This is a genomic window from Marinomonas sp. NPDC078689, from assembly GCF_044542435.1.
In the GTDB taxonomy this organism is placed as follows: domain Bacteria; phylum Pseudomonadota; class Gammaproteobacteria; order Pseudomonadales; family Marinomonadaceae; genus Marinomonas; species Marinomonas arenicola.
Genome location: NZ_JBITUJ010000004.1, coordinates 1 through 57,209, shown reverse-complemented (window position 1 = coordinate 57,209; position 57,209 = coordinate 1). Strand labels below are relative to the sequence as shown.

The 57,209-nt window shown below is 45.4% G+C and carries 54 protein-coding genes; 32 read left to right on the top strand and 22 right to left on the bottom strand.

Annotation, left to right across the window (positions count from 1 at the left end):
• The first annotated feature begins 35 nt into the window (after positions 1 to 35).
• The 3 genes from ACIGBN_RS08685 to can all read left to right on the top strand — a co-directional run bounded on the left by ACIGBN_RS08685 (position 36) and on the right by can (position 3,677).
• Positions 36 to 2,057 (top strand): putative bifunctional diguanylate cyclase/phosphodiesterase, encoded by a 2,022-nt coding sequence (locus tag ACIGBN_RS08685; protein WP_396664887.1) that lies wholly within the window; start codon positions 36 to 38, stop codon positions 2,055 to 2,057.
• 134 nt (positions 2,058 to 2,191) lie between these two features.
• Entirely contained in the window at positions 2,192 to 3,055 is an 864-nt protein-coding gene (locus ACIGBN_RS08680) for a putative RNA methyltransferase (protein ID WP_133001307.1), read from the top strand.
• On the top strand, positions 3,045 to 3,677 hold the full coding sequence (can, locus tag ACIGBN_RS08675; RefSeq protein WP_133001306.1) for a carbonate dehydratase: 633 nt from the start codon (positions 3,045 to 3,047) through the stop codon (positions 3,675 to 3,677). The genes ACIGBN_RS08680 and can overlap by 11 nt, the downstream gene beginning before the upstream one ends.
• Positions 3,678 to 3,765: 88 nt before the next feature.
• Here the strand turns inward: can and ACIGBN_RS08670 are convergent, their stop codons facing one another.
• Both ACIGBN_RS08670 and ACIGBN_RS08665 read right to left on the bottom strand, forming a co-directional pair.
• Positions 3,766 to 4,719: a LysR family transcriptional regulator gene (locus ACIGBN_RS08670; protein ID WP_396664885.1), complete on the bottom strand. Its 954-nt coding sequence runs from the start codon at positions 4,717 to 4,719 to the stop codon at positions 3,766 to 3,768.
• Positions 4,720 to 4,800: 81 nt separating this feature from the next.
• Positions 4,801 to 5,997: an AGE family epimerase/isomerase gene (locus tag ACIGBN_RS08665; RefSeq protein WP_396664884.1), complete on the bottom strand. Its 1,197-nt coding sequence runs from the start codon at positions 5,995 to 5,997 to the stop codon at positions 4,801 to 4,803.
• Between the two features lie 165 nt (positions 5,998 to 6,162).
• Between ACIGBN_RS08665 and ACIGBN_RS08660 the strand changes: the two genes are divergently transcribed.
• Both ACIGBN_RS08660 and ACIGBN_RS08655 read left to right on the top strand, forming a co-directional pair.
• Positions 6,163 to 7,380, top strand: a complete 1,218-nt coding sequence (locus ACIGBN_RS08660) for an ROK family transcriptional regulator (protein WP_133001303.1) — start codon at positions 6,163 to 6,165, stop codon at positions 7,378 to 7,380.
• Positions 7,381 to 7,414: 34 nt separating this feature from the next.
• The gene (locus ACIGBN_RS08655; RefSeq protein ID WP_396664883.1) at positions 7,415 to 8,905 is read left to right on the top strand and encodes a TyrR/PhhR family helix-turn-helix DNA-binding protein; all 1,491 of its coding nucleotides are present in this window, start codon (positions 7,415 to 7,417) and stop codon (positions 8,903 to 8,905) included.
• Positions 8,906 to 8,968: 63 nt separating this feature from the next.
• On the opposite strand, the gene ACIGBN_RS08650 is transcribed toward ACIGBN_RS08655, so the two are convergent.
• From ACIGBN_RS08650 to ACIGBN_RS08635, 4 genes are all read right to left on the bottom strand, one after another.
• Complete coding sequence (locus ACIGBN_RS08650) at positions 8,969 to 9,130, bottom strand: hypothetical protein (RefSeq protein WP_165942932.1); 162 nt, start codon at positions 9,128 to 9,130, stop codon at positions 8,969 to 8,971.
• 180 nt (positions 9,131 to 9,310) lie between these two features.
• Complete coding sequence (locus tag ACIGBN_RS08645) at positions 9,311 to 10,132, bottom strand: HAD family hydrolase (protein WP_133001301.1); 822 nt, start codon at positions 10,130 to 10,132, stop codon at positions 9,311 to 9,313.
• 112 nt (positions 10,133 to 10,244) lie between these two features.
• A complete protein-coding gene (locus tag ACIGBN_RS08640; protein ID WP_396664880.1) occupies positions 10,245 to 10,595 on the bottom strand; it encodes a HopJ type III effector protein in 351 nt (116 codons plus the stop codon).
• 72 nt (positions 10,596 to 10,667) lie between these two features.
• Positions 10,668 to 11,864, bottom strand: a complete 1,197-nt coding sequence (locus ACIGBN_RS08635; RefSeq protein WP_396664878.1) for a Bcr/CflA family multidrug efflux MFS transporter — start codon at positions 11,862 to 11,864, stop codon at positions 10,668 to 10,670.
• A 283-nt stretch (positions 11,865 to 12,147) separates the two neighbouring features.
• Between ACIGBN_RS08635 and ACIGBN_RS08630 the strand changes: the two genes are divergently transcribed.
• The gene (locus ACIGBN_RS08630) at positions 12,148 to 13,989 is read left to right on the top strand and encodes an ABC transporter ATP-binding protein (protein ID WP_396664876.1); all 1,842 of its coding nucleotides are present in this window, start codon (positions 12,148 to 12,150) and stop codon (positions 13,987 to 13,989) included.
• A gap of 30 nt (positions 13,990 to 14,019) precedes the next feature.
• On the top strand, positions 14,020 to 14,349 hold the full coding sequence (locus tag ACIGBN_RS08625; RefSeq protein WP_133001297.1) for a multidrug efflux SMR transporter: 330 nt from the start codon (positions 14,020 to 14,022) through the stop codon (positions 14,347 to 14,349).
• Between the two features lie 61 nt (positions 14,350 to 14,410).
• On the opposite strand, the gene ACIGBN_RS08620 is transcribed toward ACIGBN_RS08625, so the two are convergent.
• The 3 genes from ACIGBN_RS08620 to ACIGBN_RS08610 all read right to left on the bottom strand — a co-directional run bounded on the left by ACIGBN_RS08620 (position 14,411) and on the right by ACIGBN_RS08610 (position 18,475).
• Positions 14,411 to 16,177, bottom strand: coding sequence for an alpha-amylase family glycosyl hydrolase (locus tag ACIGBN_RS08620; protein WP_396664873.1), 1,767 nt, complete (start codon positions 16,175 to 16,177; stop codon positions 14,411 to 14,413).
• A gap of 130 nt (positions 16,178 to 16,307) precedes the next feature.
• On the bottom strand, positions 16,308 to 17,534 hold the full coding sequence (locus ACIGBN_RS08615; RefSeq protein WP_341562972.1) for a glycosyl transferase: 1,227 nt from the start codon (positions 17,532 to 17,534) through the stop codon (positions 16,308 to 16,310).
• Between the two features lie 119 nt (positions 17,535 to 17,653).
• Complete coding sequence (locus ACIGBN_RS08610) at positions 17,654 to 18,475, bottom strand: HAD-IIB family hydrolase (RefSeq protein WP_341562973.1); 822 nt, start codon at positions 18,473 to 18,475, stop codon at positions 17,654 to 17,656.
• A gap of 246 nt (positions 18,476 to 18,721) precedes the next feature.
• Here ACIGBN_RS08610 and ACIGBN_RS08605 point away from each other — a divergent pair, with 246 nt between their 5' ends.
• Positions 18,722 to 19,612, top strand: coding sequence for a DMT family transporter (locus ACIGBN_RS08605; protein WP_341567311.1), 891 nt, complete (start codon positions 18,722 to 18,724; stop codon positions 19,610 to 19,612).
• Between the two features lie 204 nt (positions 19,613 to 19,816).
• Here ACIGBN_RS08605 and ACIGBN_RS08600 read toward each other — a convergent pair whose 3' ends face one another.
• Complete coding sequence (locus ACIGBN_RS08600) at positions 19,817 to 20,245, bottom strand: DUF3010 family protein (protein ID WP_341562975.1); 429 nt, start codon at positions 20,243 to 20,245, stop codon at positions 19,817 to 19,819.
• Positions 20,246 to 20,571: 326 nt separating this feature from the next.
• Between ACIGBN_RS08600 and ACIGBN_RS08595 the strand changes: the two genes are divergently transcribed.
• Entirely contained in the window at positions 20,572 to 21,804 is a 1,233-nt protein-coding gene (locus ACIGBN_RS08595) for an alanine--glyoxylate aminotransferase family protein (RefSeq protein ID WP_341562976.1), read from the top strand.
• Between the two features lie 87 nt (positions 21,805 to 21,891).
• Here the strand turns inward: ACIGBN_RS08595 and ACIGBN_RS08590 are convergent, their stop codons facing one another.
• On the bottom strand, positions 21,892 to 22,821 hold the full coding sequence (locus ACIGBN_RS08590) for a DMT family transporter (RefSeq protein WP_396664867.1): 930 nt from the start codon (positions 22,819 to 22,821) through the stop codon (positions 21,892 to 21,894).
• Between the two features lie 389 nt (positions 22,822 to 23,210).
• On the opposite strand from ACIGBN_RS08590, the gene ACIGBN_RS08585 reads away from it, so the two are divergent.
• The 6 genes from ACIGBN_RS08585 (at position 23,211) to ACIGBN_RS08560 (ending at position 29,544) form a co-directional block, all read left to right on the top strand.
• Positions 23,211 to 24,203, top strand: coding sequence for a tripartite tricarboxylate transporter substrate-binding protein (locus ACIGBN_RS08585; protein ID WP_341562978.1), 993 nt, complete (start codon positions 23,211 to 23,213; stop codon positions 24,201 to 24,203).
• A gap of 85 nt (positions 24,204 to 24,288) precedes the next feature.
• Positions 24,289 to 24,729 carry a tripartite tricarboxylate transporter TctB family protein gene (locus tag ACIGBN_RS08580; protein ID WP_341562979.1) on the top strand — a complete coding sequence of 147 codons (441 nt, stop codon included), beginning with the start codon at positions 24,289 to 24,291 and terminating at the stop codon, positions 24,727 to 24,729.
• 2 nt (positions 24,730 to 24,731) lie between these two features.
• On the top strand, positions 24,732 to 26,252 hold the full coding sequence (locus tag ACIGBN_RS08575) for a tripartite tricarboxylate transporter permease (RefSeq protein ID WP_341562980.1): 1,521 nt from the start codon (positions 24,732 to 24,734) through the stop codon (positions 26,250 to 26,252).
• A gap of 121 nt (positions 26,253 to 26,373) precedes the next feature.
• On the top strand, positions 26,374 to 27,057 hold the full coding sequence (locus ACIGBN_RS08570; RefSeq protein ID WP_341563032.1) for a response regulator transcription factor: 684 nt from the start codon (positions 26,374 to 26,376) through the stop codon (positions 27,055 to 27,057).
• On the top strand, positions 27,020 to 28,489 hold the full coding sequence (locus ACIGBN_RS08565; RefSeq protein WP_396664864.1) for a sensor histidine kinase: 1,470 nt from the start codon (positions 27,020 to 27,022) through the stop codon (positions 28,487 to 28,489). Before ACIGBN_RS08570 ends, ACIGBN_RS08565 begins: the two co-directional genes overlap by 38 nt.
• Positions 28,486 to 29,544, top strand: coding sequence for an ABC transporter substrate-binding protein (locus ACIGBN_RS08560; RefSeq protein ID WP_396664862.1), 1,059 nt, complete (start codon positions 28,486 to 28,488; stop codon positions 29,542 to 29,544). The genes ACIGBN_RS08565 and ACIGBN_RS08560 overlap by 4 nt, the downstream gene beginning before the upstream one ends.
• Here ACIGBN_RS08560 and ACIGBN_RS08555 read toward each other — a convergent pair.
• Complete coding sequence (locus tag ACIGBN_RS08555; RefSeq protein WP_133001284.1) at positions 29,531 to 30,265, bottom strand: AraC family transcriptional regulator; 735 nt, start codon at positions 30,263 to 30,265, stop codon at positions 29,531 to 29,533. The genes ACIGBN_RS08560 and ACIGBN_RS08555 overlap by 14 nt on opposite strands.
• Positions 30,266 to 30,369: 104 nt before the next feature.
• On the opposite strand from ACIGBN_RS08555, the gene ACIGBN_RS08550 reads away from it, so the two are divergent.
• Entirely contained in the window at positions 30,370 to 30,990 is a 621-nt protein-coding gene (locus tag ACIGBN_RS08550; RefSeq protein WP_396664860.1) for a methylamine utilization protein, read from the top strand.
• A gap of 113 nt (positions 30,991 to 31,103) precedes the next feature.
• Here the strand turns inward: ACIGBN_RS08550 and ACIGBN_RS08545 are convergent, their stop codons facing one another.
• Together ACIGBN_RS08545 and ACIGBN_RS08540 are read right to left on the bottom strand one after the other, a co-directional pair.
• Positions 31,104 to 31,238: a hypothetical protein gene (locus ACIGBN_RS08545; RefSeq protein ID WP_279433424.1), complete on the bottom strand. Its 135-nt coding sequence runs from the start codon at positions 31,236 to 31,238 to the stop codon at positions 31,104 to 31,106.
• A 93-nt stretch (positions 31,239 to 31,331) separates the two neighbouring features.
• Positions 31,332 to 31,859 carry a DUF962 domain-containing protein gene (locus tag ACIGBN_RS08540; protein WP_396664858.1) on the bottom strand — a complete coding sequence of 176 codons (528 nt, stop codon included), beginning with the start codon at positions 31,857 to 31,859 and terminating at the stop codon, positions 31,332 to 31,334.
• Positions 31,860 to 32,142: 283 nt separating this feature from the next.
• Between ACIGBN_RS08540 and ACIGBN_RS08535 the strand changes: the two genes are divergently transcribed.
• The 6 genes from ACIGBN_RS08535 (at position 32,143) to ACIGBN_RS08510 (ending at position 37,595) form a co-directional block, all read left to right on the top strand.
• On the top strand, positions 32,143 to 32,814 hold the full coding sequence (locus ACIGBN_RS08535; protein ID WP_341567316.1) for a YoaK family protein: 672 nt from the start codon (positions 32,143 to 32,145) through the stop codon (positions 32,812 to 32,814).
• Positions 32,815 to 33,673: 859 nt separating this feature from the next.
• Positions 33,674 to 33,835 carry a hypothetical protein gene (locus ACIGBN_RS08530; RefSeq protein WP_396664856.1) on the top strand — a complete coding sequence of 54 codons (162 nt, stop codon included), beginning with the start codon at positions 33,674 to 33,676 and terminating at the stop codon, positions 33,833 to 33,835.
• 237 nt (positions 33,836 to 34,072) lie between these two features.
• Positions 34,073 to 34,813, top strand: a complete 741-nt coding sequence (locus ACIGBN_RS08525; RefSeq protein ID WP_396664854.1) for a hypothetical protein — start codon at positions 34,073 to 34,075, stop codon at positions 34,811 to 34,813.
• 148 nt (positions 34,814 to 34,961) lie between these two features.
• The gene (locus ACIGBN_RS08520; protein ID WP_396664853.1) at positions 34,962 to 36,044 is read left to right on the top strand and encodes a hypothetical protein; all 1,083 of its coding nucleotides are present in this window, start codon (positions 34,962 to 34,964) and stop codon (positions 36,042 to 36,044) included.
• An 81-nt stretch (positions 36,045 to 36,125) separates the two neighbouring features.
• The gene (locus ACIGBN_RS08515) at positions 36,126 to 37,103 is read left to right on the top strand and encodes a hypothetical protein (protein WP_396664851.1); all 978 of its coding nucleotides are present in this window, start codon (positions 36,126 to 36,128) and stop codon (positions 37,101 to 37,103) included.
• A gap of 147 nt (positions 37,104 to 37,250) precedes the next feature.
• Positions 37,251 to 37,595 (top strand): hypothetical protein, encoded by a 345-nt coding sequence (locus ACIGBN_RS08510; RefSeq protein WP_396664849.1) that lies wholly within the window; start codon positions 37,251 to 37,253, stop codon positions 37,593 to 37,595.
• A 422-nt stretch (positions 37,596 to 38,017) separates the two neighbouring features.
• Here ACIGBN_RS08510 and ACIGBN_RS08505 read toward each other — a convergent pair whose 3' ends face one another.
• The 4 genes from ACIGBN_RS08505 to ACIGBN_RS08490 form a co-directional block, all read right to left on the bottom strand.
• The gene (locus tag ACIGBN_RS08505) at positions 38,018 to 38,470 is read right to left on the bottom strand and encodes a hypothetical protein (RefSeq protein WP_396664847.1); all 453 of its coding nucleotides are present in this window, start codon (positions 38,468 to 38,470) and stop codon (positions 38,018 to 38,020) included.
• 500 nt (positions 38,471 to 38,970) lie between these two features.
• Positions 38,971 to 39,774 (bottom strand): ABC transporter ATP-binding protein, encoded by an 804-nt coding sequence (locus ACIGBN_RS08500; RefSeq protein WP_396664845.1) that lies wholly within the window; start codon positions 39,772 to 39,774, stop codon positions 38,971 to 38,973.
• Entirely contained in the window at positions 39,771 to 40,673 is a 903-nt protein-coding gene (locus ACIGBN_RS08495; protein ID WP_133001273.1) for an ABC transporter permease, read from the bottom strand. The genes ACIGBN_RS08500 and ACIGBN_RS08495 overlap by 4 nt, the downstream gene beginning before the upstream one ends.
• Positions 40,674 to 40,685: 12 nt before the next feature.
• A complete protein-coding gene (locus ACIGBN_RS08490) occupies positions 40,686 to 41,645 on the bottom strand; it encodes an ABC transporter substrate-binding protein (RefSeq protein ID WP_396664843.1) in 960 nt (319 codons plus the stop codon).
• Positions 41,646 to 41,687: 42 nt separating this feature from the next.
• Between ACIGBN_RS08490 and ACIGBN_RS08485 the strand changes: the two genes are divergently transcribed.
• The 4 genes from ACIGBN_RS08485 (at position 41,688) to ACIGBN_RS08470 (ending at position 44,246) form a co-directional block, all read left to right on the top strand.
• Entirely contained in the window at positions 41,688 to 41,918 is a 231-nt protein-coding gene (locus ACIGBN_RS08485; RefSeq protein ID WP_396664841.1) for a hypothetical protein, read from the top strand.
• Positions 41,919 to 42,077: 159 nt separating this feature from the next.
• Complete coding sequence (locus tag ACIGBN_RS08480; RefSeq protein WP_396664840.1) at positions 42,078 to 42,719, top strand: LysE family translocator; 642 nt, start codon at positions 42,078 to 42,080, stop codon at positions 42,717 to 42,719.
• A gap of 112 nt (positions 42,720 to 42,831) precedes the next feature.
• Complete coding sequence (locus ACIGBN_RS08475; RefSeq protein WP_396664838.1) at positions 42,832 to 43,275, top strand: GNAT family N-acetyltransferase; 444 nt, start codon at positions 42,832 to 42,834, stop codon at positions 43,273 to 43,275.
• A gap of 176 nt (positions 43,276 to 43,451) precedes the next feature.
• Positions 43,452 to 44,246, top strand: coding sequence for a pyrroline-5-carboxylate reductase (locus ACIGBN_RS08470; RefSeq protein ID WP_396664836.1), 795 nt, complete (start codon positions 43,452 to 43,454; stop codon positions 44,244 to 44,246).
• A gap of 29 nt (positions 44,247 to 44,275) precedes the next feature.
• Here ACIGBN_RS08470 and ACIGBN_RS08465 read toward each other — a convergent pair whose 3' ends face one another.
• Complete coding sequence (locus tag ACIGBN_RS08465; protein WP_396664834.1) at positions 44,276 to 45,151, bottom strand: mechanosensitive ion channel family protein; 876 nt, start codon at positions 45,149 to 45,151, stop codon at positions 44,276 to 44,278.
• 158 nt (positions 45,152 to 45,309) lie between these two features.
• The gene (locus ACIGBN_RS08460) at positions 45,310 to 46,785 is read right to left on the bottom strand and encodes a RimK family protein (RefSeq protein WP_396664833.1); all 1,476 of its coding nucleotides are present in this window, start codon (positions 46,783 to 46,785) and stop codon (positions 45,310 to 45,312) included.
• Positions 46,786 to 47,046: 261 nt separating this feature from the next.
• Here ACIGBN_RS08460 and ACIGBN_RS08455 point away from each other — a divergent pair, with 261 nt between their 5' ends.
• The 4 genes from ACIGBN_RS08455 to ACIGBN_RS08440 all read left to right on the top strand — a co-directional run bounded on the left by ACIGBN_RS08455 (position 47,047) and on the right by ACIGBN_RS08440 (position 50,865).
• A complete protein-coding gene (locus ACIGBN_RS08455; RefSeq protein ID WP_396664831.1) occupies positions 47,047 to 48,192 on the top strand; it encodes a peptidase C39 family protein in 1,146 nt (381 codons plus the stop codon).
• A gap of 91 nt (positions 48,193 to 48,283) precedes the next feature.
• Complete coding sequence (locus tag ACIGBN_RS08450) at positions 48,284 to 49,324, top strand: threonine aldolase family protein (RefSeq protein ID WP_396664829.1); 1,041 nt, start codon at positions 48,284 to 48,286, stop codon at positions 49,322 to 49,324.
• Positions 49,325 to 49,459: 135 nt separating this feature from the next.
• Positions 49,460 to 50,398 carry an SPFH domain-containing protein gene (locus ACIGBN_RS08445; protein ID WP_396664827.1) on the top strand — a complete coding sequence of 313 codons (939 nt, stop codon included), beginning with the start codon at positions 49,460 to 49,462 and terminating at the stop codon, positions 50,396 to 50,398.
• 2 nt (positions 50,399 to 50,400) lie between these two features.
• The gene (locus ACIGBN_RS08440; protein WP_396664825.1) at positions 50,401 to 50,865 is read left to right on the top strand and encodes an NfeD family protein; all 465 of its coding nucleotides are present in this window, start codon (positions 50,401 to 50,403) and stop codon (positions 50,863 to 50,865) included.
• A gap of 101 nt (positions 50,866 to 50,966) precedes the next feature.
• Here the strand turns inward: ACIGBN_RS08440 and ACIGBN_RS08435 are convergent, their stop codons facing one another.
• Both ACIGBN_RS08435 and ACIGBN_RS08430 read right to left on the bottom strand, forming a co-directional pair.
• Positions 50,967 to 51,815, bottom strand: coding sequence for a universal stress protein (locus ACIGBN_RS08435; protein ID WP_396664823.1), 849 nt, complete (start codon positions 51,813 to 51,815; stop codon positions 50,967 to 50,969).
• Positions 51,816 to 51,834: 19 nt separating this feature from the next.
• The gene (locus ACIGBN_RS08430; protein ID WP_396664821.1) at positions 51,835 to 53,325 is read right to left on the bottom strand and encodes a SulP family inorganic anion transporter; all 1,491 of its coding nucleotides are present in this window, start codon (positions 53,323 to 53,325) and stop codon (positions 51,835 to 51,837) included.
• Positions 53,326 to 53,786: 461 nt separating this feature from the next.
• Here ACIGBN_RS08430 and ACIGBN_RS08425 point away from each other — a divergent pair, with 461 nt between their 5' ends.
• Positions 53,787 to 54,554, top strand: a complete 768-nt coding sequence (locus tag ACIGBN_RS08425) for an undecaprenyl-diphosphate phosphatase (RefSeq protein ID WP_396664819.1) — start codon at positions 53,787 to 53,789, stop codon at positions 54,552 to 54,554.
• Between the two features lie 139 nt (positions 54,555 to 54,693).
• Positions 54,694 to 57,209: retention module-containing protein (locus ACIGBN_RS08420; protein WP_396664817.1), on the top strand; the 2,516-nt coding region annotated here is incomplete at its 3' end.

Below are 57,209 nucleotides of genomic sequence, written 5' to 3'. Positions count from 1 at the left end.
AAACACGTCTTTTTATTGCAGTAGAATAATATCGAATGATAGAACGTCCTAATATATTAAGCCCTAAGATCAGTCAGTCCACTTGGGTTGTTGATATTGAGAGAGCTAGTATTTCATGGAGTAATAAAGAGGCTAAATGGTTATTTAGTCACTTTTTCAATGGCGACGACCTATCCTTGTTTAGCATTGACGAAAGCCTTTTACTTCGCCTCCAAAATTTCGCAAAAAGCCAACCAGATGGTGCCTCTTTGCAGTTTATATGGCCTTGTTCTGACACCGGACAAGAGCGTGTGAATTGCATTGGAACCTTGATTTCTCTAGGGGGAAACCATAAAGGGGTGTCCGTTAAGGTGCAGTCTTTAGCGGTGAATGATACCGCTGTGGTTGACCGTGTGTCTGGAATGACGTGCTCTTCTTTCGATATGGTTCAATGCTTTAATACCTTGCCTATGGCGGTTTTTGACGGCAAAGGCGTTAGTGTTGAAATGAACGACAGCTTTTCTTCGCGCTTTGGTCGCGTCGAAAAAATAGAAGAGCTGTTTGTGGTCTCAAGTGCAGCGCATAGCATGATAGATATGCTGTCGAACAAGTCATTGTTGACCCAAGAGATTCGTTTATCGACTCTGCGAGGGGTGCGTTGGCATCAAATAGAAGTGTGTTATCAAGCATCGAGCGATCGAGTGTTCTTTTTAGCGCACGATATTCAAGAAGAAAGGGACCATGAAATCGTCCTTTATAAATTGAATAATTACGATCCATTAACTCAATTGCCCAACCGCAACCTACTTTATAGTCAGCTTGAAAGGGCGTTGGTGAATGCGCGAAAAAGAGGCCTTAAATTTGGCGTTTTATCGCTGGATCTAGATGGTTTTAAAGTGGTTAATGACACCTTCAGCCATAGAGTTGGGGATGAATTAATCCAGCAAGTGGCGGAGCGGATTAAAAGCACAATTCCACAATCGGCGTGCTTATATCGCTTAGGCGGCGACGAGTTTGTGATTGTCCAAGAGCACGCAACAGGAATGGAAGAGTTGACAGCCATTGCTGACACCGTGATAAAGCATTCCATCAAGCCTTATCCTGTGTCTAAAATGGAAATGATGATTACCGCGAGCATTGGTATCACCTGCTACCCTGAGCATGGTGAAAGCATAGATAACCTACTTAAAAATGCCGATGCGGCTATGTATCGCGCAAAATCCATTTCACACAATTCTTACTGTATTTATGACGCCGCGATGGCCGATACCATCCGAGCGCACCTAACATTGGGTGGCGGTTTGCGTAAAGCCATAGAGGAAGAGCAGTTTGAGCTTTTTTACCAGCCTAAAATTCGTTTGTCTGATAAAGCCACGGTGGGCGCTGAAGCGCTGATCCGCTGGATGCATCCTGAACTTGGCATGATTAGTCCCGACCAATTTATTCCTTTGGCTGAAGAGAGTGGTTTGATTTTGCCATTGGGTGAATGGGTGATTCGACGTGCCTGTTATCAATTAAAAGAGTGGCGCGAACAGGGTTATCCTCCTATTAGTTTGTCGGTGAATTTATCGGGTCGACAGTTTATGCAGTCTGATCTGGTGGAAATGGTCAGTCAAATTTTAGAAGAAACCGGCGTTGATTCACGTTACCTAGAGTTAGAATTAACCGAAAGTATGTTGATGGCGGATGCTCAGCAAACAGTCGAAAAACTGCATGCTTTTAGAGCATTAGGTTTAACCTTATCCATTGATGATTTTGGTACTGGGTATTCGTCTTTGGCGTATCTCAAAAAATTCCCTATCCAAACGCTAAAAATAGACCGTTCTTTTGTGAATGATTTAGGCTTTGATAATGACGATGATGCCATTGTCAAAGCGACCATAGCGATGGCCAATAGCTTGAATTTAAAAGTGATCGCCGAAGGGGTCGAAAATCACTCCCAAGTAGAGGTGCTAAATGGCTATCATTGCGAAGAAGTGCAAGGCTACTTTTTTGCTCGACCGATGAATAATAGTGATTTTTCTGTCTATATGGACAGCCATTTGATGGGGCAAACAACGCTGTTAGCGGTACATTAATTGGCAATATTCTGTATCGAATCTGAAAAATACCCATCTATTTTTGCGCTTTTGTTTCTCTCGGCGCGAGTTAACTTGTTTATAGAGGGATATCCTCATAAACTAAACACAAAATTATCTTCAGCGGAAACATTGTGCCAACGTTTGAACACCTTTCCTGCCCGATTGATAAACAACCACTGAGCTCACAAGAGCGCAGTTTGGTTTGTTCCAATGGGCACTCTTTTGACATTGCCAAATCTGGTTATATCAACTTATTACCTGTCCAAAATAAACGCTCCAAAGACCCTGGTGACAGTAAGGAAATGGTGTCTTACCGACAGTCTTTTCTGAATCTTGATCACTATTTCCCCATCGTAAAACATATTATCGATCAATGGCCTAGCGCCCTTATTGATAGCTCACCTTGCCGTGTATTAGACGCCGGTTGTGGTGAAGGCTACTACTTACACCATTTGGCTGCTGAATTTGCCAAGCGCAATGTTGCCTTGCAGAGAGTGGGGTTAGACATTTCCAAGTGGGCGGTCACCGCCGCCAGCAAGCGCGATAAAGATGCGACCTGGATTGTGGGCAGTAATGCCAGTTTACCGATGCCGAATGATTGTTTGGATGTGGTGTTGTGTTTATTTGGCTTTCCGGTCTTTAGTGAGTTTGCTCGCACCCTGTCCGATAAGGGCTACCTGCTCCTTGTAGAATCAGGGGCGGATCATTTATTGGAATTGCGTCAGATCTTATACCCGAGTATTCACCCTTATAAAGCGACCCACAGTGACGGTATTGAAGGCTTTGAATTGATCAATGAAAGTTCTCTTCATTATCCATTCAGATTGGACTCTCAAGAGGAAATACAGCATCTTTTATGCATGACACCGCATATACACAAAGCCTCCTATGATGGCAAAGAAGCGGTAAAACAATTGAACACCATTAATTTAACTGCACATGTAAATTTTCGTTGGTATCAAAAGACGACAGAGGAAGATCATAATGCCAAATAGTTTGAGTCATCTTTTTCAGAAAAACAGAGAGTGGGCTGAAAAAGTAAACAGTGAAGATCCAGATTTCTTTGAAACGCTGTCCAAGCAGCAAAGACCAGAATATTTATGGATTGGCTGTGCGGACAGTCGTGTACCGGCGAACCAAATTGTTGATTTAATGCCAGGTGAAGTGTTTGTTCACCGCAATATCGCCAACGTCGTTGTGCATACGGACCTGAACTGTTTGTCCGTTATTCAATTTGCTGTGGATGTGTTGAAAGTGAAGCACATCATGGTAGTAGGGCATTACGGCTGTGGTGGTATTAAAGCGGCAATGGACGCGGATGAGCACGGCTTGATTGATAACTGGCTGCGCCATATTAAAGACGTGTACCGTCTGCATAAGAAAGAAGTCGACGGTATTGAAGACGATCATCAGCGTTTTGATCGCATGTGTGAGCTTAATGTGATGGAGCAGGTGTCTCATGTTTCGCAAAGTAGCATAGTTCAAAATGCGTGGAAAAATGGTCAAGACCTGCACGTTCACGGTTGGTGTTACAGCATTAATAATGGTCATATTACCGACCTTGATGTAACGGCGTCGTCTTTAGAAGATGCGGAAAGAAAACTCAATGAGCTTTAGTTTCTGATGGCTCAGTAGAGCGATGAGAAGACACAAAAAAACGAGCCAAGCGCTCGTTTTTTTGTGTCGTACAGTGAACGGATCTGGTTTATAGGCTATTGTTTTCAGCAATTGCCCGAGCACAGCCCGCAATCGTGGATCGTAACCAGATGTGGCCAGGATCGTGTTGCAGCAGAGGGCTCCACAGCATTTTCAGTTCAACTGGCGGAATTTCAAACGGTGGCGGCAGGACGATGACATTATTATTGCCTTCCATCAATTTTGTCGCCAAAGACGGTAAGGTAGCGATCAGGCCTAGTTGCTCTGTTGCTCGCATCGCCACATTGTAGTTTCGCGTAAACAAGCGAATGTTTCGCTTATACCCAAGATCGGCTAATGAACTGTCGACCCAGCCCAGCTTTTGCACTTCTTCTGGTTGAATGCCAACACCAACACCAAAGCCTGTTTTACTGACCCACACGTGAGGGGAAGCAAGGTAGGTTTCTAGGGTGAAGTTTTTCGCAATGTCTGAATTCGCTGGCACCAAACAAGAGAAGCGATCTACCCAGACGGATTTTTGGTGAAACGACTGAGGCAGTGTTTCAAAGCGGTTAATCACCAAATCGACCTTGCCCTTTTCGACATCGTGAAAACTGACATCGCTAGGGTTCATGACGTCTAAAATCACGCTAGGCGCGTCGCTTTGCAGCTTTTTCATTAGGGGAGGGATCAGAGTGGCTTCGGCGTAATCACTGGCCATGATGCGAAACACACGGGAGCTGGATTCGGCTTCGAAGTTTTGACCAAGGTGCAGTACTTCATCAACAGATTGCAAGATCCGCTGAACGCGAGGTTGCAGCTGAATAGAGAGCGCCGTTGGCATCATGCCATCGCTAGTACGAACCAATAATGGATCGTGAAATAGATCTCTTAATCGTCGTAGGCCATTACTCATGGCAGGCTGGGTAATACCTAATTGGTTTGCTGCGTGAGTAACGTTTTGTTCTCGTAACAGGGAGTCTAAATAACGAAGTAAGTTGAGATCTATTTTATCTAACTGCATAAGGGGCTCATGTCGATTAGCATTGGGCTGCATCATACTGCATTTTCCCAATGATTAGAACGATGAACCCCAATATTAGCGTTAGTTTGCGGTGGTTCTGCTTAGTTGCTCAATGACTTCGTAGCAGGCTCCCATGGTATGGTAATCGGTTTTTCCGGCTGGGCTTTTGCAATCGTCATAGGCGCGATTGTCTTGATGCAAAATTCGGAACCAAGCCCCAAATTTATGATCAATCATGTGGTCCCAGCTGTATTGCCAAAGTGCCTCATAGCGTTCCCAGTAAAGCGCGTCCTTTGTTTCCAACGCCAGCATGGCCGCCGCGGCAAATGACTCAGCTTGTACCCAAAAGTACTTATCGCCGTCACAGACTTCGCCTTCAGGGTTGTAGCCGTAGCACAGGCCACCGTTGTCGGCATCCCAAGATTGAGACCAAGCGTGTTCAAAGAGAGACACGGCCTTTGGCACGAGCCAGTCTTGTGGTTTGCGTTGTTGAATAAGCAGCAACAATTTGGACCATTCCGTTTGGTGTCCTGGCTGGAAGCCCCAAGGACGGAACAGGTTTTTAGGGTCTTCTTTGTTGTATTCCCAGTCAATTTCCCACTGCGTGGTGTAGTGCTCCCAGATTTGGCCTTGGCCTAGTGCGGCTTGGCGTTGGCAAACATTTTGCGCCAGTAGCAAGGCGCGATCTAGGTAGTGTGACTCTTGAGTGGCATCAAAAGCGGCAATAAGGGCTTCGCAGCTGTGCATATTGGCATTTTGTCCACGATACTCAGAGACGGTCTGCCAATCAGCGGAAATTTCGTCTTTGTACAATTCGAACTTGGCGTCCCAAAAATGCTTTTCCATTAGTTCGAAGGTTTCAGCAATCCACGGCTTGGCTTCTTCAACACCCGCTTTATAAGCAATGGAGTAGGCGAGTAGTACAAACGCCAAACCATAGCAGTGGTTTGTTTCGTCTAGGTTTTCGTCTTTATTGAGCAGCCAAACATAGCCACCGTTGTCGCGTTTATGACGCTCGCGCAGATACGCTAAACCGTGTCGTGTGGCGTCTAAATATTCGCTTTTACCTTCGTTAAGGTAGGCTTTCGCGTAGTTGAATACAAAGCGAGTGCTGCTGACTAGATGGCGGGTGTCACGATCGTAAATGTCGCCATTGTCTTTGAAAAACTGGAAGAAACCACCTTCAGGATCGATGCAGTTTGGATGGTAGAAGTCCATCGTCGACTTAATGTGCTGATCTAAGAAAGCGGTTGAGCGGAAGTCTGGAGATTGGCTCATAGGGTTTTCCTTGCGGTATGGTGTATTAATGGTTTTTTGTTGTTAGGTGTCTGTGGATCAATATAAAAGAATACCATGGCATACTAGCGCCTTTTAGTATTAAATCAATTAGATTTAATAAAAAGAAATCGCTAGTTTACAGCCTTCATAGCAGAGCAGTCACGTATGAAATCGTCGGGTAGCACCTCAGAACAAAGTCGTATTTACAATGAACGTATCATTCTTCAATTAGTTCGCCAAACACCGGGCGTGTCGCGAAGTAACATTGCGCAGCAAACAGGGCTAAGCGCGCAGACCATTTCTGTTATTACCTCTTCACTTCTTGAGCGTGATTTGTTGAAAATTGATGGCAAAGTAAGAGGTCGTCGAGGCCAACCATCAGTGCAATTAAGTTTGAATCATCAAGGGGCTTATGGGCTTGGCATTAATGTAGACCGTGATCGTATTAGCGCAGCCTTGCTTGATTTTAGTGGTCATTGTGTTGTTTCTCTTGAGCAGCAAGTGTCCTTTCCAACAGAGCAAATGGCGAAAGAGATTGCCCAAACATTGCTTAGCGAAGTGAAAGTACGCTTGCAAGGTGATTGGGCGAAAGTACAAGGGGTTGGTCTAGCGAAACCAGATTATATGGATGCCTGGCTTGATTCGTTGGTGACGGACGCTGAGCAGCGCTCTGATCTGGCAGGATTACAGGCCGAGTTAACCTATTGGCAATCGTCTGCCTTTGAAACATGGCTTTCAGAGCAAACCGGTTTGCCTTGCTACACAGAAAATGACGCCGTGGCAGCGGCCACCAGCGAGCTTTTGTTTGCTTCGACAGCACCACGAAAGCACTTCTTCTATTTGTTTGTCAGTATTGCCTGTGGTGGCAGTGTGGTGGCGGATGGAGAGTGTTACACAGGGGCACACGGTAAAGCGGGCAGCTTTGGGTTGATTCCTACTGCAACCGGAAAACATGGGCGCTGGATATTAGAAGCGTTATCGGTTTCCTCCTTAACGCGTTACTTTGCACTGCACTCGTTGGCGTGGCCGGAGCTTGCTGGAGACTGGCAGCGACAGGAATACCGACAAATGATTGATCAGTGGTCGCAAGAAGTGGCGTTTGAGATTCAGCCAGCCTTGAGTGCTGTGATTGCCTTATATGACCCAGAAGCCATAGTGATCGGTGGGCGCTTGCCGAATGTAGTACAGTCGATGCTGATTGGTGCCGTGCAGAAAATCTTGGCGCAGCAGAGTGTGTTGCCAGTGCCGGATATTTGTTCGGCCCATGCAGATGATGCCGCCGTGACACTCGGGGCGGCGGTATTGCCACTTTACGAAACCTTCGCGCCACAACGAGAGTTGTTATTATTGGCTTCTTCTCAGTCAACCAAGCAGTCACTATGAGGTCATTCATCGGCTTGTTTATCAGGGGCAGATCATGAGATTAGAAATACAGTGTGAAGACAGAATCGGTATGGTGCGAGAAGTGCTGGATCTGTTTGTCCCTCACCAGATAGACATCCGATTAATTGAAGCAGACACCAAAAACCATTGTGTCTATTGTGGTTTTCCAGATATTGAGTTTGCAAAGTTGCAGCAATTGCTGGGTGAACTGCGTCGCTTAGACGGGGTAAAAGACGTAAAACGGGTGGTGTTTACGCCTTCCGAGCGAGAGCACAATGCGCTGTATACCTTATTAGAAGCCCTGCCAGACGGCGTGATTGCCGTGGATTTGAAGGGCACCATTACCATGGCAACGGACCTTGCGGCACAAGACTTAGGCGTGCCCATCGCAGAATTGCTCTATCGTCCTTTGCAGCAGTTTATTAAAGGGGTGAGTTTTGCCAAGGTGACTTGGGATGACATAGTGAATGGGGTGAGTAAGCGCATTCGCATCCGTAACAAAGCCCTATTGCTGGAAATGAAGCCTATTTTTGTGCCCGATGAATGTGGCAAATCAAACCCTGCGGGCAGCGTTATTCATTTAAAATCGCAAGCGCGATTGAATCGTCAGGCGGCTAATTTCAAGCAGGCTCCCAATGCCGAGAGCGATCTGGCGCAATATTTTCACGCCGAAGTGAGTCAAAGTGTGGCAATGCAAAATATGTTGCAGCGCGCAAAAGCCTTTGTAAATCGAATAGAGCCTTTGCTTATTGAAGGGGAGGCAGGCAGTGGCAAGCGAGATTTGGTGCAAGCCCTGTTTCAACACTGGCAAGGGCTTCAATTCGACCAATCGGGGCAACTTATTATTCGTCATGCTCGCGATATCGGCGTAGCGGATGTGAAGAAGTTAGGCCACTTTAATGGTTGGCTGGTGATTGAAGAAATAGAGTATCTGCCTGCGGATACTCAGGTGGCGCTGGCAAATTGGTTAACACGAAGGCCAGAATTTTCGACAAGTTTTGAATCTCTGTGTCGGGTGGTGTCGTTAACAACCCACTCAGAATCAAGACTGACGGCAGAACATAGGTTAAATAAGACCTTGTACTTCGCGCTATCGAGTTTATTTTTACGCGTGCCCTCTGTTAGAGAGCGACGTGAAGATTTGGCCGGTTTGATTCATCAAACCTTGCTTGCGTATACCGAGCGCTACGGTGTGATCTTGCCAACCATATCAAAAGGCGCCTTGCTGAAACTGTCGCTTTATTCTTGGCCGGGTAATCTGAAAGAGCTGCAAAATGTGTGTCTGCAGACATTGAGTTTGAACAAAAAAGAATGGCAGCCAGAAGATATTAGTTTGCCAAAAGACGATGAAGCGCGGCCTTTGGTGTTAGTGGAAGATTCATTAGAGAAAACGATGAAGCAGTTTGAGGCGGCTTTGCTTAAAACACTGTATCCCAAGCACCCAAGTACCAGACGGCTGGCGAAAGCGGTTGGCGTCAGTCACAGCGCGATTGCTAATAAGCTGAAAGAATACGGTATTGGTTGAGTAGTGCGCATAAAAAAGCCACCTATCAAATGATCAGTGGCTTAGTTTAGTTAAGAGCAAGTCTTAATATGGGCGACGGTGAGCGGGCGCTTTCTTACGAGGTGTTTCACGCTCAATTTTAATCGGTTGCAATTTCACCTTTGGTTGAGAGGCGATCTTTTGAATATTGCTTGCTAGCACGGCGATAACAGCACAAGCAGCAACAAATAGTAAAAATTCAAACATAGTGTCTCTCCAAACTTATTCTTCTTGAGCCTATCATGAGCCATTATAAGGACAGGGTAAAGGCCATTTTAGTGTATTTAAGTAAATGGGGGTGCTTTTCTATATCACAAGCCTTATGGGCTTTTTAGTCCCATTATGGGCGCTTTCCTTCCTTAAAAGTGACTGAGAAAGGTGAATGCCTTACAGGTCGTACCGTTTTCGTAGATAGCGGGCGACGCCATCTTCATCATGATGACCAATAACATCCGTCGCCGCCTCTTTTACGTGATCCAAGGCGTTTTGCGTGGCAAAAGCCTCGTCGGATGTATCAAACATAGACAAGTCGTTGTCGCCATCGCCAAATACGATCACTCGTTCGGCACCCATTTCTGCTTTTAGTTCCATTAAAGAGGAACCTTTGCAGGCATTGCTATGGTGAATGTCGAGCCAATAGGCATCAGGTGTGTAAATCCCGCCACCTGAATAGGCGGTTAAGTGGGTGTGCTGCTGGCAGGAAGCCACTAAGCTTTCAACCAGTTCTGGTTTGCCCATGGCGCTGATGTTGGTGATAACCGCATGAGGGGACAATTCCTCAATGGGGTGTAGACTCAGTAGGTCATGTGACCCTAGCTCGTTAGCAATGTGGTCGCTTAAGTTTCCATTTAAAGGGGCATGATAGACTTTATGGGAGCCATCTTGATCCAGACAAAAAACAAACGGCGTCACCTCATGATCGGCAAAAGCCAAGAGGGTCTCTGTGATCAGATCTGGGGTTAGAAAGTTACGATGGCGATAAGAATTGTCACTCGGGTTCCACCATTCCACGCCATTTTTAAATATCTGCCAATGGGGGAAATCGTGGCCTGCGATGCACGCTTTTGCAGCAAAATGGGTTCTTCCAGTGGCGACAGTATAGGCAATGCCTGCCGCATCTAAACGCCTTAGTGTGTCACAAGTGTATTCTGAAAGACGCTGCTGACGGTTTAATAAGGTGCCGTCTAAATCAAATGCTAATAAGTCCATAACTACCTCACCCTTAAGTCGGCATAACACTAGCGTACTTTGTCTTACTAAGGAAGTGATAAGAAGGAGAGGGCAAAGCAGACTAATCTAGATCGACTAGTCTGCTTTTTTATTAGGCTTTCTTGGTAAGGGCAGGCGATTGAAATTGAATGCCTTTCCAGCCAGAGATCATAAACTGGCGAATGTTTTGATGGTCATTGGCATCGGGGTTTTCCAACACATCCACACGGTAAAAGTTGCCGAACAAGTGCAGTGTTTCTTCTTCGTTAAGCTGCTGTAAGGCGGCAAATGAAAATATTTTGCAGGAACCGTTGTTTTCATTGATGCCATTGTTTTGTTGGCCATTCGAAAACGCAGTCGGCGTAAAATCATACTCGGCTTCGATAACACCGATAACCTCTTTAAATTGAACGTCTTGTGGCGTGCTTTTTAGTTTTGCTACTAGAGTGTCGCTGTTTAGCATGGAATCTCCATTATGGGGGATCAAAAAATACGATCAAGGTTGAGTGAAAAGGGGCATAAATGACCAAAAACGTTAATGTTTGTTTTCATCGGGCTCAAATTTATGCGTGACAAATTGGTAAGTGACAAAAGAAAGAATGCCACACAGAGCCATGATTAGGAGCATGGGGGTGGCTGTGCCTGTATGGAATAGGCTCACGGCCACACCGCTTAATGCCCCTGAAGAAAAACGAAAGGAACCGGCGAGCGCGGCCACGCTGCCATTATGATTGCCGGCGTTACGCATTGCGCCCGCCATAAAACCACCGCCCAATATGCCCATTGTTCCCATGAAAAAGATGCAGCTAATAACAATGAAGGGAAACGCCGGTTGATTGAAGCAGCCGATGATAATCATGCTAATAGAAGCGCATAGCAAAATAGCAATGGCGTATTTGGTGAGCGTATCAACCCCCAGCTTTTCCACGAGACGGCTATTGATGGTGGTGGCCGTCATCATGCCGATGACATTGAGCGCAAAAATAAAGCCAAAATGAGACGGTTGAATGCCATACAATTCGATGTAGACATAAGAAGAGCCCGTGATAAAACACATCATGCCAGCAAAGTGGAAGGAACCTGCTGCAATGTACCCCATGACCGCTGGGTTTTTAAGTAAGGTATAGTAGTTGGCTAACGCCCCAGTTAAGGACAGTTTTTTACGGTGATCCTTGTGCAGGGTTTCAGGAATGGTTCTGATAAACAAAACAGCGCCAATTGCGGCAATCAAAGCCAGAAAAACGAAGATGAAATGCCAATTTAAAAACACCAAAATCGCCCCTCCTATAATAGGAGCAGCAAGCGGTGCCAGTGACATGGTAAGCATCACCATGGACATGGCTTTGGCGAACTGGTTGGTGGACATTTTGTCTTTGACCAGCGCAGGAATGCTGACGGCAACCGCGGCGCCACCAACGGCTTGAATGGCTCGACCCAGAATCAGCATGTCGTAATTTGGTGCGCAAGCGCAGATAACACTGCCTAGAAAAAAAAGACCAAGACCGCTTAACACGACTTTGCGACGCCCAATGGCATCAGAAATCGGGCCAAAGAAGAGCTGCAAGACAGCAAACACAATCAAATACATGCTAAGGGTCATTTGTACCAACCCAATGTCAGTATTTAAGTCCTTTGCAATCGAAGGAATACTCGGTAAATAGGCGTCTATGGCAAGCGGTGTTAAGCCGGATAATAAGCCAAGTACAAGAATGATAGGAAAAGTCAGCTTCATATAGGCGCAACAAAGTATGGGGTTAGTGACTCAAGGCGAATTGGTTAAAATACGTCAAGCAAAGGTTTAATAATTATAATCACTTATTCGCATCTAATGCTCTTGAATTGTGCAAACACTAGGAAAGCCGACGGATTATTTCTTTCCTGCTGCGCTTTACAAAGGGGCTTTCGGTATGATTCGCTCATCCATCATTGAGTCTAGGTCACGCTTTCTCGCTAATCTGCGATAGCGCCCTTGATATAAAGGTTTGTAGACGATTTTCTGATTACTAAGGAATGTTATGTTACGGTTTTTCGAACGCTGGATAGAGGCTTATCCTACGACTGAGCCAGCGCAGGCGCCCAATACGCTGTATGCGTTTTGCCGATACTATTCAAAAGGCGTTGAAGTCCCTTTAATTCTGATGTCATTGCTGACCGCTTTGATTGCCATGCTGGAAGTGACCCTATTCAGTTTTATGGGGCAGCTGGTGGATTGGTTGGTGACAAAAGACCCTACGACCTTTTTATCAGAAGAAGGCGGACGCTTACTTGGCATGGCATTAATCGTATTGTTAGTGATGCCTTTGGTCACATTTTTACACTCCGCCATTATTCATCAAACCTTGTTGGGCAATTACCCAATGCGCATTCGCTGGTTGGCGCACCGCTATGTTCTCAAACAAAGTGTCACGTTTTTCCAAGACGATTTTGCGGGTCGCGTTGCCACCAAAGTGATGCAAACCTCATTGGCTGTGCGCGAAAGCGTGATGAAGCTGCTGGATGTGTTGGTTTATATCGTCGTCTATTTTGCTTCCATGTTGGTGCTGATTGCCAAAGCCGACTATCGATTGATGCTGCCAATGTTGGTGTGGTTGGGCATTTACATCGCCCTGCAATTTTATTTCGTACCAAAGTTGAAGCGTGTGTCCACCAAGCAGGCCGACGCTCGCTCCACCATGACAGGCCGCATTGTGGACAGTTACACAAACGTTTCCACGGTAAAGCTGTTTTCTCACACTCAGCGTGAAGCCAGTTACGCCAAAGAAGGCATGGATGGCTTTTTAAAAACGGTACACCAACAAATGCGTTTGGTGACTGGGCTCAATGTTGGCGTTCAAGTGTGTAACTATTTGCTGGCGTTTAGTGTAGCTGGGGTCGCCATTTTGTTGTGGACCTACGGGCAGATTAGCGTGGGGGCGATTGCCATAGCGGTGAGTTTGTCGTTGCGTGTAAATGGCATGGCGCAGTGGATCATGTGGGAAGTCAGTGCCTTGTTTGAAAACATTGGTATGGTGACGGATGGCATGAAAACACTTTCCAAACCACTGCAAATTCAGGATGAAAAAGGCGCTCAACCATTAACAGTGAAGCAAGGCGATATTCGCTTTGAACAAGTGCATTTTCACTATGGCCGACAAGACAGTAAAGTGATTGAAAACCTGAGCTTGGCCATCAAGGCGGGCGAGAAAATCGGTGTGGTAGGTCGCTCTGGGGCGGGTAAATCGACGATTGTTAATTTGTTGATGCGTTTTCATGACATCGAATCGGGTCGTATTTTGATCGACGGTCAAGACATTAGCCAAGTTCAACAAGACACCTTGCGCGCGAATATAGGAATGGTGACTCAAGATACTTCCTTGTTGCACCGCACGGTACGCGACAATTTACTTTATGGGCGTCCCGATGCCAGCGAAGAAGACATGATTGCTGCAGCGAAGAAAGCCGAAGCCCATGAGTTTATTCAAACTCTGACAGACCCTTATGGAAACAGAGGATACGATGCCATGGTAGGGGAACGGGGGATTAAATTATCGGGTGGTCAGCGCCAGCGTATTGCCATCGCTCGTGTACTACTAAAAGACGCCCCCTTGCTTATTTTAGACGAGGCCACGTCGGCGCTTGATTCCGAAGTTGAAGCGGCCATTCAAGAAAGTTTGTATCGTCTAATGGAAGGCAAAACCGTGATTGCGATCGCGCACCGATTGTCGACGATTGCGGCGATGGACCGTTTGATCGTACTGGATAAAGGCGTAATTGCAGAGCAAGGCACTCACGATGAGTTGATTCAGCAAGGCGGTATTTATGCCAAACTGTGGGCCCATCAAACAGGCGGGTTTTTAGCCGAAGACATCAGTCTATAACGAGACTTTAGTTTACAGCGAGAGAGTGGAATGACGTATTTGATCTTATGTTTGGCGATTTTGTGTGAAGTGTTCGCGACCACCGCATTGAAGGCGTCAGACTCCTTTTCTCGTTTGGCGCCGAGTTGTGTTGCGGTGATTGGTTATGCGGTGTCTTTGTACCTGCTTACCATTGTCATGCGCTCCATGCCAACGGGCATAACCTATGCCATTTGGTCTGGCTTAGGCGTTGTGTTGATTTCTCTGTTTGGTTACTGGTTTGCCAACGAGAAACTGGACTTGGCGGCTTGGCTGGGCATGTCGATGATTGTCGCCGGTGTGGTGGTGATTAATGTGTTTTCAAAAACCGTTAGCCATTAGCTATTAGCCATAGGTCACAGCAGGCGAAAAAAAAACACGGCACCGGCCGTGTTTTTTTGTTTTATTCCGCTTGGGTCACTTTGACCTTGCCTTTCTTATTGGCCAACCACAAAAATTGATAAGGCATTAGGGTCACCTTAGCCAGATGGTCTTCATAGACTTGATCGGTGACCAAGTCAGTCCAATCGTCTGTGGCAATTAAATTAAGCTCAGACAGGTTAAAGTTTTGTGGCTGATCGGTCATGTTGTAGACCGCAAACAGGCTTTGTCGACGATCCAAACTTTGGCGCCAAAAAGCGAACAAATTGTCTCCCATGTGCAATATATATTGCGTGGCGTTGGGGTGGAAGGCGGTTTGCGCTCGGCGAATTTGTGTTAAGCGTGATACCCCTTGAAACACTTTTTGATGGTGGGTTGGTGTGTTTAACACGTGTTCTAGATCGTCCATTTTCCAAATATGACGATTAATAGAACGAAATTGGCCAGTATTGTCTACTCGCTCGTTGTCGTTTTCGGTGGCAAAGAAGCTGTGAATGTAAAACGCCGGAACCCCTTCCAATGCCATCATCACACCGGCTGCACACATAAAACGCGCAAATTGCCACTGATCTGGCCCTTGCTGTACCGAACCGGCCAACGCGTTCCACAAGCTGATATTGATTTCATACGGCTTGGCATCACCTTGTGGTGTGGTGCGCGAGCTGAGGCGACCGCCAAAGCGTTTCATGGTGTTGATCAGAGTATCTAGCTCCCATTCAGACAGAAGTCCTTCAGTAGGGCGCAATCCAATGCCGTCGTGAGACGCGATGAAATTCAGGTACGTGGTGCCTTGTTGTGCAGGTGGCATAGACATAAGCCATTGTTTTAAATGCGTACAATTGCCTGTGATCAGGCTATTGATGAGCAATGGCGGCAAAGAAAAGTTGTAAATAAGGTGCGCTTCGTTGGCGTTGCCAAAATAGGTAAGATTTTCTTGGTTCGGAATATTGGTTTCAGTGATGATCACGGAATCCGGCGCATAATGTTCGATCATAAGGCGCAGTAAGCGAATCATTTCGTGGGTCTGTGGCAAATTGATGCTAGGCGTGCCGGGGATTTTCCAAAGAAAAGCCACCGCATCGAGACGAAACCAGCGAATGCCTTTTTCGAGGTATAAGCGAATGATGCGCAGAAACTCCAATAACACATCCGGATTTTCAAAATTCAAATCAACTTGGTCATGACTAAAGGTACACCAGACGTGTTTTTCGCCATTTTTGGTTTGTACTTCTCGCAACAAAGGGGAGGTTCTGGGGCGGACTACTGCGCTTAAATCGGCATTAGGATCGGCTTCATAAAAAAACGAGGCGCCAGGATCAACTCCTGCTTTGTAGTTTTCAAACCACATGCTGCGGCTTGAACAATGGTTAATCACCAGGTCGCCCATCACTTTAAAGTCTTTAGCAATGTTGGAAATATGTTGCCAGCGTCCTGATGCGGGGTTCACCGTGGTGTAATCCATCACACTAAAACCATCGTCTGAACTGTAGGGGAAAAAGGGCAATAAATGCACCGCAGAAATGCTGTCAGCCAATTTGTTTTTGACAAACTTCTGTAGGGTTTCTAGGGGGGCTTCACCTTCTGAACGCAAGGTGTCTGCGTAAGTAATGAGCATGATGTCCGATTGGTCCCATAAATTACGGTGCGGTCGAGGAGACTCTGTATTGGGATCAAGATTGAAGGTGCTCAGGCAGGTGCGGGCAAGTTCGCTGGCATCGAGGTTAGGATACAGTGTTTGTAGATGGCTCGTCAGCCGTTGTTCTAAATGCGATGGGGTAATATTTTCCATAACAACCTACCTGTATGGGGTTAAAAAAGAACGCCAAAGCCTATTTTTCAATAGGTTTTGGCTTGTTTGAGTTCTTGTTCATTTACGCGCTGGCGTCGTTAAGACGAGAGTCTGTTGCAACCGCTAAGCGCTACTGAGGGCCAAATTCATTCATGTCTTGTTCAACGGCTGCCGCGAGTTGTGTCATCACGCCAGGAAATGCGCTGACAACGCGGTTCCAGCTTGGAATAAATGGAGCTTCCATTGGATTAGCAAGGTACATTTCACCGGCTTTCATGACGTTGCCGGCGAACAATTCAACCGCTTGTTCTTCTAAATGGACATCCAGTCTCAAGCCATTTATTTCTGCGTCGTTACGGTAGGTTTCAATGAAATCCAGCGCCGCGCGATAGTAGGTGGCCTTGATGGTTCTAAAGGTCTCTTGATTGAAAATAATGCCGTTGGTTGCCAGCTTGCGGAAAATGGCTTTGGTGATGTCGATGGACATCTTCGATAAACCACCATCGTCATTGTCTGCCGATAATTCTTGATGTTTATGATCGTACACATCGGCAATGTCCACTTGGCATAAGCGGTTATTGGAGTAGTTACGCTGCATTTCACTTAATACGCCAATCTCTAATCCCCAATCACTCGGAATGCGAATATCCGTCATCACATCACGACGGAACGAGAACTCGCCCGCTAACGGATAGCGGTAGCTGTCTAAATAATCTAGGTACTCTAGATTGCCGAAGACTTTTTTCAATGAGTAGAGCAGAGGTGTTACTAACAAACGGCTGACACGACCGTTCATCTTGCCATTGGCGGTACGTGCATAGAAGCCCTTACAAAACTCATAGTTAAATCTTGGGTTGGCGACGGGGTAAATTAATCGTGCCAGTAACTCTCTATCGTAAGTGACTATGTCACAGTCGTGCATGGCGATGGATTCTGCTTTACCGGCGGCTAAGTTATAGCCCATACAGAACCAAACGTTGCGGCCTTTACCCGGGGCGCTAGGCGAAAGATGCTCGCCTTTTAATACGCTATCAATGGCGCGTAGGCGAGGGCCGTCGTTCCACAAGACTTTGTGTTTTTGCGGGAGTACGCTAAAAAACTCCAAGGCGTGTCTGTATTGCTCTTCTGTGGCACGGTCTAGACCAATGATGATTTCTTCTAAATAAGTGACTTTTTTCAGATGCTCAATAATATTTGGCATGGCATCGGTTTCTAACTCGGAATATAAGCAAGGCAAAATAAGGGACATAGGCCGAGTTTTAGAAAACTCACACAGCTCTCTTTCCATCTCTTCGAGGGGACGGTGCGCTAAATTGTGCAATGTGGTGATAATGCCGTTTTGGTGAAAATCGCCCATAATATTTCTCCTAATGTCGTTGCGCCACTGTGGGACACAGACGTCGTTATTGTTGTCTTAAGTCGGTTATTTCTAAAATTGTCACTGTCCTGTTTTTTTCGCTGGAGTACGCCAGCTGCCTACAAAATGCCTTGTTTTATTAGTGCTTTATCAATGGCTTGAGCCCAGCCTTCGGGGCCATAGCCATCGGTTAACCAAGCGTCATGGCGATAGGGTACTTCCGGTGGCGCGTGGACAGGGGAGCGAATTACCACTGGAATATCTGCTTTACTGAGCATGCCAACGTCATTGTCACCGTCCCCTAAAGCCATGGTGGTAACCGCTTCTTGGAAATGGGTCTCGTAACGGGCACTTAGCCACAGCATGGCGCGGGCTTTGTCGCAGTCGCTGCCCATTAAATGAATAAAGCGTCCGCCTTTTTGAAGTTGAACACCTTGTGGCTCAAGGGCTTGTTTGAGAGTGTTGAGAGCAATGTTCGAATCTTGCCAGACCATGGGCTCGGTGAATTCCCGCTGCATGGCGAGTTGCGCATTGGCTTCGGAGAGCCCGGTTAAATCGACGATGTTTTGCGCCTGCATGTCGCAGAAACTTTGAAAACGGTAGTGTGTTTTGTATTCGCTGATCAAATCGATCAGGGTTTGGCGCTTTGGACCGAAGGATTTAAGCCAATAGTCTCCATGATCTTCCATTGACGCATCGACAGGTAATCCAAGGTGTTTGGGAATATAAACGGCGGCCCCGTTTTCGACGATAAATGGGTCTTGATGATTAAGTTCGTTTCGTAATTGGGTGAGTTCAGCGTAGGTTTTACTGGTGTTTAAAATACAAGGGATAGTAAAGGTCTTGAGCGCTTGAAAAGCCTGTAACGCCGGCTGAAAACTGTAAGTGTGATGGTCAAGTAAGGTGCCATCAAGATCTGAAAATACTAAAAGACGAGTCATCAGTGTGGGATCTATTCAAAGGCGCAAAAGGCGATGATATGCTTCGCGACGATTAAATGATCTTGTACCTCCTAATTAGCTGTGCAACTTACAGGGTCTATTGTTCGTTGCTGTTTCACTCAAACTATTCGGTGAAAGATTATTCATTGATCTTGCAAAACTGGTGCCAGTCAGTGAAAGTACGCTTTCATCAGAGTTCCTTCTTGAGCTCCTGCTTTTACACTAACGCTTTAATTGAACAAACGTATGACAATGAATTTAAAACTGACTTTTTCTACTTTTTTGGCGTTAGTCGCTTTCGCGGCAAACTCTATTCTATGCCGCTTGGCATTGGTGCAAAATGACGCGGGAGCATTGATTGATCCAACCTCTTTTACCCTGGTTAGACTGATAAGCGGTGCCTTAATGCTGCTGATTTTATGCCTGCTTTATCGGGACAGTCGTGACACGGCAGAGGTCCCATCGCGACTCAAACAAGTGTGGCAATCTGGTAACTGGTCATCGGCAACGGCGTTGTTTATTTACGCGTTGGGCTTTTCCTACGCCTATGTGTCATTGGCCACCGGCGTAGGTGCGCTCATTTTGTTTGGGGCTGTGCAGATCACCTTGATTTTATTGTCTTTTATAAACGGACATCGCATGAAATGGCTAGAATGGCTGGGGCTCGCGGTGGCCTTTTCTGGCTTTGTTTATTTGGTGTTACCGACGCTCTCTACACCGTCTGCTGTTGGCTTTGTGTTAATGGCATTGGCCGGTGTGGCTTGGGGGATTTATACCTGGCATGGCAAAAAAGTCAGCAAGGCGTTGTTTGCAACCACTTCTAATTTTATTCGAACCTTGCCACTGTTATTAATAGCGCTGGTTTTTGTTGGCTTTCAGTTGGACATCACGTTACAAGGGTTTTGGTTAGCCGTCGCTTCCGGTGCGCTTATGTCTGGTATGGGTTACGCCATCTGGTATGCGGTGTTGGCACACATGAGTGCGTCTGTCGCGGCCGTTTTACAACTCTTGGTGCCAATACTGGCAACCTTGGGTGGCGTCATATTTGCGAATGAGGCCGTTACCTTGCACTTGATTCTAGCGTCGGCAGCGGTATTGGGCGGTGTGTTGATCGTCTTGATTGGTAAGAGAAAATAGAATTAAACGCACCTTTGTTGTGCGTAATTTTATTTTTGCGCCAATTTAGACGTGTATTCTGCATCAGAATTGTCTTTTAACGGGCGTTGCTTGAAGGTGTTTTTGAACGCGGGGTGACCGCGTTTGTTGATCTAAAAAAAGAGAAGCGATGGAGGCTTCTCTTTTTTGTTTTTTCTGTTTTTGGTTTTCTGTATCGGGTTCTGGTTACTGATCTTCGCAAAGCGCGGCGTAAGCAACGGTAAAAGCGCCTTCTTGGAACGCTTTAAGGCCCGTTGATTTAAAAGGCACTGGGAAAGGATTGTCTTTCACTACTTCTTTTATTTTGACGCCAGTGAATAGCTCAACATCGACGGTGTCGATCAGCTGAATGCAGGCTTCGATTTTGAATCCGACCGCACCGCCAGCAAATTTACCCTTGGTAGGACGTTCGCGAATGATCACGCGAGAGACTTTGTAATCCTCAAACAGTTTCTTAAGCATAAATTGAAATTTACGCACGCTTTCACTGTCGTTTGAGTTGCTCAAGGTGTGACGCACTTGGCGGCAATCGGCAATTTGAAAAAGGCCGTCTTGTTTAGATAGCAGACAAAGAATGACTTCGCTGCCTTTGATTTCGATACCACAAGTATTCATAACTTGTTCCTGTCATAGGGAATTTGTTGAATTATCGCATAGATTGATGAAATACGTGGAGTAAAAAACGCGAGGGTCAGAGTAAAAAACACTGCTTGCTCAAGGTGCTACACGTCAGATCTAGGGGAAAATGTAGGCTAACTGGAATATCGCACTGTTTTCGTTTGCCTGTCTCTTTTTTTATATAAGAATATTGTACTATTTCAATATATTATTTCGAAAAAACTAAAATCACGATATTTTATGCTGGGAAAGTGTAAAAAATGTGCTTTTAGTTTTTCCAAAATAGCTCACCCACTGTAATTTTTTAACATAGGCTGTACATCATGACTGCTCCATCGCCAATGGGTATTTCTCGTCCCCAGGTGAAATCGTTAGATGAAATTCTTCCTCGTGAACCATTATTAATGATGGGCGCGGGGCCTGTTCCGATTCCTGAGTGTGTGGCTAAGGCCAACTCTGTTGTCATTAACCATTTGGGAGGGGTCATGGCGCAAGTGATCCACCAGGTAAAGGCAATGGCCAGGTACGTATTCCAAACCCAATCAAAGTGGGTGTTGGGCGTAGCGGGACCGGCATCGGCTGCGATGGAGATGGCCGTATCTAACTTGATGCAGCAAGGCGAGACCATTTTGTGTATCAACAATGGTTTCTTCAGTCATCGCATGGCAGAAATGGCAACACGCATAGGGGCAGATGTTCATGAATTGCATGTGCCTGTACTCGAAGCCGCTGATCCAGAATTGGTGCGAAAAGCGATTGAAAAAGTACGCCCTAAAGTGGTTACCTTGGTGCAAGGTGAAACCTCCAATACAGTGTTTAACCATTCACTGGAAGAAATCGCCAGCATCGCCAAATCCTATGGTTGCCTTGTGGTGGTGGACGCTGTTTGTACCTTGAGCACCATGCCACTCAAAATGGATGAATGGCAGATCGATGTGGTGATCACCGGTGGCCAAAAAGGTTTGTCTTCTATTCCTGGTGTGTCTTTATTGGTGTTTTCTGATGAAGCATGGGCCAGCGTGAAAAGCCGGACCCAGCCTGTGGCTCAGTGGTGTTTCGATGCTCAACTGGCGGAAAATTTTTGGCATAAAGATGGTTACCATTACACCGCGCCTGTGTCTGGCATTATGGCCTTGCATGAAGCGCTGAAATTGGTGTGTGATGAAACATTAGAGCAACGTTTTGCTCGCCATTTGCGTTGCTCTAAGGCGCTTCAGTCTGGGGTCGAGGCAATGGGTCTGGAGCTGTTTATTCCGTCTGAATCGCGTTTGAACTCTGTGGTTGGGATTAAAATTCCTGAAGGCTTAACCGCGGGTGATATTTGTCGCCATATTTCCGATGTGTACCGAGTGGAAATCGCCGGTTCATTTGGTCAGCCGATTGTGCGTATTGGTCAAATGGGCGAACAGTGTCGCGAGCATAACTTGTTCCGTACTTTACATGCCTTTGGCAGCACCATGCGAGATTTAGGCGTGAAAGTTGACCAGCCTAACGGTATGGCGGAAATGGAATCTTACTTGCAGAGCGTGCCACGGACGTTATACCACGTTGCATAAAGAGCACGTAGCGTAAAGAGCAGGTTGCATAAAACACTGGTTATTTAATGAAAGGCGCTTCGATGAAGCGCCTTTTTTTTGCCCAGATTATGGGTTATTGATGTTGCTTCTCTGTGCTGGAGCGGCGCTTGTTAGACGGTGTCGTTTTTTCGTTGGCATTAGGCTGGCAAACAAGGCGCCAGCGGTAATCATTAAGCAAGCGATGATTTGCCCTTGGGACAATACTTCCTCGGTAAAGAGGCCAAGCCAAGCGGTAGACAGGGCCGGTGCGGTGTAAGATAAAACCCCTAAAAGAGAAAGGTTGCCGCGTTTTACGCCCATGTCCCAACAGAAGAAAGCGATGCCCACAGGGCCAAAACCAAGGCCGATGATCGCGACCCAAGTGCTGGCAGAAAAAGACCATTGAGTGGGCTCCAATGTGAGATGGGAAAGCCCAGCTAATAACGTTGTAATCAGGCAATACCAAAGCACTGAGCTTGATGGCACGTGCGCAAAACGGCGATTGCTGACCGAATAACCAGACCAAATAATGGCGCACGCAAAGGCCGCCCCATAGCCCAGAACGCTGCCTGTTATTTGAGAATCTTGAGCACGAGATTGCAGCATAATGCCAGTACCAATAAACGCAATAATGGCACCAACCAAGTGGGTCCATAATAGCTTGTTGCCGCTGGTTGTGCCTGCTAATAGTACGATCAGCAGTGGCCATAAATACGCGATTAACCCCGCTTCGACCGGTGGCGCGTGTTGAAACGCATAGAAGTAACAGAAATGATAAAAGAAGAATCCTAACCCACCCATCGCCATGGCACTGGTGGGTGTTTTTTGCCAAGATCGACGCAACTCGCCTTTAACGAGGTAGACGATAAAAAACAATAAACTGGCCACACCAAAAGTAAGAGTCAGTAACAATAGCGGTGGCACCGCATTGGCTTGGGTAGTGAATAATGCCAGCGTACTCCAAAGAAGAATGGCGATGGAGCCAACGAGAGTGGCGCGTGGGGTTGCAGACGACATGACTATTTTCCTTTACGAATCACGGTTAATTGAATGTATTAGCCTACCGGTTATTGTGTTTTCTGGCATTGTCATAAATCCGTGAAGGCGCTTGTCATAAATCTGTGAAGGTTGTGTTTCGCTTTGAATGGAGCGCACGGTGTGAGCCAATTCAAGCGCGCTGTTTTTAAAGCATGATGCTTGCTCTTGCTTTTTTTAATGGTTGAAGTCGTTAATTAATAAGCCTTGTTATTAATATTTACACAATTTAGATAGAAAATTCACAGATGACAGGATGGTGACAGTTTTGACAGGTAGTGTTTCGCGTCTAGTATGAAGTACGCAAGTCTCGAAATTTGTGACTCACACTAAAGCTCGCTAAATAAAAAAATAATAAGCAGGAGAGAATCATGCTAACGAAAATGTCTTTAAAGACCATTCTTTTTTCAAGTGTTGTTGCATTAACGGCAACCAGTCAAGTTCATGCTTTTGAGCCTGCACGTAGTGCGGATTGTATTGCACCTGCAGCGCCTGGTGGAGGCTGGGATTTTACCTGTCGTAGTGTCGGTAAAGTATTGGTTGACCAAGGTTATATTAAAGGCAACGTGCAAACCATCAACATGGGCGGTGCTGGTGGTGGTGTGGCTTTTGCTCATACCGTGAGTAAACGTGACTCTGATGACAGTCTCATCGTTGCGGCAAGTACAGCAACAACAACTCGCCTTGCGCAAGGCCAATATCCAGGAATGCACACAGATCAAGTTCGCTGGGTTGGTACTTTAGGTGCGGATTACGGTGTGATCGCCGTGGGTAAAAACTCCAAGTACACCACATTAACTCAAATGATGAATGCCCTTAAAAAAGACCCTTCTGCGGTGAAATTCGCCGGTGGTAGTGCGTCTGGTGGCTGGGATCATTTAAAAGTACTGATGACAGCAAAAGAAGCGCACGTTGGTAACCTTCCTAAAATTCGCTACCTAGCGTTTAGTGGTGGTTCAGAAGCTTTAGTTCAAGTTGTTGGTGGTCACATTGACGCTTTTACTGGTGATATTTCTGAAATCAAAGGTTTTATGCAATCCGGTGATCTACGTGTGTTAGCGGTTCTTTCTGAGAAACGTCTACCAGCACCATTTGATGCCATCCCAACGGCAGTGGAACAAGGCATTAGTTCTGTTGCGCCAAACTGGCGTGGTTTTTACGTACCAGGTAAGGCAAGCAAAGCGTCTTACGATTGGTGGGTAAACACACTAGACGAATTGTACAAAACACCTGAATGGAAAGAAGTTATGGCGAAAAACGGCCTAATGCCATTCCATAAATCTGGTGAAGATCTGACTAAATTCGTCAATGAGCAAACTCTAAACATCAAAGTACTTTCTAAAGATATCGGCCTTATTAAGTAAGCCTCGATCGATAGGGGGAGTTTTCTCCCCCTGTAATATCTTACGATTTTTCCTCTATACGTTTTAACTGATTCGGAGCAGAGACATGCGCATTAATGACCGTGTGTTTGGCATGCTAATGCTGGTTCTCGCCGTAGCTTACGGTTGGGAAGCAACACAATTTCCAATTCCATTTGGTGGCCAAGAAAGTGTCGGCCCAGAAACTTTTCCTATTTTATTATCAGTGATTTTGGCGATTAGCTCAGTTTACATGATGATAAAACCTGACCCAGATGAAAAGTGGTCACCGTTACCTATGTTAATTGAGTTAGCCGTTGTTGCTTTGTCTATTGTGCTTTTTGCATGGGCGATTGAGCCGATCGGTTTTATTCCAGCTTCTACTTTTATTGTTTGCTTCTTAAGCTGGCGTATGGGAGCAAGTTTGACCCGAAGTTTAACAACAGGCGTGATTGCGTCTTTGGTTATCTTCTTTTTGTTTAACAATGTGCTAGAACTTGCACTGCCTCTTGGTCTGTTGGAGCTGTAGTCATGGAAACAATGAGTTTATTGATGCATGGCTTTGCGGTGGCATTGACCCCTGAAAGTATCATGTTTGCGATTATTGGTGCCATCTTAGGTACATTAATTGGTGCGCTACCAGGTCTTGGTCCTGCTAATGGGGTGGCGATTTTAATACCGTTGGCCTTTAGTTTAGGGTTATCTCCTACTTCTTCTTTGATTTTGCTGACCTCTGTTTATGCCGGTGCCATGTATGGCGGTCGTATTTCTTCTATCCTGCTGAATATTCCTGGTGATGAGCCAGCGATGATGACCTGTCTGGATGGTTATCCGATGGCGTTAAAAGGCAAGGCCGCCGAAGCGCTTGCGATTTCTGCTATAGCGTCTTTTATTGGTAGCTTTATTGCTACGATCGGTTTGGTGATCTTAGCGCCTATTTTATCTAAATTCGCATTGAAATTTGGTCCTGCGGAATACTTTGCTCTGTTTGTCTTGGCGTTTGCCACACTGGGTGGCGTGACAGGTAAAAACCAATTTAAAACAGTGATGGCGGCTTCTATTGGATTAATGATTTCGACTGTTGGTATTGACCTTTCTACCGGTGTGCAACGTTATACCTTCAACACGCTTGAGTTGTTTGAAGGGGTGGATTTCATTATCGCGATCGTAGGTTTATTTGCCATTAGTGAGCTGTTCTTCTTCCTTGAACGCCATGCGGGAGATGGGTTAAAACAGGTTGCTATTAATAAGCTTAAATTAACCGCAAGAGACATTATCAATGTGTTACCAACCTCAATTCGTGGTGGTCTTTTAGGTTTTATTGCTGGTGTTCTACCAGGAGCCGGAGCGTCATTGGGTTCGTTTATCAGCTACTCATTAGAGAAGAAAATCTCTGATAAAGGGGAGTTTGGTAAAGGAGATCCACGTGGTGTGGCGGCGCCAGAATCGGGTAACAACGGTGCTGCATCAGGTGCCTTGGTACCTATGTTGACTCTGGGTGTTCCAGGCAGTGGTACCACAGCAGTGCTTTTGGCTATGTTGATATCGTTGAACATTTCCCCAGGTCCTATGTTGTTCACTCATAACCCTGATCTTGTTTGGGGTGTGATCGCGGCCATGTTTGTAGGTAACCTTGTCTTGTTACTTTTAAACATTCCTATGGTTGGTATTTTTGTTAAACTGTTGAGCATACCGCCTAAATACTTGATGCCTGTAGTGACCTTGATCGCTTCTGTGGGTATTTATTCTGTTAGCCATAGCCCAACCGATTTGTACTTTATGGTGGCGTTTGGTGTGATGGGTTATATCTTACGTAAGGTGGATATTCCATTAGTGCCAGTGATTTTAGGTTTATTGCTTGGGCCTGAAATGGAGAAAAGCTTACGTCATGCTTTGGTGCTTTCAGATGGTGATTGGAGCGCACTGTTTAATAGTGGGTTAAGTATCGGTCTATGGACGGTAGCGGTTCTTGGTTTGGTTCTCCCGCTGATTGTGGGGCCGATTATTCGCGCCAAAATGCGCAGATCAAAAGACTCTGTTAAAGACGTTTAACACCTGCAATACTAGGTAAAATGTGTTTTAAAAAGTTCGGGTTGTATTTACAGCTCGGACTTTTTGTTTATTGTGCATTTATTAATTTGAGACCGACTCATTAGCCTTGGTAATCATGTATATGCGAATTTTGGTGGTGGAAGATACCCAAGTGTTAGGGCAGGCCATTTGTGAACGATTAGCCAGCTTAGGGCATGGTGTTGACTTGATTGGCGATGGTAAACGCGCCGATGACTTGCTCAAGTATCAAACATTTGATCTGATTTTGTTGGATTTAAACTTACCAGGCCTATCGGGCTTGCAGTTGTTGCAAAAGCTTCGCCAGAGAGACGACGCAACGCCAGTGTTGATTTTAACGGCTCGTGATCAAATCGACGATCGGATACGTTTGTTAGACGAAGGCGCCGATGACTATTTGACCAAGCCGTTTGATTTTGGCGAGTTAGAAGCGCGCTGCCGAGCCTTACTGCGTCGTAAACAAGGTTATGCGGCGAACGTCAGCGAACATGGCAATATTACGGTTAACCGCGACAGTCGACAGGTGTTCGTGAACGGCGAATTGACGGCGGTCACGAACCGAGAGTTTCGCCTTTTAGAAATTTTTCTGGGGCATTTGGGGCGAGTGCTGAGTAAAGATGAAATTACCGACCATTTGTTTAATTTCGATGAAACCCCCAGCGCCAATGCGATTGAACTGTATGTGGGCCGCTTGCGTAAAAAACTGTCTCAGGGCGACCTTGTGATCAGTACCTTAAGAGGAATTGGTTATGTGGCTGAAATCGCTACAGCACCCAAGAGCCACTGAAGGCAGCCTTGACGAAGAGCGAGAGGCGCTAAAACGAGCGCCTTCGTTACGTTTTCGTCTGATCGGCATTGGTTGTTTAGTCATCAGTATTATTGCGGCCTTGTCGATCAATTTTGTGTTTGATTACAGCCGCCGCCTAGCGGATTTGTCCTATGATCGCTTGTTGCGCAGTGCTCTGTTGCAAATGGACGAAAACGTTGGCCTGATCAACGATGAAGTGAGTATCGATATTCCTTGGTCTGCCTTTGCGACTTTAGCGCAAGCCAATGATGATAAGGTTTTTTACAAGGTTGAGAGCTCTGAGCAGGGCTTTATCACCGGCTATAAAGATTTAGACATGACTCCGCCGCAAAAAACCACCTACGATAAAATACAATTTTTTAATCGCCAATATTCTGGCGAAATGGTGCGTTTTGCCTTTTTAGAGCGGCATTTAACGGAACCCGACGCTACTGGCACAGTGCGTATTATTTTGGGCCAAACCCGTTTATCACGGGAAGAACTTGCTTCTGCGGTGACGCAGCGTTCGGTTGATATCGTATTGATGATTGCCTTGGTGGCGATTGCTTTGATTGTCATCGGGAGTCATTTGGTTTTGCGTCCTTTACAGCGCATAGAGCGAGTCTTGGAGGAGCGTTCGCCTGGGGATTTAACGCCGCTGGATATAAAAACCCCCAAAGAAACGCACCATTTGAAAGTGGCGATCAATCACTTTATGTCACGCCTTCAAGACAACTTAGAGCAGCTTGAACATTACACGGCAGACGCCGCCCATCAGTTACGGACGCCACTCGCTGGGTTGCGCGCCTTAGCTGAAAACGCCCGCGATCAGACGTCACCAGAACGCCAATACCAAGCCTTAGAAGACATTGTTAATCAGTGCGATGCCTTGAGCCAGACCGTGACCTTACTGCTGAATCAGGCGGTGGTGTCGCACCGTATGCAAACCCGTTACCGAGAACCGATAGACCTGCTGTTACCGATTGCCGCATCGTGTCGGGAGCAGGCCGTGACGGCCTTGCATCAAGGAGTGCACCTTTCTTTAGACACAGAACTGGAACATGCCATGGTGCTGGGGGATGCGTTTGCGCTGCAGCAAATGATGCAGAACTTAATCGAAAATGCCGTGCGCTACAGCAATCAAGGGGAGCAACAAGCGACAGAAGTGGTGGTGACCATCGCCGAGTTTGCTGCTTACTATCAGATTCAAGTGATCGATCATGGTGAAGGGATTCCTGAAGCTGAGAAGGAACGGGTATTTGAGCGTTTTTATCGTGGTCGTTACGACATAGCCGGCAGTGGCGTTGGCTTAGCGATGGTCAAAGACATAGTGGATCACCACAGCGCGCGCATTCGTATTTTAAATACTCACCCAAAAGGCACCACGTTCCAAATTGACATCGCGAAATTTCAAATGGGGGTTACCGAATGAAGACGTTATTGGTGCTTTTCAGTGCCCTGAGCATCTTGTGGTCAACGCTTAGCATGGCGGCGCCTGTTTGGTTTGGTGACCTGAAGGCTACGCGCACTTTGCGGATTAATTCTTCTTTGGATTTGGCCTCTTTTGCTCCCTTGCTAGAGCGTTTTGTGGCTTTACATCCTGATGTGCGGGTGTCGTATTTGGATGTGAATACGTTAGAGCTTTATCAAAAAACCATACAAGAAAAAGACCATCCCAGTGCGAGTCTGGTCATCAGCAGCGCCATGGACTTACAACTGAAATTGGTCAATGACGGATACGTTCAGACCTACCGTTCACAGGCGACAGAGCAATTGCCGAGTGACGCTAAATGGCGTAGTCAGGTGTTTGCTTTTTCGTTAGAGCCTGTGGTGATGTTGGTGAATAAAGACCAGTTCCCCGGAAAACTGCCGGAAGACCGACAAGATTTGCTGCGTGCGATTCGCCAATATGAAAAGCAGATGACGGGAAGAATCGGCACGTACGATATTCGTAAAAGTGGGGTGGGGTATTTGCTGGCCAGCCAAGATGCTCGCCAAGCGGACGCAACATGGGGGCGTTTACTTGAAGCATTTGGGAGCCATAGATTACAAACCTATTGCTGCACCCATGAAATAATTGACGACGTGGAGAGCGGAAAATTGGTCGTTGGCTACAACTTGTTGGGGTCCTATGCGTCGCAACGGGCGCGAGTGGATTCGCGCCTTGAAATGATCTTGCCTAAGGATTACACCTTGATGATAAGGCGGGTGGCCTTGATTCCTAAAAAAGCCGCTAATGTTGAAGATGCGGGTCTGTTTTTAGACTTTTTATTGTCAGACGAAGTACAGGGTATGATGCAAACGAAAGCCTTGTTGTTTCCTATTCGTCCTGATGTCACCCCAGTGATTACCCCTTATGTTGTGGAAGCAACGGGGCCTAAGCGAGCGATTGAGTTAGATCAGCAGTTGTTAGTGGGGCGAGATTATGCGAAACAGCGCCGCTTTATTAAAAGCTGGGAAGTGGCGTTAGAGATCAACGACAAATAGCGGCACGAGCGGCCTCTCGGTATTGCCCTGGGGAGCGGCCAAGTTGCTTCGTAAAGAGACGACTAAGGGCGCTCGCATCATGAAAACCAACGGCCAGAGCAATGTCTTCTAGCCCTTTGTTGGAGGTTTCTAATAGGTGTTGGGCTTGCGTAAGGCGACGCTTTAAAAGGTATTGCTTAGGCGTTAGGCCAAGGTGTCGTTTGAACAAAATTGTCAATTGACTGTGGCTTAGGTGAACGTGCTGAGCGAGTTCATTGATTGAGCAAGGGGTTTGAAAATTGGCATCAAGGTATTGCTTCGCGAGTGTTATTCGCTGGTCTCCTTGGTAAATCGTTTCTTGTGGGATTGGCAGTAAACACTCAATGAGTTGCAACGCGTTGGCTTGTGTCTGTTGGCTGGTCTGGTGCTGGGCTAAAGACGACAAAAAGGGCAAATAGGCTTGCGCTTGAGGCGATAAAGTAATGAACGTATCTGTGCTGCTGATGTCTTTATTCCAGCAGGCTAAGTTGTTGATAATCAAACAGCGATTATCGCCTTTTGCCAAGTGAGTATGGGCGTAATCGGAAGAGATCAAACAGGCCTGTCCCGCCTGCACAAGGCGTTGTGAATTTTCTACCTCAAGAAATAAGCTACCCTGTAGTGGTAAGACAATCTGGGTGTGATGATGCACATGTGAGTGGGCTGTTTCTTTGTAGGTAATAATTTCTATAGAGTCACGCATAATTCTCTGGACAGTACCCTCTAACGAACCTCGTAATGCCATCGAGTATAGCATGCGAAGGACGAAACAATTAAAGAGAAATCAGTGACAGAATGGAGACAATAATGACGCGTTTTTTGATGATGCTAGTGGCGTTCACCGTGCAAAATGTTTGGGCGGATATGACCATCCAAGTGGTGGATAAGCAAAATAATCCCGTGCCCAATGCGGTGATTAGTGTGCCCGGCCTCAAGGTGAACACACCGGCAGATTTGGCGATTATGGATCAGGTGTATGGCCAGTTTAGCCCTCGTGTTTTGGTGGTTCAAAAAGGGCAGAGCGTGAGTTTTCCTAATAGCGATGAGATTCGTCATCACGTTTACAGCTTTTCTAAGCCAAAAGCGTTTGAAATTAAGCTCTACAAAGGCAACGCAACGGCGCCACTCTTGTTTGATAAAGCGGGCTTAGTGGTGCTTGGTTGTAATATTCACGATGACATGATTGGTTATATCTACGTGGCGGATAACCATTTCGCGGTCAAAACAGACGAACAAGGCAGAGCGACATTGCCGGCCAAAGCGGGAGATGAAATCACCATCTGGGATGAGAACCTTGCCTCTACATTGCATGCCAAGAAAACCCTGATCGCAGAAGGGGAGCAAGAGCAAATTGTAGTGTTGGATCTGCTGCCGTCCGTTGCCATCAATACTCATGACCATGCTAGTGGACGTGCGAATACACTCTAAGTTCGTGTTGTGTTGTTAAAAAACGCCAAGTAAAACGACCTTTTAATCAGTAAGGTCGTTTATCACGTAAAAAAAGCGACACAGAGTCGCTTTTTTATCGGCTAAACGGTGGCTTAATAGGAGCAGTAGCCACCTTTGTGGTGAGACCCTGTTCCGCCGTGAGGATGCTCTCCTTTTGGGCACGCTAATGCGGAAAACGAAGCCGTAGTCAGCAGGGCGACAAAGAACACCGCGAGCATTTTTTTCATCATAAAATCCTTCTGTTTGATGTTTGATGTTTGAGCAGCGCCAACAGAATAGACCCTTGGCAGCCCATTGTACAATGGGCTTTACGCTTGTCTTCAATGGGTGACTGACAGGGCGTTTTCTCTGTTCTTTTTACGGCAGAAAATATCGATTTTCTCTTCCCATTCTCGCTTTAGTCCCAGTACAAAAAGACACTCCACAAAGACAAACAATGGCCCAATAATGAGCCCGGTAATGTCGTCTACAAACGCGGGTTTCTTGCCTTCAAAATAATGCCCAATAAATTGAAAGACCCAGCCCACCACAAATAAGCCAATCGCCGCGATGAGCCATGTTTGCGTACTTTGTGTCGCGAGCGCGTTCGCTATCCAGACGGACAAGGCGAGTAACAGCGACATCATAATGCCAATGACAAGGTCGAGCTTGATATAGAAGACGCCACTGGCGATCGCGATCAGTATGGCGGGAGTGAAGTCGAGATTAAAGAAGGAGAAATGAGGGCGCGCCAGCAAAGCTGTGATACCCACCACTATCATAGGAATGCCAATAAAGTGTGTCGCCACATTACGTTTGTCTTGATGGTAAAAAGCATATTGGGATAGGTGTTCGAGCATGGTTTTCATTGAGTGTCCTTGTTTTTATTATTGTCGTGATATCAGTTAAATCTATTTCTTCGTAAATTAAAAATCATTTTTTGATATATTGTTCATCAAGAAAAACCGCATTTTTGCGTAAGATCTTAGTGAGTTGACCATTGCCATGTCGATTTTCTTTGAAAAGGAATAGGATAGAGGGGTTGGGCGATGGCCAAATAAGTGACAGCGCACAATGGTTATCTGTTGGGCTAGGCCTGAGCGTAGGCAGGTCAATCAATCTACTTTTAAATATTTATATTTCGGAGGACTCTTGATTTCACGGTTGCCAAAATGGATTGAATACGGGGCGTTTATTCTCGCCTTTGTGGCCGGTTTTATTAATGCCATTGGGCTGATTAGCCTTGATCATCAGGCAATATCTCACCTTTCTGGTACGGTCACGTTATTGGGGGCCAGTTTTCTTGATGGCTCATTACAGGGAACGGCTAACCTGGCTGGTGTGTTGTTGTCTTTTTTATTTGGCGCCTCACTCTCAGGCGTTTTGCTGCACAGCCACACATTGAAATTGGGCCACCATTATGGCTTGGCACTGACCATTGAAGGCGTGCTGATCTTATGGGCTATCTATCTTTTTTCTGCGGGTTCTTATTACGGTTGCTACGCGGCCTCAGCCGCCTGTGGTGTGCAAAATGCCCTCGCCACAAAATACAGCGGCGCGATTGTGCGAACCACTCACATGACTGGCATATTCACCGACTTGGGCATCATGTTTGGTTCCGCGCTAAGAGGGGAAACCTTTGATAAAAGAAAATCGATACTCTTTTTACTGATAATTTCAGGCTTTATCTGCGGAGGCACATTAGGCACTTACCTGTTTAACCTGTACCTGTTTGATGCCTTGTTTATCCCAGCGTCGATCTGCTTTATTTTAGCCTTTGTTTATACCCTTTATTCTAAACGACACCAGCCCGTAGTGATTTAGGTAAACCTAAAGAATGCTAAGCTAAGCTTTCGGACTAAGGGGGCATTTCCCTTTAAAATCCTACGGAATTGGTGACATCTAAATTCGCTGCGTTTAAAGGGATTTAACCCCGGGTAGCGACCACCTAACCTCGGCCTCACTGCTTGACCATCACCAGCAGATCATCCAGCCCAACCGGCGTTTCTCTTTGGCACTAACTATGCCTGTCCTGTTGGCGATTTTTGAACTTTCCATTCAAACAATTTATATTCCTGAGCTTTATTCCGCTCTGCTGAGCGTGTAACTTTTTTCAATTGATAAAAAAGTAACCAAAAAATCTTTTTTAGACCTTTAGCGTATCGTTTACGTAGCACAGGAAAGGAAAGCATTTGTACGTCGATCATTTAAGGAAGGTGTTTAGCGCCTTTTTATATGGAGAGACATCATCAAACACGGCCTCAGAAACGTCATCAAGTCGCGCAACTTCGTTGCATCGAATTAAGGTATTTATAGCTTCAAAGCTTTATAAATAAAGTGGTTTGTAGTCGTAATACTGGAAGAATACGATTTACTTGTGGGCTGGAATACCTAAAAAAGAGCGGCCAATAACTCATGCATAGATGAATACTAAAATTGGTTAAAGTCGAAACGATCGGTGATGTTATGCACTGCTCAGGGTCGAACCCCTTTTTGCCCTACAGGCCTTATTTTAGCTAGAGATAGCGCTTCAAAAAGGGCTTTGACCTGACCTCGACCTCACTGCTGGAGCATCACCAGCAGATCATCCTGCCCAACCGGCGTTTCTCTTCGGCGCTTCTTCACAGCTGCCGCCTACCTCATCGTAGGTCAGTATGTACGGAGGCACGACGGGAATCTGACGATGAAAGCAGCGCTTTCACAAGGCGATGTTGACGCAGCACTGGATGAATACCAATGCTTGTTCCTTCGTCTTTCCCTAGGTTCTCTGAGCAAACCAGAGCCAGAAACCAAAAAACGGCAAAGCAGTCTGGTAATCTCAATCAACTCGCGTTACATTTTGTAAGCAAAGGAATGTAAGCAAAGTAACTAACGGATGGTTCACTCTCAAACATACCTCCCTTTTTGTTACCTCGCGAACATCAAACGAACAATGAGCATGTGCGTTTATCTATTTTTTGAATTTTGTTAATAGCTTTATAAAATACTGAAAGTTCAGTTTGTTATAGGTATTCTGGGAAAGTTTTTAAAATGTGTAAACGCGTATACGCACGAATAAAATGTTAGCCTTCAGGAGAGTTCAGTGGATCAAATTCCAAATACATTTTTAAGTAAAGCATCTGATGTACTTGGTGATACATCAAATGGACTTTCTGGTTCTAACATTGTTAAAGCATTCACTGACTATGCTTATGACTATGGTATAGACATTCCACATAGTTCTTACCCATTTGAATCGCCTAATAAACGATCGGCGCTGTTAGATAACTTACGCCGATTTGCCCCTGAGCAGCAATATAAAATCATTCGTGAATTGTGTGAACACCCAAAACTATCTCAGCCAGTAAATGATGAAGTTAATAACTTAAAAATTCAGCTAATAGCAAGATACGCATCTATATTTGGTACAATTACTGATACCACCCTCAATCAACCTTTGGTTGAAGAAGTTAAATCATTCATCACCGATTTTCCCGACAGCGAAGCTGTTTATTTGAGTGCTCTTACAAAATTTAACAACGGTGTTTTTGAACGAAACTTAGTTGATGACTTACGCCTTTCACTAGAACTATTACTTAAAAATTTATTTGGAAATGGTAAATCTATAGAAAATCAAATCCCAGCTATTGGTCAATTTATTAGTTCAAGTGGTGGTTCTAAACACTTCTCAAATATGTTTAGAACGCTCGTTGATTATTACACAAAATATCAAAATGCCTTTGTAAAACATAATGATGCGGTTATTGAGGAAGAAGTGGAGTTCATTTTTGAAATGACATCTTCTTTTATGAAACACCTTATAAAGATGCATCATAAAGGCTAACAAGGCTAACAAGGCTAACAAGGCTAACAAGGCCATCAAGTCGGATTCGTAACAGTTGGCTCAGTTCCGCTTCGCTACACATTTTAGCCAACTATTACTCACCGCTTATGGCGGCGTTACATGTTCAATTAAACTATGAGTAATAAATATGGTAAAACAAGACAAAGGGACAGTCAGTAGCATCCAGCTATCTTTTGCGCTGGTGATTGGATTACTGCTTGGTATGGTATCTTTCTATCTACTTAAAAGTGTGGATGATTACTCTAGTTTATTAGCTGCAGTAATCGGTGCATCAATCGCGTTGCTTGTACCAATATGGCAAACGTATGTCATTCAAAGATCAAAGTTGGCCCTTGAAGTGAATGGCATAAGTCGAAAGGTCTCAGATAAAGCTAAAGTTTCGTTAGACGAACACTCCGAGCTTTCATATCTACGTAAAATGAAAGAAGAGGACAGCCCCAGGTTTATTTTAATGGGAGGCGAACCTAAACGAGCTCCGCAAGATAGGTCTGTAACACTCGATGAACTAGAAGAGTTGTTGCAACGTGCTAAACAAGAGCTTAAAGACTTCCCTGAGAAAATTGCAGATAGAAAATCAGATCTTGAAAAAGTCAATGCTTTCACTCCAGAGACATTTTCAAAACATGAGTGTAACAAACTCAACAGGCCGCTACGTCCAGAAATTGACTTCAATGCCGAAGATGTTTCAGCTACCTTAGCTGAATTTAAAAGCCATTTTGAAGATAAGCTTTCGAATGTCAAAGAGAAGTATGATGAGCTTCAGTCATCGATTCCTGAAATAGAGCGAAAAGTACATCAGATAAAGGAAGACTTGATTGAGAATAAATCATATTTTGAGATCTCAGTTACTCTAATTAATTCAGGTCGTTTAAACACATCAGTTAAAAGACCAGCCTTATTTCGAGTATATATCGGCAAAGAAAACTACATAGATTTAAAACTGACTCTAAGTGATTTTGAATCAAAGTCTGAGATAGCACCTAACTCTACAGTAGTTGGTACCTTTTCGTCCTCTGATATTTCTCAGCTTCCAGAGGAAGATAGAAAACTTATAAATACTTACTGGGGGCAAAGTGTTCAATGCAAGTTATTCGTTGAGGACGTTCAAGGTGAAGCAACCGCATCTAATTCAATAGCGTTTTCAGAAGGGCTTTATCAAAAAATAATATTTGATCGATTAGCTGTTGTTGCTACTAATCAAAACATGTAATAAACGCGTCAATTAGGACCGGTTTTCCACTGGCGCTACAAATCAGACTATTACACGGGCGTTAGGTTCACTGGAGAGTATGTGCAATATTCAGATTGGCAGTATTGGTTTTGGATTAAAAGACTGAAGAAAGGTCGCTCTTTAGAACGTTGGGCCTTACGCCATCTACATCAGAGAGACTATTTGAATTTACTCGCCGAAAGAGTAATTGAATTCAACAGGCTTAATCATCGGCCATGCTCTGTACAAGTAAATTCTATCTGGATTGATGGGACGCCTCAGGCGACTGCAAAAGCTAGAGCTAAGGAAATCAAATGTGAATTGGCAGACTTACTTTATATAGTTGAAGAGTTAAATCATAAGGGAGACAGAATTTGTAGAAAAGGTATATTGCTACAAGGAAAGAACACTGTTCACCCCAGAAAGATTGATGGTGGTAATTCTACAAGAAAAGAGCGAGCATTATTTGAGAAGCTTGATAGAAGAGAAGAGCTAACTTTAAAGGTTGGTGTGAGTAAGACTTCCAGAATAATTGGAAATTATTTATTAGATTCGAGCGTAAAAGAAGGTCTTTCAGATTGTGCTCGATTTTTGTTAATGCCAAAGAATCGTTTCTGGCACCTCGATATTATTTTTAATTGGTCGCCTTTTCATATCACTTGGCCGAAAAGAGAAACATCCAATGAGATGGTTGTTGGGCAAAGTTTAACGGAAGCAATCTTGGAAATTTACAGTGGCACTGGCCTTGGAAAAGAAATTATTGCACCCGATATATGCGATTGGTCAAGAATGGTGTTAGATCTAGAGAACAGATACAAAGGCGTCGAAATGAAAGGATATGACAGACAAAAACGCCATTATTCTTCAGATATTTGCTCCTTCAGTATACATAACCGTTTTTCGAAAGACGTTCAAATCAATGCAGAAAGCTATGGCTTGAATGATGATCTAATTATTTTCGACACTTTGCCATACATTTCAATCATTAAAGTAAGTGTTCAATATCCCGAGCAAAATGAACCTAACAAGGATAATTTGGGTCAAAGTAAAATTAAATAAAAGGGGTACGCTACAGACAGAAGGTAGCCAAAAAATCTAGTAAGAATAGAAGAGGATGCTTAATTTTACTCTGCCCCCAATTATTTCTTAAATTTCAACTTAAAACAGCGTTAGCATTATAGTTTTCAAACGAAGGAGTTCCCCTATATGCTCGAAGATAACGACTATGAAATAGAGGCTATTAAGCTACTAGATCGACACTTAGCTGGAGTTATGTTTCCAGAGAAGTCGGGGATTGAAAAAGACAAACTTGTACAAATGTATCTTGAGTCGCGTGATATCTATAATCAAAATTTAGAAGATATTAAATTATCTAGGTGCGCTGAGTCATTATGGTCAACTTGTATTAGGGTTGTAAGGTGTTCTGGAATTGTAGGCGAAGATGCGACTAAATTACTCATTAATAAAGAAATGTACTCGCCGGACTCTAAGAGTCTTTACGAACATTCATTAAAGTTATATAACGAATTTACCGAATTGCAACAATGCTAACAAGAACTTAAAATCGGAAAAAAATAGCGAGCTATGCTTCGTTCCTTAACAAATTTTACCCTAAAATTTTAGCCGCGCAGAGCGCGGCGTTAAGGCTATAGAGTTACTCTTCATTTCGAAAAAATAGCCTTTTTTATGGGGTCGAGATGCATTACCTAGTACGTTAAAAGTGCTTAGGGTTGAGCTCAGAGGCTCGGTTTTTAATTAAATCTGGCTGTTGGAGTAATTCTAGAGCCTCGTTATGTTCACAGAGCAGCATCCAAGACAAGCATGCATATAATCCAATAACGCAGTAACTTAATTGTTTTCCCTTTATAACTTCTGATTCCTTATACACCTATATCTCCCTTTCTTTTAAGGAAGAAGAAATTAGTAGGGTAGGTGCCAAGTCTTTTTTCTTGTTTTTAACTGTGCCTGTCCTGTTAGTGTTGATATTTATATTTCAATCTTACACTAATTTCCATTAACTCAGATTCAATCAAGAAATTCTTTCCCTTTAATGCTTTCATCATCTCTCTCGGTAAAAAATCTTTTACTTCCGTTTTGTCACACTCAGTAAGAATTTTCATGGCAGCCTTTTTAACTGCTTTTTTATTAATATTAGATTCCCCCTTAATTAAATTATAATATGATGCTCCAAAAATTTTGCTTTGTTCGATTAGACTAACAATTGCCTCGCTATAAGAGTCATTCATGTAGGAAAAATCATCGTAACTTTCATATCCTTCTTTTTCTAAAAAACTTTTAGCTCCTGAGCTTTTTCCTGCAACAAATGCCAAAATATCTTCTACAATTAAATCCTTTAATAGCCTTGGTGGCAATTTGCAACTGGCATTAGCGCTAGCTAAAGTAAAAGATAATACGAGTGAAAACATTATTCTTATAAGCATAAAAACCTTATAAACGTAAATGATTTAAAATAGAAATTACTGATTGTCATATCACTTAGAATAAGAAAAATAAGCCAGTCTATCAATAGCAGACTTAACCAACCTCCTTTGAAAACTAGCTTTATACTGATGTCTGTTCTTCGATGGCAGCCATTCATACAAACCTTTTGTGCTTTTCTGCCTGTTCAATATTGCTGCGATGACTAAGCATCACCAAAATTTGTATGTTTCTCTTTACTCTACTCATTCGCTCCATGATCCCACACCATCCAAGACAACCATGCATATAACCCAATAAAACAGAAACCTTTGTTTTTTCTTGGTTTTAACTGTGCTTGTCCTGTTAGCTCTGTCCTTTTTCTGCCTTAGAAGAAGGTCGCGTTTGTGTTTAAAAAAAACATAAAAAAGCCCCCATTTAGTGAATCGATATCATTAAGTGGGGGCTTGTGTGACTTATTTCTTTTAAAGAGAATAAGAAGCGGGTTCTATTCTCCTAGCAACAACTTATCGTCGTCTAACTCTTCGCCGTCATTGCGGGCTTGAGCAAACAATTGCAGAAGGTCTTTCACGTCATAGTCTGCTCGGTTATCGCCTGATAAATCAAAAATGATTTTTCCTTCGTGGAGCATGATGGTTCTAGAGCCATGATCCAACGCTTGACGCATGGAGTGTGTCACCATCATCACGGTAAGCTGTTTCTCTTCAATGATTTGCGACGAGATATCCATAATGAGCGCCGCCGTTTTTGGGTCAAGCGCCGCTGTGTGCTCATCCAGCAAGAGAATACTGCTAGGTTGTAACGCCGACATCAGCAAGCTCACTGACTGCCTTTGTCCGCCTGAGAGTAACCCCATTTCGGCGCCAAGGCGGTCTTCAAGACCAAGATTAAGACGGCTTAACTGTTCCTTGAAAATCTTTCGCAGATTGTCATTTAAAGCAAACGAGAGGTTGCTTCTTTTGCCTCGCCCATAAGCGAGTGCCATGTTCTCTTCTACCGTCAAGTTGCCACAAGTACCCGCCAGAGGGTCTTGAAACACGCGTGCGATGTCTTTAGTGCGTCCAGTGGCTGGAAGTTTTGTGACATCTCGATCAGAAAATAAGATCTTTCCACGGGGCGATTCGATGTCACCGGCAATGGTGTTAAGTAAGGTTGATTTACCTGCACCATTGGAACCGATCACGGTCACAAACTCACCACTTGGGATGCTTAAATCCACGCCACGAAGGGCGAGTTTTTCGGTTGGTAGGCCGTGATTAAAGGTAACGTGTAGATTTTCGCAGCGAATCATACTCTTTCTCCCTTCGCTTTCTTGGTCTTCCATTCACGACGTAACTTGGGAAACACCAGCGCCAATGCCACTAGAACAGCGGTCAGCAAGTTGAGGTCAGACGCTTGGAAACCAAGGAAATCTGCATTGAGCGCCATAGAAACGGCAACTCGATACAAGAGGGAGCCGATAATACAGCTCATCACAATGACGAGAATAGAGCGCGTTGAGAACAGTGACTCACCAATAATGACCGCGGCCAAGCCAACGACAATCGTACCGATACCCATGGTGGAATCAGCAAACCCGTTCGTCTGGGCAAACAAGGCACCCGCTAAACCAACGAGGCCATTTGACAATGCCAAACCCACGTAGACTTTCTCGTTCACTACAATGCCGTTCGCTTGCGCCATGCGTTTGTTGGAGCCAACCGCACGCATAGCAAGACCGTATTGTGTGTTTAAGAACCAAGCAACCAGTAACCCACCAATCACGGCACAGAAGGCCACAAAAATCACCTTCATGTACATCGCCGGAATGCCAAGCGCCTCAAAAGGCGTCAACATAGTCGGTTCCATAATCAGGGCAACATTGGGTTTGCCCATCACCCGAAGGTTGATGGTATAAAGGGCGGTCATGGTTAAAATACTGGCTAACAGATGCAATATATTAAAGCGCAAATTCAGCCAGGCGGTGACAATACCCGCGCAAGCAGCGGCTAACGTACCGAGCAAAGTCGCCAGATATGGGTTGTAACCCAGCACGATCAAGGTAGCAGTAACAGCCGCACCAAGGGTGAAGCTGCCGTCTACGGTTAAGTCAGGAAAGTCTAATATTCGGAAGGTAAGGTAGACACCCATGGCAACCAAGCCATAAATGAAGCCTATCTCTAGTGTTCCTAAAAAAGCGTAAAGTGACAAGGTAGATCCTTATTATTCGATTATCTTAGTCGCTCGAGCGAGTACAGAGTCAGGAACCGTGATGCCCATGCGTTTGGCCATTTTTGGGTTCACATACAAGTTGGTTCCTTTGGCCATTTTCACATCAATGTCACCGGCTTTTTCACCCTTAAGAATGCGTACAACGATGTCACCTGTTTGGCGTCCAAGGTCAAAGTAATCGTAGCCAACTGCAGCAACAGCACCACGCGCAACCGTATCAGTATCACCAGCAAACACTGGGATTTGTGCGTCAATACCGACTTTAACAACGGATTCTACGGCACTGATGATGGTGTTATCGATAGGGGTATAAATCGCATCCACCTTGCCAACCAGTTGCTTGGCGGCAATCATAACGTCGGATGTTCTAGGCGCTGGTGCCTCAATGATTTTAATCCCCATTTCAGCGGCGACTTTTTTCACTTGCGCTAACATAGAAACAGAGTTCGACTCACCTGGGTTGTAGGGAATACCCACTGTTTTTAAATTCGGCAAAAACTCTTTGATTAATGACAAATGCTCCTTGATGTTCGCCATGTCGGATAAACCGGTCACATTGCCACCTGGTTTTTTCAGACTCGGTACTAATCGTGCCCCAACTGGGTCAGTAACGGCAGAAAAGACAACGGGAATGGAGTCGCTTACTGTCACTGCTGCTTGTGCTGAAGGGGTAGCGATAGCCACGATGACGTCTGGCTGGTCTCCGACCATCTTACGAGCGATCTGTGCGGCAATGTCGGGTTTTCCCTGAGCACTTTCGTAAGTGAATTTCAGGTTGTCGCCCTTGTAACCATTTTCATTTAGGGTTGCTTTGATACCATCACGAACTGCATCAAGAGCAGGGTGCTCAACAATGGCCGTCGTTGCCACGTAAACCGGGTCAGCTTGCGCAACGCCGCCTGCAATTGCGCTGGCCACAATCGCACTTTTAAAAATGGAACTGAATTTCATAGTAAATCCTTTGTCGTGAATATGTACAGAATGATACTTTCGATGAATTATTCTGTAAAAATATCACAGCATAGAGGCCAAAAACTAGATGAATCATCAGCGTGTTGGTCGATCAGCACTTGGATAGTGAGAATTAGGCAAAATAAAGAGCAAAAACAAGCTTATAAGGTCGAAATCCCTCTATTTATAAAGCAAAAGCTCCCCCCAGATTTTGCTTGTTTAACGATTGGCGTTGCTGATGAAAGCGAGGGCAGATTAACCATCGTTCTCTGAAATCGCTCTTAGAACGTAAGTCAGCATCATTAGACAGATCCATTTAATCACCATTGTGCTGATCAATGTGTTCGTTGTACCTTTTATTAAACGAGAAGGGGGCATTTGAGTTCCTTCTCTCAGCCTTTGCAATTAACACCCACTCAGGAGACATTCAATATGGACGTTCATAATCTCTTTACCTTCATGGCCGTTGCCGCTTTATTGGTTGTGTCTCCTGGTCCCAATGGTTTTCTTATTGCTAAGACGGTGCCCTTGTATGGGAAAAAGGCCGGTTTTTTAAACGTGTGGGGATTTGTTGCGGCTTTTTATGTGCATGGGACTCTGTCTATTTTTGGTATTTCTTTGTTGTTGGTTCAATCGGCTGAGGCTTTCTTCCTTTTTAAACTGTGTGGCGCTGCGTATCTTATCTGGATTGGTATAAAATCTTTGATGGCCGTGTTTAAAGCTCCCTCTCTTGAGGCTGTAAAAGCGCCTCAGACAGTGAAAAAAGCGGTATCAACCCGAGGTGCTTTTGTAGAAGGCTTTTTCACCAATGTGCTTAATCCTAAAGTCTCTATGTTTTACTTAGCCGCCTTCCCACAATTCCTTTCTGTAAACGACAGTCCATTAACTGCGTATGCTTTGGTGACGGCGCACTCTATGGTTAATTTAATTTGGTTTTCTCTTATGGTGCTTATGTTGTCGCGAGTTAAAAGCATGGCGAATAGTGCGCGTTTTAAAAGCGCATTAAACTCAGTCACTGGCGTGATATTTATTGGCTTTGGCGCAAAATTAGCGCTTATGAAAATCTCGGATTAATCGAAAAAGTAAGGTGGTTTTGCCATTAATTCGCTTTCAGTATTAATGGCTCAATTCGATATTGAGCGCAATATACTAAACGGGCAGTCAGCAAATTTGAGATGGAGGTGTTATGCAGTTTGACCTAGTAAAAGCAAACATGGCGTTTTCAACGGAGATGAATCAACTTACCTCTGAGCTGGGGTATGAGGTGAGCATTGATGACACCAAACGCTGGTTAGAGGCGTTGCTTAGCTCCGCTTCATATGCTGTGTTTGTGGCAGTGTCAGGACCAAAGGTTTGTGCTTGGATAGTGGTAGAAAAGCGTCTTTGTCTTGAATCTGGGTTTAGTGCAGAAATCACAGGTCTTGTTGTTGGCGCAAGGTTTCGTCGTAAGGGCATTGCACAAGCGCTGGTGAATGCAGCGCAACATTGGGCGCAAGAGCAAAATTTAGAGCGTCTTGTGGTCAGATCCAATGCATTACGAAAAGAGTCCCATATCTTTTATCCTTTGATCGGCTTTAGCCATTCTAAAACTTCTCAGGTCTACGTTAAAAGCCTCGCTTGTGTCGAATAGTTGCCTTGTTCTGGTAAATGTTTCTGATAAGAAAAGTATTACGGTAAGTTGATTTTCGCGAGCTAGCTTAAGCCGCCAGCTCTTCAAGTCTCTGCTAAGGCTAACGCCGACAGACATACAGCCACCGAAGACGATAATAGCGCTCATGAAGCAAACATCATAAGGAAGAGAAAGGTATGAAAATTGGATTTATCGGCACGGGTGTCATCTCTGATGCCATTGTTCGTGGTCTCATGAAAAGTGATACAGAGATGAGTTTTCTGTTGTCTCGTCGTAGTGCGTCACTGTCTGAGTGTCTTGCGAATGAGTTTTCTAATGTAGAGGTGGTTGATGATAATCAAGCCATTATTGACGCCTCAGATGTGGTGGTGTTGGCGGTGCGTCCGCAAGTGGCTGAAGCGGTATTGGCTGGGCTTACTATTCCTCCAGAGAAACAAGTCATTAGCCTAATCGCCACTCTAACACACGAGACATTGAGATCTTGGTTTGGTACTGAAGTGTCTATTTGTCGAGCGATTCCCTTGCCTTTCGTGGCCGACCAGCTTGGTATTACGGCCATTTACCCTGATCAAGCGGCGGCGAAAACGCTTTTTACTCTGCTTGGCACAGTCGTGGCGGCGACATCGCAAGTTGAGTTTGATCGTTATGGTATCGCCAGTGCGACTATGGGACTCTATTTTGAGACTGTCTCGACGCTGTCTGAATGGATCATTAAAGAAGGTGTGCCAGAGAGTCATTCCCAGTTGTATTTTTCCGCCTTGTTGCATGGACTTAATCAAACGGCTCTAAAACAAAATGAGACCTCTTTTCGCGACCAAGTGGCAGCACACAGCACGCCAGGAGGGTTAAATGAACAAGCGGTCAGCGTGTTTAAGCAGCAGGGCGGCCCTGAGGCCTTGATTTGTGCTCTAGAGAGTATTAAGGCGCGTATTTTGGCCAATTCGGCGCCAAACCCTGAAGAGCCCAAATAATCAAAGGCATCTGGCTTCTTTAAAATGGGTTAGTCTAGCGCCTTGTTTCTAACTAGCGTCAAGCTGCCGTCGATGTGTATGTCTCTTTGTGGGTAGGCGATGACGATGCCATGGTCGGCGAAGAGCTCATCGAGGCGAAAGCGTATGTTGCTTTTGGCCATGCGCAAGCCGCCTTCCACGTTGGATTGTATCCAAAAGTTCACATCGAAGATGAGGGCGTTGTCGCCAAAGTCTTCAAAGATGACTTGCACTTTGGGGTCGGTGAGCACACCTTCTTGTTCTTCGGCGGCTTGTCGCATGAGTTCAGCGACTTTCTTTGCTGGTGAACCATAAGCAACGCCGATTCTCACTGAGGTTCTCATTAATTTGTCGACGAGTGTCCAGTTCACTATGGTGTTTTCTAGGAGCTTGCTGTTGGGAATCAACATGTGCACGCCATCTACACGTCGGAATCGCGTCGAGCGGGTGTTGATTTCTTCCACTACGCCTTTGGCGTTTTCCACTTCTAAAAAGTCACCGATTCGGATGGGCTTTTCCCACATCAAAATCCAGCCACTGATGAAGTTATTGATGATGTTCTGTGCGCCAAAGCCAACGCCAATAGCGATAGCACCGGATAAAAAGGCAAAGGCAGTCACCGGAATATTAATGATCTCGAGCGCGGTGATCGTGATGATGCAAATGGCGATGACATACAACAAACGCTGAATAAGGTGGATGATGTTTGGGTCTGTGTGTCGGTTCGTCAGCTTTGAAGTGAGCAGTCGAACGAGGTATTTTGTGACCCAGAAGCCAATAAAGGCAAGCGTTGGGATCAATAGTAAACCGCCGACAGTGACGGCTTGTCCTGAGACAGAAAAGAGGATGTAGTTTAATGCGCTGTCGATATGGTCTAGGTCTAGCAAAGGTGTGGCTCCCGAATAACAATAAAGATATTAAATACTATTTTTATGATGGGTGCCTTATAAATGTGCAGGAAATGTGTTTTACAAATTGACAGAGACAAGTGACCAACCCCCATCCGACCCCTTCCCACGAAGGGAAGGGGAGGTTGAATGGCTGATCAGTTCGCTGTGTCGCCACGCTTCATTTGCATACGACGTAAAAACTCAGACATGATGTGCATGTAGAGTTCGTCCCCTAGGTATTTGTCTTCGACACCTCGGTCTATGCTCGGGTTATCATTCACTTCAATGACGTAACCGCGACCGTTGATTTCTTTTACGTCTACGCCATATAAACCGTCGCCAATGGGTTTGGTGGCGGCGATGGCGGCTTGCAACACTCGGCGCGGTACTTCAAACGTGGGGAGTGTGTCGAAGCCACCGCTTTCGCTGGCGCTGTCACTGTGCTGGTAGATCTGCCAGTGGTCTTTCACCATGTAGTAACGACAAGCAAAAATCGGTTTGTTGTTTAGCACTCCAATACGCCAGTCGAATTCAGTGTACAAATACTCTTGCACCAAGAGCAAAGACGATTTTTTAAACAAGGTGTTTAAGCTTTCAGTCAGTGCCGCGCGATTCTCGGCTTTAATAACGCCTTTAGAAAAGGCCCCGTCTGGGATTTTCACGACCATTGGGTAGCTAATGGCTGCTTCTAAGGCATCTTCGACGCTTTTCTCACCCTTGTGCACGATGCGTGTTTTTGGGCAAGGTACTTTGTGGGTGTTGAACAGGTCCGCTAAGTACACCTTATTGGTACAGCGCATGATGGATTGTGGGTCGTCCATCACGACCAAGCCTAAGCCTTCGGCTTTTTTCGCGAAGCGGTAGGTGTGGTGGTCTATGTTGGTGGTTTCACGAATAAACAAGCCGTCGTATTCTGGCAGGCGCAAGATGTCTTTTGGGCCGATGGTATCCACGTGAATACCAAGCTGTTTACCGGCTTGGATAAACTTCTTAATCGCTTGATCGTCGCTAGGCGGCATGGCTTCTTCTGGGTTAACCAAAATAGCCATGTCGAATTTCGCCGCGCGCTGGATGCGACCCTTGCTCCATACCTTGTTACTGAAGGCTTCTAGTGATTCTGCGAATAAGGTTTCTTCTGCGTCGTTCAGCTGGCGCTGGGAAGTGGCTTGTAAGGCGGTCACTTGCCATTCTTTGCGGTATTTCAAGGTGACTTCAAGCACCGGGCTTGGGAAGCTCTCGAACAACTTGCGAGCAAATTCTTTCATTTCTGGCAAAATCGTTTTGCCAAACACACAGTGGAATTTTAACTCCATTGGGGCTTCTGGCGTCGCCAGTTTTTTGGCAAGCAAAGGCAGCCAGTGGGAAATTTCCAGCTCGTATAGGTCTTTTTTGCTTAGGTCGTTTAACACGCGTACCGACGGCATAACGTGATGGCCGCGACTTTCTGCCAACAGCGAACAGTAATACCCGTCAGACAGGTATTTGCTGCTTTTACAAAGGTTGATGATGCGGGTGCGCCCTTGGCTTTTGGTGGCCAAGTTTAGGTATTGAGTAAAGGTGATCACACGATCACTGGGTAAAAACGCGGACCAATCTTTGGCCTGATCAACAACAATGTACGTCTGTGACATTGGCTTTGCTTTTCCTTCTATGAAGAGCAGTAAGTGAGTGTTTTTCACACGATGAATTTTTGCGAATAGTGCGCCTGTTTTGGTGTTTGTACAATAGTTTAAAACGAAAATATAAAATGTTTTTTTGACCAGTATTTGTACTATCTTTTGAGTGGATTTCGCCCTAGAATGCGCGAAAAATACCCTCGTCAATTATTCGGCGATCTGTTCCGATTAACTGTGCGATTCACCCCACTGTTTGCCCTTTTCTGAGGCGCTTAAATGACTGTTAATAGTGTTCCAATTTCTGGGTTGTTGCTTGATGTTCGTTCGGCTCATATCGACGATTTAAACGCATTGTTGGCGTTAGAAGCGCAAGCCTTTACTGGCGATCGCTTGAGCCGCCGTAGCTTTCGTCGTGCCATTACCAGTGGGGGTTCTGTTTTGTTGGTGGCGGTGAGTGAGCAAGGGTTATTGGGGTATGCTTTGTTGCATTTGCGTCAGGGCACTCGATTGGCGCGTTTGTACTCGTTAGCCGTGTCACCTGCCGCGCGCGGTTTAGGGGTGGGTAAAGCCTTGCTTGTGGCGTGTGAGAAAAAAGCCATTAAGCGAGGTAAGGCCTTGTTGCGTTTAGAAGTGAGCGATGTGAATCTCACCGCGATCGCGCTGTATCATAAAATGGGCTATCGGGATTTCGGTCATTACGACGCCTATTATGAGGATCAAACGGACGCCATTCGGATGCAAAAAACCTTGCGTTATCACGGGATCGAGCAATCGTCACATCCAGTGCCTTGGCTAGCACAAGGAACACCATTTACTTGCGGTCCTGCGTCGTTGCAAATGGTGTTGTCTGCGCTACAGAAAGAGTACCAAGCAACGCCAGACGATGAGCTGGAAATTTGGCGCGAAGCGACGACCATTTTTATGACTTCAGGGCACGGTGGTTGTCATCCGATGGGGTTGGCATTGGCGGCGCAAAAGCGTGGGTTATCGGCACAGTTATGGCTCAGTGAAGAAGGGCCTCTGTTTGTAGACAGTGTGCGTGATGAACTGAAAAAAGACGTGATTACCCGAGTGCATCAAGGTTTTGTTAAGCAATGCGTGGCGGCGAATATCGCAGTGAATTATCACACCATACCGTTAGAGCAGTTGATCGAGGCGTTTGACTCGGGCTCGTTGGCGTTGATTTTGATCAGCACCTTTCGGATGGACGGTAAAAAAGCCCCCCATTGGGTGGTGATGTCAGGTTATGACGAACATTGTATTTTGGTTCATGACCCAGACTTTGAAGAGAATGACGACACCCAAAGCCCGCTCGATTGCCAGTATTTACCGATCGCACGGGATGTGTTCGAAAAAATGTCGCGTTTTGGGCAGAGGCGCCTACAAGCCACCGTGGTGTTGAGTAAAAGGGGTAAGAGTTAAGTGCAATGTTAAGAGCATAATAAACCACATTCTCATCGGCTGACATGATATTGTTTGTTGATATTAAACGAATTAATTGAGGAGTGGTTCGATGAAGATCGCGTTAACCAGTGACAATATTGCCGGGGCTTCTGAGTCTGTTTTGCACGCCATGATGGAAGCATCCAAAGGCGATGCCATGCCGTATGGTAATGACGAGTCGACGGCACAAGTGACGGCCATGTTGTCTGAGTTGTTTGAATGTGAACTGGATGTCTTTTTGGTGTCGACAGGTACCGCAGCCAATGTGTTGAGTGTGAGTGCGATGACGCCGCCTTGGGGCAGCGTGTTGTGCCACACAGAAAGTCATTTGATGAATGATGAAAGTACCGCACCAGAGTTTTATACCGGCGGTGCTCGCTTCGTGGGTATCGAGGGTGCTGATGCTAAGATAGATCCTGTCTTGCTGAAGAAAATTGTTAATCAAAAAGTGGGCGATGTGCATTCTTGCCAACCTTCTGCAGTGAGTATCTCGCAAGTCACAGAAGTGGGCAGTGTGTATTCTTTGGAAGAAATCCGTGAGATTACGAATGTGGCGAAAGCTGCGGCGATTCCTGTGCATATGGATGGCGCGCGCTTTGCCAATGCGTTGCTGGCATTGGGTTGCTCGCCCGCTGAAATGACGTGGAAAGCGGGTATTGATATCGTCTCTTTCGGTGCGACTAAAAACGGCACCATGGCGTCGGAAGCGATTGTTGTTTTTAATAAAGCCTTGTCCAAAGAGTTGGGTTTTCGCCGTAAGCGTGGTGGGCATTTGCATTCAAAAATGCGTTTGTTGTCGTCGCAGATGGTGGCGTATTTAACGGACGATTTGTGGCGTAAAAATGCGACTCATGCCAATGCCATGATGGCCTTGTTGCAAGAAGGGTTAAAATCTGTGCCTGGGGTGGTGATTAATACGCCGGCGCAAGCGAATATGTTGTTTTGCACCTTGCCCGCTGGCATGGCAGAGCATTTACAAGCAGAGGGTTTTGCTTTTTATGGTGGTCGCTGGGAAGAGGGGGTTGTTCGCTTGGTGACATCGTTTAGAACACCCGCAGAGGGGATCGATGCCTTTGTCGCAAGTGCAAGGCGTTTTGCTGACTCTGTGTAGTTGCATTTTAGTAATGACTTTTGGCAATGGAAAGTGCCTACTGTGAGTGCGGTGATCATATCGTATTCTCTGTGCCTCGCTTTTTTGGGTGAGGCACAGTGATGGCTTATTCAGATTGATAAAGGATCTATGACTATGGAAGAGTTACTCCATTATGTATTGAACGTGCAGGTGCTCGTACTGGTGCTTGCGGTTGTCTTGTTGAAAAACTCCATTAAATTTGTGCCTCAGAATCAGGCGTATGTGATTGAGCGTTTTGGTAAATACCAATCAACAAAAGAAGCGGGTTTAAACTTCATCCTCCCCTTTATTGACCGAATTTCAGCAGATCGTTCGTTAAAAGAGCAGGCCGTTGATGTGCCTGAGCAAAGCGCGATTACCAAAGACAATATCTCTTTGCACGTAGGCGGTGTTTTGTATTTTCGTGTGCTTGATGCTTATAAAGCCACTTATGGTGTAGATAACTACGTGTTTGCGGTGACTCAATTGGCGCAAACAACGATGCGTTCTGAGCTGGGTAAAATGGAGCTGGACAAAACCTTCGAAGAGCGTGATGTGCTCAATACCAATATTGTCGCCTCGATCAACGACGCAGCGGGCCCTTGGGGTATTCAGGTGCTGCGTTACGAAATTAAAGACATAGTGCCGCCACAGTCTGTGATGGAAGCCATGGAAGCGCAAATGAAGGCTGAGCGTGTTAAACGTGCGCAAATTTTGGAATCCGAAGGGGACCGCCAAGCCGCGATTAACCGTGCAGAGGGTAAAAAAGCGTCTGTGGTGCTTGCTGCTGAAGCGGATAAAGAAGAGCAGGTATTACGCGCAGAAGGTGAGGCAAAAGCGATAGTGGCTGTTGCATCGGCTCAGGCTGAAGCCTTGCGTCAAGTGGGTGAAGCCGCTGCGACAGAAGAAGGGCAAAAAGCCATTCAGCTAGATTTGGCAACGAAAGCCATTGAAGCGAAGCGCGCGATTGCGAAAGAATCGTCTGTTGTGTTGTTGCCAGACGGCTCGACTGAAGCGTCTGCCGTTGTCGCACAAGCCATGACGATTATCCAGAAAATGACGAAAGGGAGCTAGTCATGGATTTCTTTACCAATAATCTGGCTGAAAGCTTATTGATCATTGGCTTGATTCTATTGGTCATTGAAGTGGCCGTGTTGGGCTTTTCTACTTTTGTGCTGTTTTTTGTTGGCTTGGCGGCGATGGTCACTGGGGCGTTACTCTATGTGAGTATTTTGCCTGACAGTGGTTTAGGCGCGCTGTTTAGTACCGGTATTCTGACCATTGTTTTTGCCATTGTGTTGTGGCGCCCTTTGAAGCGCATGCAATCAAGCGTGAGTCCGAAAAAAGCGCAGGGGGATTTGGTGGGGCATCAGTTTGTTTTAAAAGACTTTGTGTCGCCTGCTGTGTCTCCGTCTTATCATTATTCTGGTGTGAATTGGACATTGATTAGTGACGAGGCCATTGAGGCGGGTACACGGGTTGAGGTGATTGAAGCAGAAGTCGGTGCGTTTCATATTAAAGCGGTCAATTTGAGTCAATGATGGTTATTAGTTTGAATCCGCAACGATAGGGTAAACGGCAAAAAAAAGGGCTTCCGATGGAAGCCCTTTTTTGTGTCTTTTTTTGCTTAGCGAGTTTTTACTTAACGAAGAATCAAGAGCGGAATGTTGCTTTCGATAATCATTTTAGAGGTGTTGCTGCCGACGAAGAAGCGTTTTACTTTTGAATGGGCGTAGGCGCCCATAACCATCAGCTCGATGTCATTCGCTTGGCGGTAGTCTGTTAGTACTGGGTAAATATCCCCAGCGATCAAAGACGCGGTAACATCAAAACCTTCTTTTTCTAGCAATGCTTTGGCATTTTCAAATTTACAGCGTCTTGCTTCGGTGTTTTCTCCAGCCATGACTAGGTGGCAGGTTAGGCCTTTTAGTAATGGGCTTTTGATAATGCGCGCAATAGCGTTGTCGGATGTTTCTCGACCATCGTAGGCGATCATGAAATTGGTTGGTGCTTTAAATTCCCCAACGGTGATCAAGATCGGACGATGCAGTGCTCTGGCAGCACGTTCAATATGAGAGCCAATGGTGTTGGCGTTCATGTTGTTGCCACCACAGCGACCGAGTACGACCAAGCGAGTGCTTTCTTCAAGGTCTGTCAGGGTTTCAACAAGGTCCCCATGACGTTGCAATAGAGCGGTGTCTTTGGTGCCGGCTTCTTGAGCGTGCTTTTGAGCGTCACTCAGGATGGCTTTACCTTGCTCAAGCGCCAATTTGGCACGTTTTTCATCCAACTCTGTTAGTTCGCTTAGCAAGTATTCTCGACTGCCGAAGCCAATAGAGCCGGATAGGTCGTTGTTGCTGGTAATGGGCGCTTTTTCAAGAGAGTGCAGTAGCGTCAATGGGGCATCCATTTTAATGGCGGCCCAGACAGAGGCTTTTGTCACGTACTCAGATAAAAAGGAGTCATCGATACACGCAATTACGTTTGTCATTATTGTTCTCCTATTTGCCTTAATGGCCACTTAGCAATTTATCGGCTTCTTCGGGTTTGTTATGAACGCCGAATTTATCCACCACGGTCGCGCTGGCTTCGTTCATGCCGACAACGTCTACTTGGGCTCCTTCGCGGCGGAATTTGATGACCGCCGTGTCGAGTGCAGAGACAGCAGTAATGTCCCAGAAGTGCGCAGCAGATAAGTCGATAGTAACTTTCTCAAGGGCTTCTTTGAAGTCGAATGCTTGATTGAATTGATCTGAAGAGGCAAAGAACACTTGGCCGACGACTTTGTAAGTGCGGTGTGCGCTGTTTTCGTCCTTGCTGCTGGAGATGGACATAAAACGTCCGACTTTATTAGCGAAGAAAAGAGAAGCCAATAGTACGCCAACCAAAACACCAATCGATAAGTTATCTGTCGCCACAACAACGGCCACTGTCACTATCATGACGATGTTTGTTGAAAGCGGGTGTTTCTTAAGGTTAATAATGGAATCCCATGAGAAGGTTCCGATCGATACCATGATCATCACGGCAACCAAGGCTGCCATTGGTATTTGACCAATCCACTCGCCTAAGAACACCACCATGATTAACAAGAAGAAACCGGCGATAAAGGTAGAGAGTCGACCACGACCACCAGATTTTACGTTAATGACGGTTTGTCCAATCATACCGCAACCAGCCATGCCACCAATGAAACCGGTGAAGATGTTTGCAACCCCCTGGCCTTTACACTCACGGTTTTTGTCGCTGGTAGTGTCAGTGAGTTCGTCGACGATTGTCGCGGTCATCATTGATTCAAGCAGACCGACAACCGCTAAGCTTAGGGAGTAAGGCAAGATGATCAAGAATGTATCTAGGTTTAATGGGATATCAGGAAGCAAGAACACAGGTAGGGAATCGGGTAATTCCCCCATGTCACTGACGGTGTGAATATTGAGGCCGTTCATCATGGAGAAGATGGTCAAAACCACAATGCAAACCAACGGTGACGGGAGATTTTTACCCAGTACCGGTACATATGGGAAGAGGTAGATGATTCCTAACCCTACGGCGGTCATGGCATAAACGACCCAAGTCACATTGGTCAGTTCTGGCAGTTGGGCCATGAAAATCAAAATGGCTAGCGCGTTAACAAAGCCCGTGACGACGGATTTTGAAACAAAACGCATCAAGTTACCGAGTTTTAAGTACCCCGATATTATCTGAAATAGTCCGGCTAAGATGGTGGCGGCCAACATGTATTGTAGGCCGTGATCTTTAATCAGATCCATCATCACCAATGCCATGGCGCCGGTTGCTGCAGAGATCATCGCAGGGCGTCCGCCAAAAATAGAGATGACGACAGCAATACAGAAAGAGGCGTAAAGGCCTACTTTAGGATCAACACCTGCAATAATGGAGAAGGCAATGGCTTCAGGAATAAGAGCAAGGGCCACAACCGTTCCTGAAAGGGTGTCGCCTTTTATGTTTGAGAACCAGTCTCGTTTAATTGAATCGATCATTTGTTACCTTTTATATCGCTATTTTTTACGTGCCATGCTTCGTTTTTCTAGGCTAATGCCCAGTTTTAAACTTACTGTCTTTAACGTTAATAAAGCATGGTTGGGTATGTATCGTCATAAGGCTATGACGTTTGCATGCTTACCATTTGGTTGCATGCGATAGGAAGGTACTTTAAGCGACACAATCTGCGTGTGTTGCGCCACGCCGTATTTACAGCGAAAGTTAAAAAGTAGCGGAATTATAAAGTTTTAGTCTAAATATGACAACCAAAGTGGGGGCTTGTAGAAGGGGGTTCATAAAAGAAAACGTAAGAATCGTAAAGAAGGGCTTTGGATCGGCTGAATTTATTTGGGTGCGGTGACTTTTTCATTTTTCTTTTATGAAAATTTATTTATAGTTCGGCGGTTGTTTTTTTATATTGTCTTTTTTTTTAACGTTTTTAAGTAGTAAGTAGCAGTTTATGGATGTTGTACAGAGTCTTATTTTAGGCGTGGTTGAGGGAATAACGGAGTTTTTACCTATTTCGTCCACGGGGCATTTGATTGTCGTTAGTCAATGGTTGGGATTGGAACAAACAGATACTAATAAAGCCTATGAAGTCATTATCCAGCTGGCGGCCATTTTGGCAGTGGTGGCGAACTATCGAGAAAGGTTCACGTTCAAGCATACGGTCTTGTGGCTCAAGGTGGCGCTGTCTTTTATTCCTGTGGGCATTGTGGGTCTGCTATTTCATGAGCAGATTAAGTCTATTTTTTCAGTTCCTGTGGTGGCGATCATGTTTATTGTCGGCGGTGTGGTGTTTTTAATTACCGAGAAAGTGATTAAAAACAAGGCGCCGCTGGTGGAAGAGTTGGATGACATTACTTTTAAACAAGCCTTTTTGATTGGCGTAGCGCAAGTGTTTGCATTGATTCCTGGAACAAGTCGGGCAGGGTCAACGATTGTCGGAGCACTTCTGGTCGGTTTAAGTCGCAAGGCCAGTGCGGAGTTTTCGTTTTTGTTGGCGTTACCTGTCATGGTGGCGGCGTCTGGCTTGGATTTGATCTCTAATTATAAGGTGTTTAGTGGGGAGAACCTGACCGTACTGCTGGTTGGTTTTGTCACGGCTTTTATTAGTGCCTTTATTGTGATGAAGCTGTTTATGGTGTTTCTGCAACGATTCACGTTTGTGTCGTTTGGTTGGTATCGTATTGTGTTTGGAATAGGGCTGCTTTTCTTCACTATCTGAGTGTAACGAAACGTATCTATTTGTCAGTAAAACGTTGTTATAGGCCGCTATAGTACCAAGGTACAGTAGCGGCCTTTTTTGTTCTTGGCTAAGCTGCAAGTAATTGAAATTTTATTCGACTTGTTTAGGGAATCTAACAATGAGCGACAGCCAAACATCTTTTGCAACACTAGGGTCTCCAATCGGAACTATCACTCAGGTTACTGGGTCAGTAGTTGTTAAATCCATTGATGGGAATGAGCGCGTTGTTCAGGTAGGTGACCCTATCTTTTATGGCGAAACCGTAGAAACGGGTACTGGCGGCAGTGCGACTATCAAGTTCATCGACGGTTCAGAGGTAGTGATTGGTGGTGACTCGGTTGTGGTTATCAATGATGAAGTCTATTCACCAGATGATGTTGATGGCTTGGCTCAAGATTCCAGTACCGACACTGAAGCATTACAACAAGCGATTGCTGACGGCGCCGATCCTACCTTAATTCAGGATGCGCCAGCGGCAGGTGAAGAAATAGTCAGCCAGCAGCAGCGTGTGGATGTTGATGTTGCTAGGAACCAAGACGGGTCATTGCCAAACTTTGGTTTTAATACCGGTCTTGATAGTTCATTGCCAAGTTATGGCTATGATACTAATAATTCTTTCTCGACACTTTCGTCTACCACGCAAACTTCCTCGAGCTCAAGTCGCACGGCAGACAATACAGCGGACATCGATAACAACTTGACGGTTTCTGTCTCTGCATCCGATCAGACAACAAATGCCAGCGAAGCCAGTAGTGTTTCTGTGACATTGAGTGGCGTTGATAATGATGCGGCTCAAATTAGCGTTGTTTTTAGTGATGGTTCTTCTTCAATTACAACAAATGCAGTACAAGACGGTGCTGGAAACTGGACGGTACCTGATACCGATATTAGTTCTCTCAATGATGGCACAGTGTCAGTGACGACCACTGTGACTGACAGTACTGGAAATACGGCTCAATCCCAAACAGCGCTGACTCTAGATCAGACGATTACAGGTAGCATTTCTGTTTCAGATGTTACTGAGGATGACATTGTTTCTGCCGCAGAGGGTGAAACAACAATCGCTATTAGCGGTATTGTGACCGGCGATGCTCAAGATGGCGATGTGGTTACGCTTACTATCAACGGTAAAGAGTACACAGGTGAAATAACCAATCGTACATTTAGTATTGATGTAGATGGGCAGGACCTTATTGATGATCCAGATAGGAATATCGAAGCTTCCGTTACATTTACAGATGACGCTGGCAATACGCTTCTTGTGACATCGGATTCGCATTATGAGGTAGATACCACGGCTGACCTCTTTGGCGACTTCTCTGTTTCAATTGCAGACTCAGATTTAGTCACAAACCTTGAAGAAGCTACGGACGTAACTGTGACATTAGATGGCATTGATCGAGATGCTGATACTGTAACGGTTATTTTCAGTGATGGTACTAATAGTGTTAATGGTGTAGCTACTTTAGTAGACGATGAGTGGGTTGTTGCAGATACAGATATCAGTGGTTTAACAGATGGCACTATCACTGTTACGGCGACTGTTACGGATGAGGCAGGTAATACAGCTGTCGCAACAAATAGCTTAGATTTAGATACAAGCGCTGACACAGATAATAATTTTGAAGTGGTTGTTACCGAGTCAGATGAAATTGCGAATGCTGACGAAGTGGGTTCAGTCAATCTCACGCTAGCTGGTGTAGATGATGATATTGAATCCATTAGTGTTACGTTTAGCGATGGGGACACTAGTACACCAGATGTTGTTGCGGAAGCTGTTCTTGTCGATGGCGTGTGGACTGTTGATGCAGACCTGAGCAGCTTAAATGACGGTAGCATTAGTATTAGTGCAACAGCGACAGACGATGCCGGCAATACTGTTACAGAAACAAGCAGTTTAGAATTAGACACCAGTGCGGACACCGACAATAACTTCAACGTGGCTGTGGCCGAAAGTGATGCAGTAACCAACGCAGACGAAGCAGGCACGGTGAGCGTGACCTTGAGTGGCGTGGACGCAGACGCAGAAACTGTGGCTGTGACCTTCAGTGATGGCGACGACAGCACTGCCGATGTCGTGGCTAACGCAACGCAAAATGACGACGGCACCTGGTCTGTTGCAGACGTCGATCTTTCAACTTTAAACGACGGCAATATTTCAGTAACTGCCACCGTTACCGACGATGCGGGCAATACTTCTACTACTACCGACACCCTAGATTTAGACACTAGCGCTGATTCTGATGACACTGCGTTGTCTGTCAGCGTCGCTGATTCTGATACGATTGTTAGTGCAGCTGAGGCGGGATCTGTAAGCGTCACTTTAGATGGCGTCGACAGTGATGCAGAAACGGTTACGGTTACGTTCAGTGATGGCGATGACGGCACTGAAGACGTGGTCGTTGAAGCGACTCAAAATGATGACGGTACTTGGTCTGTTGCAGACGCCGATCTTTCTACTTTGATCGACGGCAATATTACAGTAACCGCCACAGTTACTGACGATGCGGGCAATACTTCTACTACTACCAATACCCTAGATTTAGACACCAGTGCCGACACCGACAACAACTTCAGCGTGGCGGTGGCCGAAAGCGATGCAGTGACCAACGCAGACGAAGCGGACTCTGTTAG

Coding starts and splice junctions, on each gene's coding strand:
- ACIGBN_RS08650 (WP_165942932.1), bottom strand. CDS start 9,130: ATGTTTGAATTTTTACTATTTGTTGCTGCTTGTGCTGTTATCGCCGTG.
- ACIGBN_RS08435 (WP_396664823.1), bottom strand. CDS start 51,815: ATGACAAACGTAATTGCGTGTATCGATGACTCCTTTTTATCTGAGTAC.
- ACIGBN_RS08530 (WP_396664856.1), top strand. CDS start 33,674: ATGAAAGCAGCGCTTTCACAAGGCGATGTTGACGCAGCACTGGATGAA.
- ACIGBN_RS08440 (WP_396664825.1), top strand. CDS start 50,401: ATGGATTTCTTTACCAATAATCTGGCTGAAAGCTTATTGATCATTGGC.
- ACIGBN_RS08455 (WP_396664831.1), top strand. CDS start 47,047: ATGACTGTTAATAGTGTTCCAATTTCTGGGTTGTTGCTTGATGTTCGT.
- ACIGBN_RS08620 (WP_396664873.1), bottom strand. CDS start 16,177: ATGGAAAATATTACCCCATCGCATTTAGAACAACGGCTGACGAGCCAT.
- ACIGBN_RS08655 (WP_396664883.1), top strand. CDS start 7,415: ATGAGATTAGAAATACAGTGTGAAGACAGAATCGGTATGGTGCGAGAA.
- ACIGBN_RS08430 (WP_396664821.1), bottom strand. CDS start 53,325: ATGATCGATTCAATTAAACGAGACTGGTTCTCAAACATAAAAGGCGAC.
- ACIGBN_RS08670 (WP_396664885.1), bottom strand. CDS start 4,719: ATGCAGTTAGATAAAATAGATCTCAACTTACTTCGTTATTTAGACTCC.
- ACIGBN_RS08600 (WP_341562975.1), bottom strand. CDS start 20,245: ATGAATACTTGTGGTATCGAAATCAAAGGCAGCGAAGTCATTCTTTGT.
- ACIGBN_RS08545 (WP_279433424.1), bottom strand. CDS start 31,238: ATGAAAAAAATGCTCGCGGTGTTCTTTGTCGCCCTGCTGACTACGGCT.
- ACIGBN_RS08490 (WP_396664843.1), bottom strand. CDS start 41,645: ATGAAATTCAGTTCCATTTTTAAAAGTGCGATTGTGGCCAGCGCAATT.
- ACIGBN_RS08500 (WP_396664845.1), bottom strand. CDS start 39,774: ATGATTCGCTGCGAAAATCTACACGTTACCTTTAATCACGGCCTACCA.
- ACIGBN_RS08585 (WP_341562978.1), top strand. CDS start 23,211: ATGCTAACGAAAATGTCTTTAAAGACCATTCTTTTTTCAAGTGTTGTT.
- ACIGBN_RS08590 (WP_396664867.1), bottom strand. CDS start 22,821: ATGTCGTCTGCAACCCCACGCGCCACTCTCGTTGGCTCCATCGCCATT.
- ACIGBN_RS08510 (WP_396664849.1), top strand. CDS start 37,251: ATGCTCGAAGATAACGACTATGAAATAGAGGCTATTAAGCTACTAGAT.
- can (WP_133001306.1), top strand. CDS start 3,045: ATGCCAAATAGTTTGAGTCATCTTTTTCAGAAAAACAGAGAGTGGGCT.
- ACIGBN_RS08480 (WP_396664840.1), top strand. CDS start 42,078: ATGGACGTTCATAATCTCTTTACCTTCATGGCCGTTGCCGCTTTATTG.
- ACIGBN_RS08615 (WP_341562972.1), bottom strand. CDS start 17,534: ATGGGCGATTTTCACCAAAACGGCATTATCACCACATTGCACAATTTA.
- ACIGBN_RS08485 (WP_396664841.1), top strand. CDS start 41,688: ATGAATTATTCTGTAAAAATATCACAGCATAGAGGCCAAAAACTAGAT.
- ACIGBN_RS08665 (WP_396664884.1), bottom strand. CDS start 5,997: ATGAGCCAATCTCCAGACTTCCGCTCAACCGCTTTCTTAGATCAGCAC.
- ACIGBN_RS08640 (WP_396664880.1), bottom strand. CDS start 10,595: ATGCTAAACAGCGACACTCTAGTAGCAAAACTAAAAAGCACGCCACAA.
- ACIGBN_RS08610 (WP_341562973.1), bottom strand. CDS start 18,475: ATGACTCGTCTTTTAGTATTTTCAGATCTTGATGGCACCTTACTTGAC.
- ACIGBN_RS08660 (WP_133001303.1), top strand. CDS start 6,163: ATGAAATCGTCGGGTAGCACCTCAGAACAAAGTCGTATTTACAATGAA.
- ACIGBN_RS08445 (WP_396664827.1), top strand. CDS start 49,460: ATGGAAGAGTTACTCCATTATGTATTGAACGTGCAGGTGCTCGTACTG.
- ACIGBN_RS08685 (WP_396664887.1), top strand. CDS start 36: ATGATAGAACGTCCTAATATATTAAGCCCTAAGATCAGTCAGTCCACT.
- ACIGBN_RS08635 (WP_396664878.1), bottom strand. CDS start 11,864: ATGAAGCTGACTTTTCCTATCATTCTTGTACTTGGCTTATTATCCGGC.
- ACIGBN_RS08505 (WP_396664847.1), bottom strand. CDS start 38,470: ATGTTTTCACTCGTATTATCTTTTACTTTAGCTAGCGCTAATGCCAGT.
- ACIGBN_RS08630 (WP_396664876.1), top strand. CDS start 12,148: ATGTTACGGTTTTTCGAACGCTGGATAGAGGCTTATCCTACGACTGAG.
- ACIGBN_RS08520 (WP_396664853.1), top strand. CDS start 34,962: ATGGTAAAACAAGACAAAGGGACAGTCAGTAGCATCCAGCTATCTTTT.
- ACIGBN_RS08570 (WP_341563032.1), top strand. CDS start 26,374: ATGCGAATTTTGGTGGTGGAAGATACCCAAGTGTTAGGGCAGGCCATT.
- ACIGBN_RS08555 (WP_133001284.1), bottom strand. CDS start 30,265: ATGCGTGACTCTATAGAAATTATTACCTACAAAGAAACAGCCCACTCA.
- ACIGBN_RS08575 (WP_341562980.1), top strand. CDS start 24,732: ATGGAAACAATGAGTTTATTGATGCATGGCTTTGCGGTGGCATTGACC.
- ACIGBN_RS08550 (WP_396664860.1), top strand. CDS start 30,370: ATGACGCGTTTTTTGATGATGCTAGTGGCGTTCACCGTGCAAAATGTT.
- ACIGBN_RS08540 (WP_396664858.1), bottom strand. CDS start 31,859: ATGAAAACCATGCTCGAACACCTATCCCAATATGCTTTTTACCATCAA.
- ACIGBN_RS08470 (WP_396664836.1), top strand. CDS start 43,452: ATGAAAATTGGATTTATCGGCACGGGTGTCATCTCTGATGCCATTGTT.
- ACIGBN_RS08565 (WP_396664864.1), top strand. CDS start 27,020: ATGTGGCTGAAATCGCTACAGCACCCAAGAGCCACTGAAGGCAGCCTT.
- ACIGBN_RS08425 (WP_396664819.1), top strand. CDS start 53,787: ATGGATGTTGTACAGAGTCTTATTTTAGGCGTGGTTGAGGGAATAACG.
- ACIGBN_RS08450 (WP_396664829.1), top strand. CDS start 48,284: ATGAAGATCGCGTTAACCAGTGACAATATTGCCGGGGCTTCTGAGTCT.
- ACIGBN_RS08580 (WP_341562979.1), top strand. CDS start 24,289: ATGCGCATTAATGACCGTGTGTTTGGCATGCTAATGCTGGTTCTCGCC.
- ACIGBN_RS08645 (WP_133001301.1), bottom strand. CDS start 10,132: ATGGACTTATTAGCATTTGATTTAGACGGCACCTTATTAAACCGTCAG.
- ACIGBN_RS08475 (WP_396664838.1), top strand. CDS start 42,832: ATGCAGTTTGACCTAGTAAAAGCAAACATGGCGTTTTCAACGGAGATG.
- ACIGBN_RS08625 (WP_133001297.1), top strand. CDS start 14,020: ATGACGTATTTGATCTTATGTTTGGCGATTTTGTGTGAAGTGTTCGCG.
- ACIGBN_RS08605 (WP_341567311.1), top strand. CDS start 18,722: ATGACAATGAATTTAAAACTGACTTTTTCTACTTTTTTGGCGTTAGTC.
- ACIGBN_RS08560 (WP_396664862.1), top strand. CDS start 28,486: ATGAAGACGTTATTGGTGCTTTTCAGTGCCCTGAGCATCTTGTGGTCA.
- ACIGBN_RS08460 (WP_396664833.1), bottom strand. CDS start 46,785: ATGTCACAGACGTACATTGTTGTTGATCAGGCCAAAGATTGGTCCGCG.
- ACIGBN_RS08595 (WP_341562976.1), top strand. CDS start 20,572: ATGACTGCTCCATCGCCAATGGGTATTTCTCGTCCCCAGGTGAAATCG.